General features: G+C 61.4%; 56 protein-coding genes and 2 pseudogenes (1 of these 58 cut by a window edge). 31 read left to right on the forward strand and 27 right to left on the reverse strand.

Features of this window, described 5'->3' with window-relative positions; genetic code table 11:
• The first annotated feature begins 139 nt into the window (after positions 1-139).
• Positions 140-319 (forward strand): hypothetical protein, encoded by a 180-nt coding sequence (locus C9I57_RS32765; RefSeq protein WP_181321846.1) that lies wholly within the window; start codon positions 140-142, stop codon positions 317-319.
• A gap of 36 nt (positions 320-355) precedes the next feature.
• Here C9I57_RS32765 and C9I57_RS14700 read toward each other — a convergent pair whose 3' ends face one another.
• On the reverse strand, positions 356-2,326 hold the full coding sequence (locus tag C9I57_RS14700) for an APC family permease (protein WP_107151427.1): 1,971 nt from the start codon (positions 2,324-2,326) through the stop codon (positions 356-358).
• A 613-nt stretch (positions 2,327-2,939) separates the two neighbouring features.
• Here C9I57_RS14700 and C9I57_RS14705 point away from each other — a divergent pair.
• Complete coding sequence (locus tag C9I57_RS14705; RefSeq protein ID WP_258187652.1) at positions 2,940-3,632, forward strand: HAD-IB family hydrolase; 693 nt, start codon at positions 2,940-2,942, stop codon at positions 3,630-3,632.
• Here C9I57_RS14705 and C9I57_RS14710 read toward each other — a convergent pair.
• On the reverse strand, positions 3,625-5,301 hold the full coding sequence (locus C9I57_RS14710; protein ID WP_107151429.1) for an NRAMP family divalent metal transporter: 1,677 nt from the start codon (positions 5,299-5,301) through the stop codon (positions 3,625-3,627). The two genes, C9I57_RS14705 and C9I57_RS14710, sit on opposite strands and share 8 nt — an antisense overlap.
• A 115-nt stretch (positions 5,302-5,416) precedes the next feature.
• A complete protein-coding gene (locus tag C9I57_RS32770) occupies positions 5,417-5,557 on the reverse strand; it encodes a hypothetical protein (RefSeq protein ID WP_181321847.1) in 141 nt (46 codons plus the stop codon).
• A gap of 1,068 nt (positions 5,558-6,625) precedes the next feature.
• Between C9I57_RS32770 and C9I57_RS14715 the strand changes: the two genes are divergently transcribed.
• Both C9I57_RS14715 and C9I57_RS14720 read left to right on the forward strand, forming a co-directional pair.
• The gene (locus C9I57_RS14715) at positions 6,626-7,060 is read left to right on the forward strand and encodes a hypothetical protein (protein WP_107151430.1); all 435 of its coding nucleotides are present in this window, start codon (positions 6,626-6,628) and stop codon (positions 7,058-7,060) included.
• Between the two features lie 93 nt (positions 7,061-7,153).
• The gene (locus C9I57_RS14720; protein WP_107151431.1) at positions 7,154-8,647 is read left to right on the forward strand and encodes a carbohydrate porin; all 1,494 of its coding nucleotides are present in this window, start codon (positions 7,154-7,156) and stop codon (positions 8,645-8,647) included.
• 475 nt (positions 8,648-9,122) lie between these two features.
• Here C9I57_RS14720 and C9I57_RS14725 read toward each other — a convergent pair whose 3' ends face one another.
• Positions 9,123-9,425: a HigA family addiction module antitoxin gene (locus C9I57_RS14725; RefSeq protein ID WP_107151432.1), complete on the reverse strand. Its 303-nt coding sequence runs from the start codon at positions 9,423-9,425 to the stop codon at positions 9,123-9,125.
• A 9-nt stretch (positions 9,426-9,434) separates the two neighbouring features.
• Positions 9,435-9,713 carry a type II toxin-antitoxin system RelE/ParE family toxin gene (locus C9I57_RS14730; RefSeq protein WP_107151433.1) on the reverse strand — a complete coding sequence of 93 codons (279 nt, stop codon included), beginning with the start codon at positions 9,711-9,713 and terminating at the stop codon, positions 9,435-9,437.
• Between the two features lie 197 nt (positions 9,714-9,910).
• On the opposite strand from C9I57_RS14730, the pseudogene C9I57_RS33830 reads away from it, so the two are divergent.
• Positions 9,911-10,050: pseudogene (locus C9I57_RS33830) on the forward strand (IS3-like element IS407 family transposase); the annotation flags it as partial.
• 5 nt (positions 10,051-10,055) lie between these two features.
• Here C9I57_RS33830 and C9I57_RS14740 read toward each other — a convergent pair.
• Positions 10,056-10,325, reverse strand: coding sequence for a hypothetical protein (locus C9I57_RS14740; RefSeq protein WP_258187653.1), 270 nt, complete (start codon positions 10,323-10,325; stop codon positions 10,056-10,058).
• Between the two features lie 456 nt (positions 10,326-10,781).
• Between C9I57_RS14740 and C9I57_RS14745 the strand changes: the two genes are divergently transcribed.
• Positions 10,782-11,456 carry a type 1 glutamine amidotransferase domain-containing protein gene (locus C9I57_RS14745; protein ID WP_107151434.1) on the forward strand — a complete coding sequence of 225 codons (675 nt, stop codon included), beginning with the start codon at positions 10,782-10,784 and terminating at the stop codon, positions 11,454-11,456.
• Positions 11,457-11,657: 201 nt separating this feature from the next.
• Here C9I57_RS14745 and C9I57_RS14750 read toward each other — a convergent pair whose 3' ends face one another.
• Positions 11,658-11,888, reverse strand: a complete 231-nt coding sequence (locus C9I57_RS14750; RefSeq protein WP_107151699.1) for a tautomerase family protein — start codon at positions 11,886-11,888, stop codon at positions 11,658-11,660.
• A gap of 60 nt (positions 11,889-11,948) precedes the next feature.
• Complete coding sequence (locus C9I57_RS14755) at positions 11,949-12,659, reverse strand: SDR family NAD(P)-dependent oxidoreductase (RefSeq protein WP_107151435.1); 711 nt, start codon at positions 12,657-12,659, stop codon at positions 11,949-11,951.
• A 185-nt stretch (positions 12,660-12,844) separates the two neighbouring features.
• On the opposite strand from C9I57_RS14755, the gene C9I57_RS14760 reads away from it, so the two are divergent.
• The 5 genes from C9I57_RS14760 to C9I57_RS14780 all read left to right on the forward strand — a co-directional run bounded on the left by C9I57_RS14760 (position 12,845) and on the right by C9I57_RS14780 (position 17,719).
• Positions 12,845-13,777 (forward strand): LysR family transcriptional regulator, encoded by a 933-nt coding sequence (locus C9I57_RS14760; RefSeq protein WP_107151436.1) that lies wholly within the window; start codon positions 12,845-12,847, stop codon positions 13,775-13,777.
• 219 nt (positions 13,778-13,996) lie between these two features.
• A complete protein-coding gene (locus C9I57_RS14765) occupies positions 13,997-14,626 on the forward strand; it encodes a helix-turn-helix transcriptional regulator (RefSeq protein ID WP_107151437.1) in 630 nt (209 codons plus the stop codon).
• Positions 14,616-15,587, forward strand: a complete 972-nt coding sequence (locus C9I57_RS14770) for an ornithine cyclodeaminase family protein (protein ID WP_107151438.1) — start codon at positions 14,616-14,618, stop codon at positions 15,585-15,587. Before C9I57_RS14765 ends, C9I57_RS14770 begins: the two co-directional genes overlap by 11 nt.
• Before the next feature lie 66 nt (positions 15,588-15,653).
• On the forward strand, positions 15,654-16,793 hold the full coding sequence (locus C9I57_RS14775; RefSeq protein ID WP_107151439.1) for a threonine synthase: 1,140 nt from the start codon (positions 15,654-15,656) through the stop codon (positions 16,791-16,793).
• Positions 16,790-17,719, forward strand: a complete 930-nt coding sequence (locus tag C9I57_RS14780; protein WP_107151440.1) for an asparaginase domain-containing protein — start codon at positions 16,790-16,792, stop codon at positions 17,717-17,719. Before C9I57_RS14775 ends, C9I57_RS14780 begins: the two co-directional genes overlap by 4 nt.
• Positions 17,720-17,763: 44 nt before the next feature.
• Here the strand turns inward: C9I57_RS14780 and C9I57_RS14785 are convergent, their stop codons facing one another.
• Positions 17,764-18,909, reverse strand: a complete 1,146-nt coding sequence (locus tag C9I57_RS14785; protein WP_107151441.1) for a branched-chain amino acid ABC transporter substrate-binding protein — start codon at positions 18,907-18,909, stop codon at positions 17,764-17,766.
• 414 nt (positions 18,910-19,323) lie between these two features.
• Here C9I57_RS14785 and C9I57_RS14790 point away from each other — a divergent pair, with 414 nt between their 5' ends.
• The 3 genes from C9I57_RS14790 to C9I57_RS14800 all read left to right on the forward strand — a co-directional run bounded on the left by C9I57_RS14790 (position 19,324) and on the right by C9I57_RS14800 (position 22,481).
• Positions 19,324-20,478: a pyridoxal phosphate-dependent aminotransferase gene (locus C9I57_RS14790; protein WP_107151442.1), complete on the forward strand. Its 1,155-nt coding sequence runs from the start codon at positions 19,324-19,326 to the stop codon at positions 20,476-20,478.
• 98 nt (positions 20,479-20,576) lie between these two features.
• Positions 20,577-21,368 carry an ABC transporter substrate-binding protein gene (locus C9I57_RS14795; RefSeq protein ID WP_107151443.1) on the forward strand — a complete coding sequence of 264 codons (792 nt, stop codon included), beginning with the start codon at positions 20,577-20,579 and terminating at the stop codon, positions 21,366-21,368.
• A 240-nt stretch (positions 21,369-21,608) separates the two neighbouring features.
• Positions 21,609-22,481, forward strand: coding sequence for a LysR substrate-binding domain-containing protein (locus tag C9I57_RS14800; RefSeq protein ID WP_107151700.1), 873 nt, complete (start codon positions 21,609-21,611; stop codon positions 22,479-22,481).
• A 12-nt stretch (positions 22,482-22,493) separates the two neighbouring features.
• Here the strand turns inward: C9I57_RS14800 and C9I57_RS14805 are convergent, their stop codons facing one another.
• A complete protein-coding gene (locus tag C9I57_RS14805) occupies positions 22,494-23,696 on the reverse strand; it encodes an MFS transporter (RefSeq protein WP_107151444.1) in 1,203 nt (400 codons plus the stop codon).
• A 309-nt stretch (positions 23,697-24,005) separates the two neighbouring features.
• Between C9I57_RS14805 and C9I57_RS14810 the strand changes: the two genes are divergently transcribed.
• Positions 24,006-25,118, forward strand: a complete 1,113-nt coding sequence (locus C9I57_RS14810) for an alkene reductase (protein ID WP_107151445.1) — start codon at positions 24,006-24,008, stop codon at positions 25,116-25,118.
• Positions 25,119-25,246: 128 nt separating this feature from the next.
• Positions 25,247-26,155 (forward strand): LysR family transcriptional regulator, encoded by a 909-nt coding sequence (locus tag C9I57_RS14815; RefSeq protein WP_107151446.1) that lies wholly within the window; start codon positions 25,247-25,249, stop codon positions 26,153-26,155.
• A 74-nt stretch (positions 26,156-26,229) separates the two neighbouring features.
• On the opposite strand, the gene C9I57_RS14820 is transcribed toward C9I57_RS14815, so the two are convergent.
• The 8 genes from C9I57_RS14820 to C9I57_RS14855 form a co-directional block, all read right to left on the reverse strand.
• Positions 26,230-28,491 carry a xanthine dehydrogenase family protein molybdopterin-binding subunit gene (locus C9I57_RS14820; protein ID WP_107151447.1) on the reverse strand — a complete coding sequence of 754 codons (2,262 nt, stop codon included), beginning with the start codon at positions 28,489-28,491 and terminating at the stop codon, positions 26,230-26,232.
• The gene (locus C9I57_RS14825) at positions 28,491-28,991 is read right to left on the reverse strand and encodes a (2Fe-2S)-binding protein (RefSeq protein WP_107151448.1); all 501 of its coding nucleotides are present in this window, start codon (positions 28,989-28,991) and stop codon (positions 28,491-28,493) included. The genes C9I57_RS14820 and C9I57_RS14825 overlap by 1 nt, the downstream gene beginning before the upstream one ends.
• Positions 28,988-30,271, reverse strand: a complete 1,284-nt coding sequence (locus C9I57_RS14830; RefSeq protein WP_107151449.1) for a c-type cytochrome — start codon at positions 30,269-30,271, stop codon at positions 28,988-28,990. Before C9I57_RS14830 ends, C9I57_RS14825 begins: the two co-directional genes overlap by 4 nt.
• Positions 30,272-30,395: 124 nt before the next feature.
• Positions 30,396-32,072, reverse strand: coding sequence for a cation acetate symporter (locus tag C9I57_RS14835; RefSeq protein WP_181321848.1), 1,677 nt, complete (start codon positions 32,070-32,072; stop codon positions 30,396-30,398).
• Positions 32,069-32,431, reverse strand: coding sequence for a DUF485 domain-containing protein (locus tag C9I57_RS14840; protein ID WP_258187654.1), 363 nt, complete (start codon positions 32,429-32,431; stop codon positions 32,069-32,071). Before C9I57_RS14840 ends, C9I57_RS14835 begins: the two co-directional genes overlap by 4 nt.
• Positions 32,432-32,511: 80 nt before the next feature.
• Positions 32,512-33,738, reverse strand: coding sequence for an FAD binding domain-containing protein (locus tag C9I57_RS14845; RefSeq protein WP_107151450.1), 1,227 nt, complete (start codon positions 33,736-33,738; stop codon positions 32,512-32,514).
• A gap of 12 nt (positions 33,739-33,750) precedes the next feature.
• On the reverse strand, positions 33,751-34,221 hold the full coding sequence (locus C9I57_RS14850; RefSeq protein WP_107151451.1) for a VOC family protein: 471 nt from the start codon (positions 34,219-34,221) through the stop codon (positions 33,751-33,753).
• Positions 34,222-34,360: 139 nt separating this feature from the next.
• A complete protein-coding gene (locus C9I57_RS14855; protein WP_107151452.1) occupies positions 34,361-35,083 on the reverse strand; it encodes a TetR/AcrR family transcriptional regulator in 723 nt (240 codons plus the stop codon).
• A 233-nt stretch (positions 35,084-35,316) separates the two neighbouring features.
• Between C9I57_RS14855 and C9I57_RS14860 the strand changes: the two genes are divergently transcribed.
• The 6 genes from C9I57_RS14860 to arsB all read left to right on the forward strand — a co-directional run bounded on the left by C9I57_RS14860 (position 35,317) and on the right by arsB (position 39,931).
• Positions 35,317-36,555 carry an NRAMP family divalent metal transporter gene (locus tag C9I57_RS14860; protein ID WP_107151703.1) on the forward strand — a complete coding sequence of 413 codons (1,239 nt, stop codon included), beginning with the start codon at positions 35,317-35,319 and terminating at the stop codon, positions 36,553-36,555.
• Positions 36,556-36,746: 191 nt separating this feature from the next.
• Complete coding sequence (locus C9I57_RS14865) at positions 36,747-37,229, forward strand: hypothetical protein (protein WP_107151453.1); 483 nt, start codon at positions 36,747-36,749, stop codon at positions 37,227-37,229.
• A 241-nt stretch (positions 37,230-37,470) separates the two neighbouring features.
• Positions 37,471-37,806, forward strand: a complete 336-nt coding sequence (locus tag C9I57_RS14870; RefSeq protein ID WP_107151454.1) for an ArsR/SmtB family transcription factor — start codon at positions 37,471-37,473, stop codon at positions 37,804-37,806.
• Positions 37,803-38,282 (forward strand): ArsI/CadI family heavy metal resistance metalloenzyme, encoded by a 480-nt coding sequence (locus C9I57_RS14875; protein ID WP_107151455.1) that lies wholly within the window; start codon positions 37,803-37,805, stop codon positions 38,280-38,282. The genes C9I57_RS14870 and C9I57_RS14875 overlap by 4 nt, the downstream gene beginning before the upstream one ends.
• A gap of 20 nt (positions 38,283-38,302) precedes the next feature.
• Positions 38,303-38,797, forward strand: a complete 495-nt coding sequence (locus tag C9I57_RS14880) for an arsenate reductase ArsC (protein ID WP_107151704.1) — start codon at positions 38,303-38,305, stop codon at positions 38,795-38,797.
• A gap of 63 nt (positions 38,798-38,860) precedes the next feature.
• Positions 38,861-39,931, forward strand: coding sequence for an ACR3 family arsenite efflux transporter (gene arsB, locus C9I57_RS14885; RefSeq protein WP_107151456.1), 1,071 nt, complete (start codon positions 38,861-38,863; stop codon positions 39,929-39,931).
• Positions 39,932-40,034: 103 nt separating this feature from the next.
• Here the strand turns inward: arsB and C9I57_RS14890 are convergent, their stop codons facing one another.
• A complete protein-coding gene (locus tag C9I57_RS14890; RefSeq protein WP_107151705.1) occupies positions 40,035-40,814 on the reverse strand; it encodes a hypothetical protein in 780 nt (259 codons plus the stop codon).
• Positions 40,815-41,195: 381 nt separating this feature from the next.
• Here C9I57_RS14890 and C9I57_RS14895 point away from each other — a divergent pair, with 381 nt between their 5' ends.
• Positions 41,196-41,495, forward strand: a complete 300-nt coding sequence (locus tag C9I57_RS14895) for a hypothetical protein (protein ID WP_146166226.1) — start codon at positions 41,196-41,198, stop codon at positions 41,493-41,495.
• Between the two features lie 606 nt (positions 41,496-42,101).
• Here the strand turns inward: C9I57_RS14895 and C9I57_RS14900 are convergent.
• The 4 genes from C9I57_RS14900 to C9I57_RS14915 form a co-directional block, all read right to left on the reverse strand.
• Entirely contained in the window at positions 42,102-42,473 is a 372-nt protein-coding gene (locus tag C9I57_RS14900; protein WP_107151458.1) for a hypothetical protein, read from the reverse strand.
• Between the two features lie 157 nt (positions 42,474-42,630).
• On the reverse strand, positions 42,631-43,311 hold the full coding sequence (locus tag C9I57_RS14905) for a c-type cytochrome (RefSeq protein WP_107151459.1): 681 nt from the start codon (positions 43,309-43,311) through the stop codon (positions 42,631-42,633).
• Positions 43,312-43,451: 140 nt separating this feature from the next.
• On the reverse strand, positions 43,452-44,837 hold the full coding sequence (locus C9I57_RS14910; RefSeq protein ID WP_258187655.1) for a cytochrome C: 1,386 nt from the start codon (positions 44,835-44,837) through the stop codon (positions 43,452-43,454).
• A gap of 282 nt (positions 44,838-45,119) precedes the next feature.
• Complete coding sequence (locus C9I57_RS14915) at positions 45,120-46,160, reverse strand: YncE family protein (RefSeq protein ID WP_107151461.1); 1,041 nt, start codon at positions 46,158-46,160, stop codon at positions 45,120-45,122.
• A gap of 164 nt (positions 46,161-46,324) precedes the next feature.
• Between C9I57_RS14915 and C9I57_RS14920 the strand changes: the two are divergent.
• A pseudogene (locus C9I57_RS14920) lies at positions 46,325-47,823 on the forward strand (DHA2 family efflux MFS transporter permease subunit).
• 32 nt (positions 47,824-47,855) lie between these two features.
• On the opposite strand, the gene C9I57_RS14925 reads toward C9I57_RS14920, so the two are convergent.
• Both C9I57_RS14925 and C9I57_RS14930 read right to left on the reverse strand, forming a co-directional pair.
• Positions 47,856-48,155, reverse strand: coding sequence for an addiction module antidote protein (locus C9I57_RS14925; RefSeq protein ID WP_107151463.1), 300 nt, complete (start codon positions 48,153-48,155; stop codon positions 47,856-47,858).
• Positions 48,142-48,471: a type II toxin-antitoxin system RelE/ParE family toxin gene (locus C9I57_RS14930; RefSeq protein ID WP_107151464.1), complete on the reverse strand. Its 330-nt coding sequence runs from the start codon at positions 48,469-48,471 to the stop codon at positions 48,142-48,144. Before C9I57_RS14930 ends, C9I57_RS14925 begins: the two co-directional genes overlap by 14 nt.
• Before the next feature lie 591 nt (positions 48,472-49,062).
• Here C9I57_RS14930 and C9I57_RS14935 point away from each other — a divergent pair.
• Positions 49,063-49,263, forward strand: a complete 201-nt coding sequence (locus tag C9I57_RS14935; protein ID WP_107151465.1) for a DUF2905 domain-containing protein — start codon at positions 49,063-49,065, stop codon at positions 49,261-49,263.
• Between the two features lie 44 nt (positions 49,264-49,307).
• On the opposite strand, the gene C9I57_RS14940 is transcribed toward C9I57_RS14935, so the two are convergent.
• Positions 49,308-49,682 carry an SgcJ/EcaC family oxidoreductase gene (locus C9I57_RS14940; protein ID WP_107151466.1) on the reverse strand — a complete coding sequence of 125 codons (375 nt, stop codon included), beginning with the start codon at positions 49,680-49,682 and terminating at the stop codon, positions 49,308-49,310.
• Between the two features lie 89 nt (positions 49,683-49,771).
• Entirely contained in the window at positions 49,772-50,683 is a 912-nt protein-coding gene (locus C9I57_RS14945) for a LysR family transcriptional regulator (RefSeq protein WP_107151467.1), read from the reverse strand.
• A 119-nt stretch (positions 50,684-50,802) separates the two neighbouring features.
• Between C9I57_RS14945 and C9I57_RS14950 the strand changes: the two genes are divergently transcribed.
• From C9I57_RS14950 to C9I57_RS14975, 6 genes are all read left to right on the forward strand, one after another.
• Positions 50,803-52,002, forward strand: a complete 1,200-nt coding sequence (locus C9I57_RS14950) for a M20 aminoacylase family protein (RefSeq protein ID WP_107151468.1) — start codon at positions 50,803-50,805, stop codon at positions 52,000-52,002.
• Between the two features lie 51 nt (positions 52,003-52,053).
• Entirely contained in the window at positions 52,054-53,391 is a 1,338-nt protein-coding gene (locus C9I57_RS14955) for an MFS transporter (protein WP_107151469.1), read from the forward strand.
• Positions 53,392-53,558: 167 nt separating this feature from the next.
• Positions 53,559-53,999 (forward strand): DUF2946 domain-containing protein, encoded by a 441-nt coding sequence (locus C9I57_RS14960; protein ID WP_107151470.1) that lies wholly within the window; start codon positions 53,559-53,561, stop codon positions 53,997-53,999.
• Between the two features lie 109 nt (positions 54,000-54,108).
• Positions 54,109-54,999 (forward strand): hypothetical protein, encoded by an 891-nt coding sequence (locus C9I57_RS14965; RefSeq protein WP_181321849.1) that lies wholly within the window; start codon positions 54,109-54,111, stop codon positions 54,997-54,999.
• Positions 55,000-55,021: 22 nt separating this feature from the next.
• On the forward strand, positions 55,022-55,405 hold the full coding sequence (locus tag C9I57_RS14970; protein WP_107151471.1) for a copper resistance CopC family protein: 384 nt from the start codon (positions 55,022-55,024) through the stop codon (positions 55,403-55,405).
• Positions 55,406-55,548: 143 nt separating this feature from the next.
• A protein-coding gene (locus C9I57_RS14975) for a glutathione S-transferase N-terminal domain-containing protein (protein ID WP_107151472.1) crosses the window boundary here: on the forward strand, positions 55,549-55,993 show its 5' portion. Its footprint extends 260 nt past the window's final position; 445 of the gene's 705 nt are visible here — the first part of the coding sequence; its start codon is at positions 55,549-55,551; the stop codon falls past the right edge of the window.

Raw genomic sequence — 55,993 nt, forward strand, 5'->3', positions numbered from 1 at the left:
GTCATGGTCGTGAGAGCCGACCCGCCGCCCGCCCGTGGACAGACAACCCGCGACTCAACGCTTAACGGAGGCTAGACCAAATCAAATCGCTGGCTGCAAATCCGTCCGTCGAACCGGGACAATCTCAGACGATGCGGGCGTGCCGTATACGTTCAAGCGCGTATTCGGGCAATGGGAGCGGACGATAGCGGAGCATGCCGCAAGCGATCTTGCCGACATCGTCGTGCTCGACGCAGGCGGTCTCGGCTTTTTGCGAAGATGGGGGACGTTCGCAAAGTTGTGGCGGCTCTGCTCGAAGCCCGTAACGATGGTTCACTGAAAGCCAACAGAAATCGCACTGGGACAGTCGCCGCCGCTATTCCACGTTCATTGGCAGCAGGACCATTTGCCTGCCTTCTTGGTGCAGGCGGCTCTGAATCTCGAGCGGTGTCCGGTTATGGAGCCAGGCAGTCAGGAAATTGACTCGCTTGAAAATCAGCTTGCTCGCGAAGCATACGCTGTTCGGGTACTCGGCCATCGTCTGCTGCGCCAGGCTGACAAACTCCTGCACGGGTTCAGTCCCAAATACGGCCCGCTGTTGCGCAGCAAGTCCGTGTTTTTGGCATTGCCCGACGTAGTAAGCGAGCGATTGCGTGATCTCGCGCTGCAGCCGGTCGAGATGCTCTTCACCCTCGTATGCCTTCGCATCGACTTCGCCAACCGCGAGAAAGATGAAGTTTCGAAAGTGTCCGGGAAACAGCCGCTGCACCCAGAGAAGAGCGTGCATGCTCGCGCCCCGGTGGCGGCCGACAAGCAGGATCGCTGTGGGTTGCGCCGGGTCCAGAGAAGCGCTTGGTTCCGAATCAAGCTGCGGCGCAGGACCAGCAAACAAGGCATCCGCCTTTGCTAGCTGTTCATGTGTGTCATCGTAATGTCGCTTGATCGCGACACAGATGGCAATGACGAGCCCCGTGACCAGCACGGTCAGCCAGCCGCCCGCCGTGAATTTCTCAATCAGCGTGATGATGAGCACGGTAGCCGTAACTGAAAGCCCGAGCGCCGACAATGCAAAGTGACTGAACCAGGGCTCACCGCTGCGCCTCTTGTGCCACCAGTAGATCGACATACCGAGTAGCGACAGGCTGAAGGTCAGAAACACGTTGATGCTGTAGAGCACCACTAGCACCGAAACGTCGCCATGCGTCCACAACAGGATCAGCAGGCTGGCTACGCCCATGACGATAATGCCGTTCTGACGCACGAGGCGTGTCGAAAGATCGCGAAAATGACGTGGCACCCATGAGTCGGATGCCATGTTGGATAGGACCGCGGGCCCGTCGAGAAAGCCGGTTTGGGCACCGACTATGAGAAGCCCGGCCTCGAACGCGAGAACAGCTGCCAGCAAAGCGTGCCGGGCAAAGGCTGATCCGAGCCCGAGTTGATCGATCACGTTGCCGAACACGACGGCGTTCAGCGTCTGGCCCTCGACGGGTTTTGCATGCCACAGCATGTATAGCAAGATGATGCCGCCGGCGGTGAACGCCAGCGACGTCGCCATGTAGGCCATTGTCCATTTGCCATTGTTCACACGCGGTTCTGCCAGCATGTTGACGTTATTCGACACAGCTTCCAGGCCCGTATATGTGCCGCCCCCGAGAGAGAATGCGCGCAGGAGCAACGCGAGCATCGCCAGCGTGCCGGCTGACCGGGAAAGCCCCGCCGCTTCATGCGTTGCATTGGGCAAGACCTGCATCAGTGCGCTACCGTGCGCGGCAATGCCGTAGACGATCAAGCCGAAATGCAGGATCACAAAGCCGAGAAAAATCGGCAAGAGTACGACGATCGATTCCTTCATGCCGCGGAAATTGAGTCCGGTCATCAGCACGATGAGCGTCAGTTCGGTGCCAAGCTTGAATGCCTGAGCACTGACAGGAAACAAGCTGAACAAGGCGTCTATGCCGCTTGCGAGCGATGTCGCGATAGTCAGCACGTAGTCGACGAGAAGGGCGGAGCCGGAGACGAGGCCGGCGTGCGGCCCAAGCAACGCAGTACCGACGCGGTAGCCGCCTCCACCGGTTGGGAACAGCTGGATGACCTGGTTATAGCCCAGCGCGATGATGAAGACGGTGAGTGCGGTGGCAAAAGCGAGAAACAGTGCAAGGGGAGCGTGCTGGCCAAGAGCGAGAAAGGCCTCTTCCGGTCCGTAGCACGACGACGACAATCCGTCGGCGCCGAGCCCTACCCAAGCAAGTAGCGGTGTCACCGCAATAGCATGCCGAGTCTTCGGGTCCAGCGGGTTGAGCGGTTGGCCGAACAGAACCTTCCAAGCTTTTTGAAAGCCATTCATTGTGTCTCGGTGCCCGTTAAGAAAATCTTGGTGAATTGGATGCGGCGAGATTGTCCAGTGGTTTGCCAGCAGATCTCAATAGGGAGCGTCCACGAATCGCAAGGCGCGGGGGTGGCCGCCGCCTGATGATATGCGACAAGGGGCAGCCCGTCTAACGAGAGCCTTGGTCAATGAGTAACTGGCCGCAGGATGTGGCGCGCGAGTATCATTTGTCGGTTGTCGACCGGATGAAGACGAGGTTCACATTCGCGACGCAATGTAGGCCGGGCCGTTGTCGTTCCAGAGAATAGCGAGTCGTGACTGCATGGGTCAGCCGCCGCGACCAGCGGTCACCGCAAGGTGGCGGACCCGTCCGGGAATCGAGGCGAGACCCGAGCAGACTGTGAGCCGTCCGAGCACGCGACACAGACGCGCGAATTCGGCTATTGGGGAAATGCATGGCGACATATTTTCTACTAGGGGGCGGCTTTGGGCTGGGCCTCATGATTGCGATTTGGTTCTTTTGGGACAGCGCACGCATGTCGAAGGCGCCGCCGAGCGAGCCGGGCGTCAGTTCGAGCTCTTCCTATGTCGATACGCAACAGGAGTCGCTCGGCCATACGAGGAATACGCGTTGATCAAGAGGGCATACTGCGCGTCGGAAACCCTGTCTGGGCATGCGCAGATCGTCGCCGCTTTCGATTTCGACGGCACGATCACCACCTCGGACAGCCTGCGGGATTTCGTCCGCAATACAGTCGGTAACGCACGTCTGGTCTCCGGGATAATCCGTGCAGCGCCGTGGCTCGTTGGCAGGCTGATCGGCACGTGCGACAGGGGGAGCGCGAAAGCGCACTTTCTGTCCGCGACGCTCGGTGGGATGACCCGGCACTCGCTGGAGACTGCGGCGCAGCAATACGCGGCCAACCGATTGCTGAAGCTGATCCGTCCTGAGATGGCCGTGCGAGTCCAGGAGCATAGGCGCCGCGGCCACCGGCTCGTGCTTGTTAGCGCGTCACCTGCGCTTTACCTGGAAATCTGGGCGAGGAGCATGGGTTTCGAGGCCGTACTCGCAACCGAGCTTGAATTTCGCGATGACTGCTTTTCTGGTCGCCTCGCCTCGCCAAATTGCTGGGGACCGGAAAAGGCGCGACGACTGCAGCAATGGTTTGGGAGCAATCCGCCGCCCGTGCTCTACGTATATGGCGACAGTCGGGGCGACAAGGAAATCCTCGCGCTCGCCGATCATGGCTGGCTGCGCGCTCACGGTCGAATGCCCGCCATAGACGCATGGCGGGGACCAACGCCCCAGGCCCGCTCTACTTGAGAAGCGTCATCTGTACGACCTTGACGATGACGAGCCCCACCGCGAGCAGCAGGTACCCGCGCAACACCCCCATCCAGACGCGCTTGGCCAGCGTGAGGTTGGGCGGCGGCAGTTCGTCCAGCGGCGGCATGCGCCACGTGTCGCGTGCGTTTTTCGGCCAGACCTGGGCCGTACCTTCAGCGGTGCCATCCGCCGGATCGCGGCGAAGCCTGCGAAGCCCGATAGTCGCGGCATACCCGACAACGGCGAGCAGCGTGCCGCCGCCGAGCATGGCGAGAATCGTCTTGCCGCTCATGTCTGAGTACATCACCGATGCGGTCAAAATGATCGACAGCATTACCAGCACCCAAATCACCGCGCCCGTGAAGAGGTTCAGCTTCTTCGAGTTGACCCACGGGCCGAGCACGGCCTTGTCATTGCACAGCAGCAGCAGGAACACCGTGGCGCTCGGCAGCAGCACGCCCGCAAGTGTCTGCACGGCTTCGGTCAGCAGGCCGAGCGGGCTCCCGGGGATCAGCACGAGGGCCGCGGCGGCAGCGACAATGCCGAAGTAGACTAGGTAAAAGCCCTTCGCGTCCGACACGCCGCGATGCAGCGAATGACGGATCTTGAACACGTCCCCGATCGCGTAGGCGGTAGACAGCGACACCGCCGCCGCACCGATGATGGCGGCGTCGAACAGCGCGATCGCGAAGAGGACGGCCGACGTGTGACCCGCATACTTCTCGAGTCCGGCGATCACGCCGCCCGCATCCGTGAAATTGCCGAACTCGGGCTTGCCCGCATACAGTTGCGCGCAGAACGCGATCATTGCCACCGCACCGATCAGCACGAACACGATGCCGATCCACAGATCCGCTTTCTCATACTTCATGAAACGCGGCGTGATGCGCTTGTCGACGACATAACTCTGCTGGAAGAAGAGCTGCCACGGCGCGACCGTTGTGCCGACGATGCCGATCACGAGCAGCATGACATCCGAGAGCTTCGAGTGCGCGGGCCAGTTCGGAATGAAGAAGTCGCGCGTCATCTGGCCGACGGGCGGATGGATCGACACGAGCACGGGCACAAGCAGCAGGCTCAGCATGCACAGGAATACGGCGAAGCGTTCGAACCTTCGGAAATTCCCGGTGCTGACCGCCGCCATGGTCAGGGCTGCCGCGATACACACGCCGGCGATCTTCGAGACGCCGAAGAAATCGAGCACGAACGTGATGCCGATGAATTCCGTGACGATCGTCAACGCATTGAGCAGGAACAGGTCGATCACGCTGAACGCGCCCCAGAACTTGCCGAAACGTTCGAAGATCAGCCGTGCGTGGCCGACCCCGGTCACCGCGCCGAGGCGCAGCACCATTTCCTGGTTGACGTAAAGTACCGGCACCAGCAGCAGCATGGTCCACAGCAGCGTGGTGCCGTAGTTCTGGCCGGCCTGAGTATAGGTGCCGAACGCGCCGGCGTCGTTGTCGCCGACCATCACGATGAGGCCGGGACCGAGGATCGCGAGTAGCGTACGGAAGCGCGCCCACCAGTTGGTGCGCGGTGCGGTGTCGTGATGCGCGATGGTGCCGAGTGCGCCCTTGATGTCGCCGAGATGGGCGTCATCGAGAACCGCACTGCGTTCGATTGCTACGGCACGTGGTGGTGAAACGTTCGATGGTGTGGACATTTTGCTTTCTTCCCTGGTGATAGGTTATTCGAACGGGAATGCCCGCCTCCGCCATGCGCAACGCGTGAGTCGTCGAACGACGGCGTCGCTTGCGTATGACGGAAGGCACGCGAACTTATGAAATGAGCGTTTTGAGGCGGTGCCAGAAGGAGGCGAATTTGCGCGGCTCGCGAGCGTGCAGCGCAAGCATGGCGTCATAGTGGACGCGCGATTCTTCGATGTGCGGCAGTTGCGACAGCAGGAGGCAGAAGGTCATGATGTTTCTCCGTGCGTTTGGCTTAACGCGGTTTGCGGAAAGCCAGCGGACGCACAGGCCGAACGCATCATGCACGGCGACAGGCGCCTACTTGCTTTCCTCGGGTAACGATGAAAGTGAGTGGCATAAGGGATAACTGTCACTGTCCGGCATTTCGGCTCCTTTTCTGCGTTGGTTTAGCGCGTTTGCTTTGCTGCACGCGTTCGCTACGCGCGTCTGCTACATGCGTGTTTATCCACGCGTTCGATCACGCCGGATTCGACAAGGCGCGAACGAACGCGACCGCGAGTTGACGCTCGCAACGCGTTTGCCATGCGGACGCATCAGTGCTGCGTCCAGATGGCGCTAATCAAGGTGCACGGGGGATGTGGCTACGGCGCGCACCGTCTGCCTGATGGCAAGACGGCGGCTTAGGGAGAAGAGCGCGGACGTCCTGCGGGTCAGGCGGCGAAACAGTTCGAAGATCGACTACTGCAGGTTTCCAAGGCGTCAGCCCCATTTGTGAGAACTTCCAAATTTTAGACATTGGGTGGATCGGAAGTCAACATGCAACTCGAGGACAATGCACTGCACGTCTCATCGCCACGCACGGCTGCGGTCAATGACGTTCAGGGGCTTTCAGTGACAGGTGAGGATGGGCCGCAAGGAAAGGGGGTGTCGTACGAATGCAATACATAGAAGCCCTGCGCATCGCCCGGACCTGCCCCGTACACCCGGGGCGCACGGGGCTCACGACGTTTACGCTTTTTTTGCTTGCCGTTTTGCGCGCGGGCCGAATACAATTCGCCCCGTCTCAGAAAAAGGAGTCCCTCGTGGACGCATGCTCTAGCAGTGGAAGTCCGATGCCGGCCAGCGCCGGCAACAGAACCGCGAGATAGCCGCCACAGGATTGCTCCTTCGCTGCTAACTCGCTTTAGTCGGGTTAGCGCGCTTCATCATTGACCGGCCCTCCGCCGGTCTGCCAGTAGCACGCTCCCTCTGTTTGACCGTCTTCGCAAGCTCGCTTGCGAGACGTAGTCACGTCGTCATTCGTCGCCTGACACGATCAGGCAAGACGGAGGTGGGCCTATGTTCGTCAAATCGTTTGTTATGTCGGTTCGGGGTGTGGCGCATTTGCCTCGCCCGTTGCCAGCCGCCTTCCGCGCGCTACCTACGCGTGCTCGCGAGGATTGGGCCGCGCGCATCGTCGGGCATGCCGCCCGCGCGCATCTTCTGGTTATGCCGTCTGTCAGCCGTGGGACCGTTGCCAATGCCAGCGGATTCGTGCACTCGCGCAGCGCTCGCGACTTCGTCCGCGGTTTCGTTGTCGAGCATGCACGCCGCGCTGCCAAGATGGCGGCACGTGCCGCGCTACGGGCTGCCTATGTCGGTGGTCCGCTGACCCCCACTGGCTACACCATTCTCGCGGTGACCGTCGGCGCCGTCGTGCTCGTCGCAATGTTGTCCGCTACCTCGACCGGTAGCGAACTCGACGGTGCGTTACGTCTGAGCTGGTGGTTTTAACGAAGGGGCCGGCTTCACGGCCCCGCCATATTTCCGGTGTCACATCCTTTAACGAACGGATCTTTCGGCCGTGTAACCTTGCTTTGACCTCTCATGAAGAAAAAACTGAACACCACGCTGGTACACTCCGGCGCGCCCGTCGGTCTGACTTTCCTGCTATCCGTCGGCATGGTGCCGGCCGCCTTCGCACAAGCAAGCGATCAGCCCGCTCCTGCGGAAGCGTCGGCGCAGCCGTCATCTGCCGCGGGAGTGGATGGGGCGGCGAACAAGGCAGACCAGGCGCCTCCCGCCCCAGCTGGCTTCTGGGACCGGTCGAACCTGTTCGGCGACATGGGAGGGCTGCGCACGTTCCTGGGCAACCACGGTGTGACGTTCAACGTGCAGGAGACGAGCGAGCTCTACGGCAACTTCACGGGCGGCACGCGACGCGGCGTGTCCTATGACGGCGCTACGCAATTCGGTCTCAACGTCGACACAGAGAAGGCGATCGGACTGAAGGGCGGTCAGTTCTTCGTCGATGCGCTGCAGATTCATGGTCGCGGCATCACAGCCTCGCATCTCGATACGCTGCAAAGCGTGAGCGGCGTTGAAGCCGAAGCGACGACCCGTTTGTGGGAGTTCTGGTATCAGCAGTCCATCGGCGACAAGGTCGACGTGAGGATTGGCCAACAGAGCCTCGATCAGGAGTTCATCGTGAGCCAGTATGCCGCGACCTTCGTCAACGCGACGCTCGGCTGGCCCGTCCTGCCGGCAGCCGACCTGCCCGCGGGCGGCCCCGCCTATCCGCTTTCCTCGCTCGGCGTGCGCCTGCGCGTGAAGCCGAGCGATTCGGTCACGATCCTCGGCGGCATCCTCGACGGCAATCCGGCGCCCGGCATCGGCGACGCGCAGAAGCTCAACAGCAGCGGCACGAACTTCAATCTCCATAACGGCACGCTGCTGATCGGGGAAGTGCAATACGCGATCAACCAGCCGCCGGCAAGCGGCACCCCAGCGCAGTCGGGCGGATTGCCGGGCACGTACAAGCTCGGCTTCTGGTACAACAACGGCCGCTTTGCCGACCAGCGCTATGGCACGGACGGCCTGTCGCTCGCGAATCCGGCATCGAACGGCATCCCCGCGACACACCGCGGCAACTTCAGCGTCTACGCGGTGGCCGATCAGATGGTCTGGCGACCGAGTGCCGACAGTCCGAAATCGGTCGGGGTGTTCACACGCGTGATGGGGGCCCCCGGTGATCGCAACTTGGTTGATTTCAATGTCGATGCCGGTGTCGTGCTCAAAGCACCATTCAAAGGACGTGACAGCGACGCGGTCGGCCTTGCCGTCGGCTATGCCAACATCAGCTCGAGGGCGAGCGGGCTCGATCGCGACATCGGCACGTTTACGACGCCGGGCTACCCTGTGCGGTCGGCCGAAACCGTCATCGAGGCGACCTATCAGTACCAAGTCGCACCGTGGTGGCTGTTGCAGGCGGATTTCCAGTACTTCTTCCGGCCGGGCGGGGGAATCCCCGCTTCGGCCGGCGGCACGCCGCGCATCGGCAGCGAGGCCGTGGCGGGGTTGCGGACGGTTCTTACATTCTGACGAGCGGCGAAGGAGAGCGGTGGCGTCGTCGCTCACATTTCAAACCGCAATCGCACGTATTGTGAGTCCTTGAGTAACCGGCGTTGCCGGAGGGTGCCGATCAACCGCGGCAGATATCAACATCGGAACAAGTGCAGCGGGTCGCAGGAGCTTACGCAGGCTATGCCTACATGACTGCACCGTACAACACAGGATCGGTAGTCATGGTGACCTTCGATTCCGGCCTGTCGCGCCCACTCTGCGGCATCGCGCGATCTGTCCTAATGATGTGGGAGGCAAAGCTGTTCCCCGTAGGGCCAACCTGAGCGGCGCGATGATAGGCAAGGGATTTATGGTGGACTAATGGCGGGCAGAACATAGAAATCACCACGAACCCGCCATTCCGCAAACATCAGCGGCGGAGACTCGCGTTGCCGCTGAGCGAAAAAAACCGCCCCAGCCGGGCGGTTGCTTGATGAAGATCAGGTTCTCGCGCTTAGGCTGACTCGGGCTCGAAGCGATGAATGTTGTCCAACGTTCGGGCCATCTCATCCTTCATGTGAGCGGTATCGTAGTCGAGCTGTAGGCCAGTCCAAAACTCGTCGTTCGTGCCAAAGAAACGGGAGAGGCGCAGACCCGTGTCGACCGTGATCGCGCGCGCGCCCGCGATGATTTCGCTGATGCGCGTTTGATCGACACCGATAGCCTTGGCAAGCCGGTACGCGGTGATGCCCATCGGAGAGAGAAACTCCTCCTGCAGGATCTCTCCCGGATGGGGATATGAAACTTGACGCGGCATGGCGCACTCCTAGTGATAGTCGACGATCTCGACGTCGTATGCATCCCCGTTATGAAACCGAAAACACACTCGATATTGATCGTTGATCCTGATGCTGTGCTGGCCGGCCCGATCTCCCACGAGTGCCTCCAGACAGTTTCTAGGCGGAATCCGGAGATCACTCAGAGTCTGCGCGCGGTTCAACATGGCGAGCTTGCGCATCGCGACCTTTTCGATGTTCGCGAATCTTGCAACCCTCGTGCCTAGGAACAGGGCCTCCGTGTCGGCGCAGCAGAAGGTCTTGATCATGGACGAATGCTATTGCGCCGCAATAGTAACGTCAAGCACAATTACGTAAGTGTTTGTTCTACCTCACATCTCGACAGAATTTGCCGATAACGTTCGACAGCGCGAGGCGCTGCAAATCGCAACGTTATGACTCTCCTGACGGGTCGCTTTATTAGGGTCAAAAACGCTACTCGCCCATGCCGGCACCAATGAAGCCTCGTGAAGTTGGGCTGGCCGTGCGACGCCGTCGTCGGCGCCCGGCGTCATGATTGAACGCGAGCAGTTGGCATTGCAGAGCGGGCCCAACGAAGTTTGGTCGCTGTCTTGTGTCCGCTTGGCTTCTCTGACCGCGAGGCAATCGCCTTACGTCTTCCCGTCGTCGTCACGCTTATGCCAGCGGCTTTTAATGCCGTGCTCACGAAGTAGTTTTTGCAGTCGCCAGTTCTCCGCGAGAAGTACCACGATCAGCACGGTCGTTGAGACTGAGAAGTACGACTCGCCCAGGTGGCGAATCGCCGCCCACGCGGCGACGGCCAGGACAAGTCCTGTAAGTACCAGCAATGCGCGATCGATCAACCATGCTTTCATTTCTTTGGCGTGCCGTTTCATCGATTCATCGAGATCATCGGTCATTGCTTAATGGCCCCGGCGGCGAGAGCCATCGCGCCATACGCGCGCCGGTTCGGCATAGGGCTCACTACTTCGGGATGCCGGAGCAATAAAACGCGCAAAGGTTCGCTCTCTCTCGTTTTAGTTGGTGTTCGCGCCGTCGAAGGTTGTCAACGCGGCGCGAGCGTCTGCATAGCATTGTGACGCGACTGAGATGCTATCGCCGCCCTTGCGACACGGGGCGGCGATACGCAGGGATGTCGACCGATTAATTGCGGCCTACGCCGGACGCAATCCCGCCTATGCTGAAGCTTGGCAAGGGTTGGCCACTCCTCGACACATCCCGCTCGCCGGAAGTTCGACACCAGCCCGAGCCGGCGGCCGACCGCCAGCCCGACAAGCAGGGTAAGCAACACAACTCGGCCGCGAGCCTTCAAGAACCGAAGGTGGCGGAACCCGGTTCCGGACACGGAGCATGCAATGAAGATCTTGATGGTAGTGACCTCGCACGATCAGTTAGGAGATACCGGGAATAAAACAGGATTCTGGCTCGAGGAGTTCGCTGCTCCCTACTACACATTCCTCGACGCAGGAGCGAAAGTTACCGTTGTGTCTCCCAAGGGCGGCCAGCCTCCGCTCGACCCCAAGAGCGATACCCCTGAAGGTGCGACTGACGCGACCAGGCGATTCAAGGAAGACCCGGCCGCTCAGTCGGTTCTGGCCAGGACGGTCAAGCTGGCTGACGTGAAGGCGGACGACTTCGACGCGATTTTCTATCCGGGAGGCCACGGGCCGCTGTGGGATTTGGCCGAGGACAAGAATTCGATCGCGTTGATCGAGGCCTTTTACAACTCTAGAAAGCCCGTGGCTGCTGTCTGCCATGCGCCAGCCGTTCTGCGTCACGTTGTTATCGACGGCCAGCCGATCGTCAAGGGGCGGCGCGTGACGGGCTTCACAAACTCGGAAGAAGAGGCCGTCCAACTAACGAAGGTCGTCCCGTTTCTCGTGGAAGATGAGTTGAAGCGACTGGGTGGCCTTTACGAGAAGGCAGACGATTGGCAAAGTTTTGCGATCACCGATGGCCTCTTGGTCACGGGGCAGAATCCAGCTTCCTCGACGGCTGCCGCGAAGGATCTGCTAGCACTCTTAGCCTGAGTCGTCAGTTTCTGAAGTTTCGCGACGCGCATGCCAACTTCGCAGCGCGAATCATCACCGATGTGGGTCGGCCCGCTTGCAGCGGGCCGACCTGAGCGTCGCGCTCGAACTTTCATCAAGTGTCCTTTGTCTTGCGCGCCGCGTCGTCTCAGAGACTGCGTTGGCCGGTCTTCACTGGCACCGGCCTCGGTGCGGTCAAACCTATTTCAGTCCTCTCTGCTTGCGGTATTCGAGAGCCGGTAGTCCGCCCCAGCCCCAGTTTTCCGTTTCCACTTCTTCGATGACGACGAACGTGGCCTCGAGCGGCTTATTCAACACGTCGAGCAACAGCTGGCTCGCGCCCTGGATGAGCCGCGCCTTTTCTTCTTTGGTGACGGCACTTGCACCGGGCTGCGTGCCCTCGCGGGTGACCTGAATAGTGACGATAGGCATGTCGTTTTCCTTGAAAAGTGATTGACGAATGTAGCGGGCGAGCGGCACGAACGGACGTGCTCAGTGCCCCGCGATCTGGCCACCGTCCACGTGAAGGATTTCGCCTGTCACGAACGGTGCCGAATCAAGATAGAGAATGGCGTTCACGATGTCGCTCATCTCACCCATGTGACCTACCGGATGCAGGGCTCCGAGCGCTGCGAGGCTTTCAGGTGGATGCATTGGCGACTTGATGATCCCTGGCGATACTGCGTTGGCGCGAATGCCGCGCTTTGCGTACTCGATCGCGAGCGAGCGCGTCGCGGCGGCGAGGCCGCCCTTGGTCAGCGAGGCCAGCACCGACGGCACTCCATCGATGGCGTGATCCACCAGGGTCGTCGTGATGTTGACCACGTGGCCGCTCGACTGCTTCTCCATTTGAGCAACCGCAAGCTGCGTGATGTAGAAGAAGCCTGCCAGATTGATGTTCGTTACCGTGGCATAGTCTTCGGCGGTATATTGGGTGAACGGTTTCGCGACGAAAATGCCTGCGTTGTTCACGAGGGTATCGACGCGGCCGAAGCGCGACACGGCTGTCTCGATGACGCGCCGAGCGGTGGCCGGATCAGCGATGTCGCCAGCCACAGTTGCGACATCGGCATCGTCAGACGGTTTGATGCTACGCGACGTCGCGACCACCTTGTGACCCAGCTTGCGGAACGCCTTGACTGTTTCGGCACCGATGCCTTGGGAGGCGCCGGTGACCACGATGACCTTGCGGGAGTTGCTCATATTAAACCTCTCGGAGTAGTTGATTCAGCTGTCTGGACGATCGGGCTCGTCGGAGCCGACGACGCAAATCTATGCGCATTGGCCTCGATTTCGAACACCTGGCATGGTCAAACAGTTGTGACGGGACGGAACAAGTTCGAGCGGGCCGATTCCCGACTGCCAGCTGCGCAGGCCGGAGCACGAAAATGCAAAGAAAATTCGACGATTTACTGCTGGGCAGCATCGAGCTTTTCTGCCGTGCGGCGGAACTCGGCAGCTTCACATTGGCTGCGAACTCCGCGAGCGTTACGCCTGCGGCGGTGAGCCGCTCGGTCGCCCGTCTTGAAGCGCGTCTCGGTGCACGGCTGTTCGTACGTAACACGCGCCAGATCCGCCTGACGGATTCTGGACGGCGCTACTTCGAGCAATGCCGGCAGGCGCTATCGCAGCTCGTGGACGCGGAGCGCGAAATGACCGGGCAGCAGACGACACCGGCAGGCGTGCTAAGGATCAGCATGCCGACCCCCTATGGCCACTACCGGGTGTTGCCGCTCTTGCCGGCTTTTCGCGAGCAGTTTCCGGAGGTTCGGGTCGAGGCCCATCTGAGCAACCGCAATATCGACTTTGCCGATGAGGGCTTCGATCTCGCGATTCGCGGACGTGCTCCTGCAGATTCCAGCCTCGTCGCTCGCAAACTGGAGGACGCGGATATGGTGGTAGTCGCGACGCCGGCCTACCTCCAGCGAGCGGGCGTGCCGAAGACGGTCGGAGATTTGGTGGCGCACGAATGCATTCAGTTCGAGGTGCCTAGCAGCGGCCGCAACCTTGCGTGGACCTTCGACAATCCGTCCGGCGACGGCGAAGTATCGACTAACGGCTCATATGTCACGTCGGGCGACGCGCTGGCGGGAGTCACCCTGGCGCGCAGCGGCGCCGGGTTGTGCCAGACCTACCGCTTCGTCGTAGAGGAGGATCTGCGTGCTGGCCGCCTCGTGGAAGTGCTCCATGACCATGGCCACCGCACGCGGCCGTTCATCCTGCTCTATCCGCACGGACGATACCTGTCTTCTCGAGTACGAGTGTTTGTAGACTTTCTCGTCGAGCGTCTCGCACGTGTGCCCCGCGCGCGCGTTGGATAAATGCCCCTGCAGGCCTTTGCGTTTGTCCCGGCGCTCCCATTCATGCGAAGTTTTTGCGGGCCGAACGTGTTGACCCGAGCGGAGATTTCCGAGACACCGTCTGGAAAATCAGCAGCCCCCGAAAACGTCCAGATCAACTAGACGGTTTGTTGTTGATTTGACAAAACTTCTTGTAATGGCCAAACTGCCAGCATGCCAAAGAAAACTCCTGGACCCAACATGCCGAAGAAGACTCCCGAACAGCAGCTACTGCTGGGGCAGCTCAAACAGGTCGCTGAAGGGCTGGCAAAGACCTTCGCCCCATTTACCGAGGTCGTGGTCCATGACCTCCTGGATCCGGAGCACGCGGTGCTTGCCATCCACAACAATCTGTCAGGTCGAGAAGTCGGACAGCCTGCGACCGAACTCGGGCTTGCGCGGATCATGGACCCTGCCTTCGAGCAGATCATCGCCAATTATCCGAACCAGTTCTCCGATGGCCGCCAGGTGAAGAGCACTTCCATCGGCATCAAGGACTCGAAGGGCGACTATATCGCCGCGCTGTGCTTGAACGTCGACCTCACGCTGTTCCGCGGGTTTCAGAACATGCTGAGTAGGTTCATGGCGGTCGAGGGCACCACGCCTGCCAGTGAATCGCTGGATCCTGCTAACGCCGACCTCATTCGCACCCGTATCGACGAGTTCGCCGCACGCATGGCGTCGACACCCCGCTCGCTCAAGCCAGAGGAACGTCGCTCGCTCCTGAAGGAACTCAAGGCGGCCGGCCTGCTCGAGGTCCGTCGCGCAATGGACACCATTGCCGTCCACCTGGGCGTCTCTCGCGCAACGGTGTACAGCGATGCCAAGTGACGCCACGCTGCTTCTCGTCGACAAGCATGTCGTCGAGCAATTGCTCATACCGGACGACGTGATCGCGGCGGTGCGCGAGGCTTTCGAACTGCACGGACAGCGCGCGGGCCGCGTGTTTCCGGTAGTGCGCGAAAAGCTGACCACAGGCGGCATCTTCGGTATCAAGTCCGGCGACGTCGGTAGCCAGGATCTGCTAGGGTTCAAGGCGGCCGGCTTCTGGCCAATGAACCGGACACTCGGCGGTGAAGCGCATCAAGCCACCGTGCTGCTGTTCGATCCGGCCACCGGTCGGCCCATGTGCGTGATCGACGGCAACGCCATTACCACGGCGCGCACCGCCGCGGCTGGCGCCCTGGGGCTTTCCCTGCTGGCGCGCCAGGACAGCGCGGTCGCCACGGTCTTCGGCACCGGCATTCAGGCGAAGGCGCAGCTCGCGTTGGCGCTGAGAACGCTGCCTTCGCTGACGCATGTGAATTACGTCTCGTTGGATCGGGAGCCGCAGGCAGAGTTTGAATCTTTGTTTGCGGACCAATGCATATTGAGATGCGCCGCGAATGCGGATGAGGCGGTCGCCGAAAGTGACCTCATTATCACCGCGACGACCGGTAGCGGCCCACTTTTCGATGAAGCAGCCCTGCGCGCCGGGACGCATTTGAACTGCGTCGGTGCAGACACGCGAGGCAAGCGCGAGCTTCCCGCGGGCGTCCTCGATCGAGCCCGCGTCGTCGTCGATGACCTGGAGCAGGCCCGCGAGCTTGGTGAACTGCAATGGGCACCGCACACGCCTTCCGTCGAGATGGGAGACCTGATCGGCGGCCGTGCACAGTGGCGGCGCGAGCCGACAGATATCAGCGTTTTCGACATGACCGGCCTGGCTTTGCAGGACTTGACCGTCGCTCGATTGATCCACCGCCGCGCCACCAACCTGGGTCTCGGCGTCACCGTGGCGTGGCCCTGGTGATCGTCACAGCCATCATCGTCTTGGTCTTGCAGCGATCTAGGATGCGCCAACCAGGAGTCGGAAAACTTGAAACCGCACTACGTTGAGCCGCTCAGCGGCGCGACCTATCCTTTAGAGACGCCTCGGTGGTGTTCGGACGACCGCAGACCGCTCCTGATCTCGCCGCTGGCTGGAATTTCCCGAGATGACATCGACCGACGCCTTCGCTCCCAATGGCGCTATCGCGCATCGCTTCCAGTCGAGATCGTCTCCCCCATCTCCATGGGGGAAGGTTGCACCCCTCTGATCCAGAAGACATGGGACGACCACCGGCCGCATTTCAAGCTGGAGTGGTTCAGCCCCACAAGCAGCTTCAAGGATCGTGGCACCACGGTGATGCTCTCGATGTTACGGCAACAAGGGATCACGTCGGTTCTCGAGGACAGTTCAGGCAACGGCGGAGCGTCGGTGGCGGCGTATGGCGCTGCAGGCGCTATGCGCGTGAAGATTCTGGCTCCCGCGTACGCGTCGCCCGCGAAGATCGCCCAGATGCGAGCCTACGGGGCGGAGGTACAACTGGTCGACGGGCCTCGACAGGCGTGTGAGGATGAGGCAGTCCGGCAGTCCGCGAGCATCTTCTTCGCCAGCCACAATTGGCAGCCATTTTTCCTCGAGGGGACCAAGTCGGTCGGCTACGAGATCTGGGAGGACCTCAACTTCCAGGCGCCGGACAACATCGTCATGCCTGCAGGCGCGGGCAGCAATGTACTCGGCTGTTATCTGGCGTTTTCGGAACTGGTGCGCGCGGGGCAGATTCACAAAATGCCCAAGCTCTTCGTTTGCCAGCCATTGAACTGCTCTCCCATCGATGCCAGCTTCCAGGCGGGCGTCACAACTCCCGTTCCGCGCGAGGTTCGAAAGACAGTCTCCGAGGGGACGGCCATCGCCCATCCTCTACGGCTGGCGCAGGTGGTCAACGCTGTCAGAGAGACGGGCGGCATGACTGTCGCTGTGGAAGAAGAGGCAATCGTTGAAGCTCTCAGGCGGATTGCGCGAATGGGCCTTCTGCCTGAGCTGACTTCGGCCACCGCGGTTGCAGGATTTGATCGGCTTACACAGGTTGGGGCGATTCGGGCGCGAGAGGAGACGGTTGTCCTTTTGACAGGCACGGGTATCAAGAACGCCGGAGCCATCGCGGATATGTACGCTAAAGGCCATCCCCAATGAAAATCGGACTCCTGAATTGCGGCGGCACCATCACGGAGAGCTATCAGGTTGACGGGACGATCAAGCGTCTATTGGCACAAGATTTGATCGCATTGAGCGGTCAAGCAAACTGGATCGGACATGACATTGATCCTGTCGATAGCTGCGATCTGACTTTCGCCTCACTTTGCCGGGCTCGCGATGTCATGCGGCAGGATCGAGAGAGCGAAGCTTTCGTATTGTGCTGCGGCACCGATGCAATGGAAGATGTCGCCTATGCCGCCACTTTGCTTTTTGATCGTGGCCGGCCTGTCGTTTTAACCGGTGCTGCGATCCCCGGTGGCAATGCCAATGCCGATGGTCCGCGCAATCTGACTGATTCTGCAAATTTGGCGCGGGCCATGCCACAGGGTGCGAGCGTGCTCGTTGCCTTCGCGGGACGGATTTTCGATCCGGTCTCGATCGTCAAGATATGGCCGCAGGCGATTCAGCCCTTCGGACCGGAAACAGCGATCCGCGGTTCCATAGAGGCCGATATCGTCACGCGCACAGGATCGGGAATCGTTGACGAGCGTTACGCGGAACTCGATGTATCCGATCTCGGCGCCCGCGTTGCGATCGTCACGGAGACCTTCGGGTTACTCGTTGGCTTCCCGGATATCTCTGAACTCGACGGCATCGTCGTGGCAGGCAAGGGCGCTGGGGGCTTCTCCGCGCAGTCAGAGAGACTTCTGAGCGAAGCTGCACGGCATGTCCCTGTCGTGCTATCGACACGCTGCGCCCATGGTTTCCGGGTCAATCCAGCCGTAACGAAATATGCCTTTGATCGCGCCCACAACCTCGGCCTGACCACGGCAGGTTATGACGGTTTGAATGCATCAAAGGCGCGAATTCGGCTCATAGCCGAGCTTGGTCGTGCCAATCGCAGCAGAAAGGCTGAGCGCTGATCCGGCGCGGGCGCTCGGAGGCTCCCGCGTCAGCTCTGCTTCGATTACATCTTCTCGACCGCGAGCAGGGTCCGCTGGCCTTTGACGTATTTGTAGAGCGAGATGGAGCTGTCCTTCAAGTCGCCGTGCTCGTCGAACCGGATATGGCCAATCAGGGTGTTGAGATTGGTCGAGGGCATGGCGGCCAGGATACTGGCGCGCGTGATCGAGTTGGAGCGTTTCATGGCATCGACGATCACGTAGACGGCGCTGTAGGCAACCGCCGAGTAGACCACCGGATCGTGGCCGTACGCGGCCTTCAGGTCCTTGCTGAACGCAGCGCTGCCGGCCATCGCGGACAGATCGCCTCCCGCGACCGAGCAAACCACGTTGTCGGCGGCGTTGCCGGCCAGCCTGGCCAGGTTGGTAGTGCAGACGCCGTCGCCCGCCAGAATTTTGGCGGTGACTGCCAGCTGCATGGCCTGTTTAGCGAAGGGGCCGGCGGTGGCGTCCTCGCCGCCATACATGATGGCGTCGGGGCGTTCGGCTTTGATCTTGGTGATGATGGCCTTGAAGTCAGTGGCCTTGTCGTTGGTCGCGTCGCGCGAGAGCACCTGGATGCCTTCGGCCTTGGCGGTCTTCTCGAACTGGTCCGCAAGGCCCTGGCCGTACGCCGTGGCGTCGTCGACGATGGCGACCGTCTTGACCTTCTGGTTTTGGGCGTACTTTGCCAAGGCGGGGCCCTGCTGGGCGTCGGTGCCAATGACGCGGAAGGCGGTCTTGTACCCTTGCAGCGTGTACTGCGGGTTGGTCGAGCCTGGGGTGATCTGGGTGACGCCGTTGTCGCTGTAGATTTTCGACGCGGGGATGGACACGCCGGAATTCAGGTGGCCGATCACAGCCACTACGCCGTCGTCGACCAGCTTCTGCGCGACGTTGGTACCGGTCTTGGGATCGGCCTGGTCGTCCAGCGATTCCACTTCGAGGACGACCTTTTGGCCCCCGATGACCAGATTGCCGGCCTTGTTGATTTGATCGACGGCAAGCTTGACGCCATCGGCCGCATCCTGGCCCATGTGTGCAATGTTGCCGGTCAGTGGTTCGGCGCTGCCGATCTTCACGGTCACGTCGGCAAGAGCGGCTTGGCCGTAGGCCATGGCGATGCAGGCGAGAGTCAGCGCGGCGTTGATGGGTTTGAGTCGAGATTTCATGTGCTTGAGCCTCTTGTTGAACTGGGTTGCTGTTGAAAAATGCGTGCGGCGTCTGCCATCGAAGTCATCGGCATCGGCGACATTTCGAATGTGAGTATTCGTCAGAGCAACGCATCAGCCGAGGGCAAGCTGACTAGCACTCCGTAGCGTGGCGATCGGCAAGCTGGCCGCTGGCCAGCTGTTCCGTGGGCCCCTCGTTCTAGAAAGATTATCTAGAATTAAATAAAATGTATTGTAGGGGTAAACCCTTAGCCTCGATCCGGCGAGCGCGTCCGCCATGACAAAAACGCATGCCCCGCATGACAAAGTTTCGATTGCCGGTGCCGTCAGTGTCGGGCTTAATCGGTACCACTGGGTTCGAGTCGCCACCTGCGTGCAGGCGCGGCGCAGATCCCGCCAGATGGAGAAAGCCTCATGCAGAGCGCCTTGCAGATCCGCTCGAAACTTCCCGACGTCGGTACCACGATCTTCACGGTGATCGGCCAGCTCGCTGCTCAACACGACGCGCTGAACCTCTCCCAGGGCGCACCCAATTTTGATCCGGATGCAACGTTGATCGACGGCGTGACGCGCGCCATGCGCGACGGCCGCAATCAGTACGCGCCGATGGCGGGCGTCGGCGTCTTGCGCGATGCGCTCGCACAAAAAGTGGAGCAGATCTATGGCGCCCGCTACGACCCGGCGACCGAGATCACCGTCGTCGCGAGCGCGAGCGAAGGCCTTTATGCGGCGATCAGCGCGCTCGTGCATTCGGGCGACGAGGTGATCTACTTCGAGCCATCGTTCGATAGCTACGCGCCCATCGTGCGTCTGCAGGGCGCCACGCCCGTGGCCGTCAAGCTGTCATCCGACCACTTTCGCGTGGACTGGGATGAAGTGGCCGCGAGCGTCACGCCGAAGACGCGCATGATCATCGTGAATACGCCGCACAATCCAACGGCCACCGTGCTCGGCGATGCCGACATCGAGCGGCTCAAGGCCATTACGCGCAATACCGGCATCGTGGTGCTGTCCGATGAGGTCTACGAGCACGTGATCTTCGACGGTCTCCGGCATCACAGCATGGCGCGCCACCGGGACTTGGCGGAGCGCTGCGTGATCGTGTCGTCGTTCGGCAAGTCGTATCACGTCACGGGCTGGCGTGTGGGGTACTGCCTTGCGCCTGCTGCGCTGATGGACGAGATCCGCAAGGTGCACCAGTTCATGGTGTTCTCCGCTGACACCCCAATGCAGTACGCGTTCGTCGCGGCGCTCGGCGATCCCTCGAGCTATCTCGGGCTCGCCGGGTTCTACCAGCGCAAGCGCGACCTGCTCGCCAATGCACTCAAAAAGTCGCGTTTCGAGTTGCTGCCTAGCGAAGGTACCTTTTTTATGCTCGCGCGCTTCCGACATTTCTCGGATGAACGCGACAGCGACTTCGTGCTGCGCTTGATTCGCGATGCACGGGTCGCGACCATTCCGCTGTCGGCCTTCTATACCGACGGCACGGACTTGGGGCTGATCCGCCTGAGCTTTTCGAAGGACGATGCCACGCTGCTCGAAGGCGCGCGGCGGTTGTGCGAAATCTGAAGGCGCGCGGCATGGGCGCCATGCAAGGCACAGTGAATCGCGCGGCGCTTATGGGCGTCTAGAAGCGACGTGCCATCACAAATGAAAGGGGATCATCCATGAAGTTGCTCGGAAAACTGCTCGTGCTCGCGTGTGCGTTCGCCTCGGTATCCGCGTCGGTCAGCGCATTGGCGGCGGACTCGGTGTTGCGATTCGGCCTGGAGGCGCAGTATCCGCCCTTCGAATCGAAGGGGCCCAGCGGTGAACTGCAAGGCTTCGATATCGACATCGGCAACGCCGTGTGCAAGGCAGCGCATTTGACGTGCAAGTGGGTGGAGACCTCGTTCGACGGCCTGATCCCGGCGCTCGAGGGCCGCAAGTTCGACGCGATCAACTCGGCAATGAATGCCACGGAAAAACGCCGCGAAGCGATCGACTTCACCACGATCATCTATCGCGTCCCCACGCAACTGATCGCGCGTCGCGACAGCGGCTTGCTACCTACGCCCGAATCGCTCAAAGGCAAGCGGGTAGGCGTGTTGCAGGCATCGATCCAAGAAAACTACGCGAAAGCCCATTGGGAAAGCGCGGGCGTGTCGATCGTGCCGTATCAGGATCAGAATCAAGTGTATGCCGACCTTCGGACGGGGCGGCTCGATGCGACACTAGTGCTGGCGCCAGCAGGGCAGACCGGCTTTCTCTCGCGCCCGGACGGCAAGGACTTCGCATTCGTGGGCCAGCCCGTGCGTGACGACAAAATTCTGGGCAGCGGCATCGCCTTCGGTATTCGCAAGGGCGACGCGGCTTTGAAGAAGCAACTCGACGCCGCGATCGCGAAGGTGCAGGCGGACGGCACCGTCAAGACGCTCGCGCAGAAGTACTTCGGCAATATCGACGTGTCGGCGAAGTAAGTGAAAGGCGCTGCAGGGCCAATGAAGCTTCGGGCCTGACTACACAAAGCGCGGGCGCGGTAGGTGAGATACCGCGCCCGCTTCGCGTTCGCATCATGAGCGGATTGCATGGGCCTCAAGGGAAATTCCGTATTGCACAATGGCATCGGATTTCTGATCTTATCGAGCGGGGCATCCCGCAGTCTGTCGGCTGGCCGGCGTGCATCAATCAACTTCGGTTGCGCCACAGCGACTTTCGCCATGCGACGACTTCCCCCTTTGAACGCGCTGCAGATCTTCGAGACGGTCGCACGCCACCGCAGCTTCACTCGCGCCGCCGAGCATTTGTGCCTGACGCAAGGCGCTGTCAGCCGGCAAATTCTGGCGCTGGAGGATTACTATCAATTCCCGCTTTTCACGCGTCACGCCAAAGGGCTGACGTTGACGGCCGAGGGCGAGCAATTGCTGCCCGCGGTGAAGGAGAGCTTTGCGCGCATCGAAGAAATCTCGCTTCGTCTCACGCGCCAGCGCACCGACCTTGCGCTCAAGGTGCCCACCTGTGTCATGCGATGGATGCTCCCTAAGATCATGCAATTCCAGGCCGAGCACCCGAGCCTCCAAGTTCAGATCACGACGACCGGGCAGCACAATGTCGATTTCAGAGTCGAGCCGTTCGATGCGGCGATCATCTACGGTTCATCGCCTGGCGCCGAAGTGCACGCCGTGCCGTTGTTCGATGAGCGGCTCACGCCCGTTTGCACGCCCCAACTGCTCGACGAGAAGCCGCTTACGGACACGTCGGATCTCGCTCAGCACACGTTGCTGCACCCTACCCGAGACCATCGGGATTGGAAGCTGTGGCTCGATCGCGTTGGCGCGTCCAACGTGGACGCGAGCCTCGGGCCGAGCTTCGAAACGCTCGATATGGCGACGAATGCCGCGATGCAGGGCTTCGGCGTGGCGATCGGCGACTCGATGCTGGTTGCGGAGGACGTCCTGGCCAAGCGTCTGGTCATGCCGTTTGACACGCTCGTCGAGACCGGCTCGCGTTACTACTTCGTGTACCCGGATTGCGTCGCGCATCAGCCGAAGGTGGTGCTTTTCAGTCAGTGGATGAGCGAGCATCACATGTAGTGGTGAGCTCGTTTAATGCGCCGGCTTTCCGACGAACAGGAAGCGGCCGAGCGCGAGCAGCGGAAACAGCGTGCCGGCGACCGCGACCCAGGTCCAGCCGCCATGTTCGTATAACGTGCTCGCGACCGCCGAGCCGACCGCGCCCCCGACGAAGATGCTCGTCATATAGATCGAGTTCAGGCGATTACGGCTCTTCGGGTCGAGCGCGTAGATTTCGCGCTGGCCGAGCACCATGTTCATCTGCACCGCGAAGTCGAGCAGCAGGCCGGTGCCGATGAGCCCGAATACGCCGAGGCCAGGAACTAGTACAACCGGTACGTAGCTGATCGCTGCCAGCGCGAGTGCGATCACCGTCGCGCGATGCGTGTGGCCTGCATCAGCGAGGCGCCCGGCGATCGGGGCAGATGTCGCGCCCATTGCGCCGACGAGCGAGAACACCGCGATCGCCGATTGCGACAGGTGATAGTGGTTCATCAGCTCCACCGGCACGGCAGTCCAGAACAGGCTGAACGAGCCGAACATCAGCCCTTGGTAAAGCGAGCGCTGGCGCAGCACCGGCAGCGTCGCGATGAGGTGTTGGAGCGAACGGATCAGTTGCAAATAGCTCGCCGTATGGTCGGGGCGCCGCCCCGGCAATGTCAGCGCCAGCAGCAACGTGACCAGCGCCATCGCGACTGCGCCGAATCCGAATACCGCGCGCCACCCGAAGTGTCCGGCGATGAAGCTCGCGATCGGCCGCGACAGCAGGATGCCGAGCAGCAGCCCGCTCATGATCGTGCCGACCACGCGGCCGCGGGTTTCGGCGGGCGCGAAGTGCGCGGCGAGCGGAATCAGCAGTTGCACGGCGACCGACGTGAAGCCGATCAACAGCGAGATCCCGAGGAAGAGTCCCGGTTCGTGTAGCGTGGCGGCGGCGGCGAGGCTTCCAATCGACAGTACCGCGGTGGCGATCATCAGCTTCTTGTTTTCGACCAGGTCACCCAGCGGCACAAGAAAGAACAGCCCGGCGGCGTAACCGATCTGCGTGAGAGACACGATCAGGCTCGCGGTGCTTTCGGACATATGCAGGTCGGGCGCGATCAGGGAAATGATCGGTTGCGCGTAGTAGAGGTTTGCGACGATAGCGCCGCAGCAGAAGGCGAACAGCAGAATCAGGCTGCGCGCCATCGTCGGTGCAGTGCCGGCGTGGGCCGGGGAAGCGAGGTTCGTGCTCATGTTGGGCTCTCTCTCGAAACGGGTGACGGGCGGGCTGCTTGGGCAGCGCCGATTGACCCGCAGCTTAGGCGGCATCATTCGTTAGCGGAATCCGGCGCGCCGACAACGCTGCTTTGCTCGGAGCGCAAAGGTTCCCAAGGGGCGCATTGCTCAATGCGATGCGGCGCGCGCCCCCACCACTTTTGCCTCGTGCGCAATGCCGGATTGCGCTGTGCCCGTATTCCGGGAGGGCGGAGGGCGTCTTAACCTTCGCTTGGCTGCCGCCCCTCGTCGGCTTTGCTTCATTTCCCGAAAGTCCGGAGAACCTTCATGTACCCGCATCTCTTCACGCCGATCGCGATCGGCCGCCGCACGCTCACGCATCGCATCGCGATGGCGCCGCTGACTCGCTCGCGCGCCGGGCAGCCTGGCAACGTGCCGAACGCAATGAACGTCGAATACTATCGGCAGCGGGCGTCCGCCGCGCTGATCGTGACCGAGGCGAGCCAGATCTCGCAGCAGGGGCAGGGCTATGCATGGACCCCCGGTATCCACAGCGCCGAGCAGATCGAGGGGTGGCGCGCGGTCAGCGACGCAGTGCATTCGGAAGGCGGCATCATCTTCCTGCAGCTGTGGCACGTCGGCCGGGTATCCCATCCGGTGTTCCAGCCCGGCGGCGCGGCGCCGGTCGCACCTAGCGCAATCCGCGCCCCGGGCAAGACTTTCATCGTCAACGCGGACGGCGGCGGCGAATGGGCGGACGTGCCTGAGCCGCAGGCGCTGACGGTCGGCGACATTGCCGCGATCGTAGACGACTATCGGCAGGCGGCGCGCAACGCGATCGCGGCCGGGATGGACGGCGTCGAGATACACGCGGGAAACGGTTATCTGATCGATCAGTTCATCAACTCGAACAGCAACCGGCGCACGGATGCGTACGGCGGCAGCCCCGAGAATCGCGCGCGCTTCCTCCTCGACGTCGTTGCGGCGGTGAGCGACGAGATCGGTGCGGACCGCGTCGCGGTGCGACTGACGCCGATGGGCCGCTTCTTGGGGATGGGCGACGACGCGCCGGAGCAGACCTTCGGCCATATCGTCGAGCGGTTGAACGCATGGCCGCTCGCGTACCTGCATCTGGTCGAGCCTGCCGTGGTCGGCACCGTGAAGGATGACAACGTCGATCCGCGCTGGGATGCGCTCATGATCGCACTGCGCCGCGCATACCGCGGCGTGCTGATGATCGCGGGCGGCTATGACGCAGACAGTGCCGAGCGGGCGATAGCAAACGGTCGCGCGGATCTGATCGCATTCGGCCGGCCCTTTCTGGCCAATCCGGATCTGCCCGCGCGGATCGCGGGCGGGCACCCGCTGAACACCCCCGACCCGGCGACGTTCTTCGGCGGCACCGAGGCCGGCTACACCGACTATCCGGCACTCGGGTGACCCGGTTGCGGGCGACGGGTCGGTCGCCCCCTCGCATCAGTCCGAACATGCAGTGCGTAGAGTCTCCGGAGACAGTGCAGAATAGCGGCTGCGCGCAAACCGCGTCGCACAATCCGCACAAGGGGGCTATGGACAAACTGCTCGCGCTGGAGACCTTTTCAGTCGTCGCGGAAACCGGCGGCTTCTCGAAGGCCGCGCGCCGGCTTGGCACCGCGACCTCGTCGGTCACGCGCCTGATGGATGCGCTCGAATCGTCGCTCGGCGTGACGCTGCTCACGCGCACGACGCGGCACGTGACGCTGACCGACGCCGGGGCGACCTATCTGGAGCAGGTGAGCCGGCTGCTGTCCGAGCTGATCGAGGCGGACGAGAGTGTCGCGGACGCCGGCGGCGACCCGGTCGGCACGTTGCGCATATCGGTACCGGTCAGCTATGCGCGGATCGTGCTCGGGCCGCACTTGGCCGCGTTTCTCGATGCGTATCCCCGCCTATCGCTCGATCTCGTCGTGTCGGACGCGTATCTTGACCTGGCGGCCGACCGACTCGACGTTGCGGTAAGAATCGGCGTGCCGGCACAGGACCCGGGGCTGATCGCACGCAAGCTGATGGACAATCGCCGCGTCGTCGTCGCGAGTCCTGCCTACCTGAAGCGAGCGGGAGTCCCCGCGGCGCCGGCCGATCTGGCAACGCATCACTGCTTGCGTTTTCCGTACCGGCAGGGGCGGCAGAGTTGGACGTTCACGCGTAACGGGCAGTCGGAGAAGGTCGAGGTCAAGGGCAGGTTGACCGCGAACAGCCTCGACATACTCCGCGAAGGCGTGCTGAACGGGCAGGGAATCGCGCTGGTGCCGACCTGGCTCGTGCAGAGCGATATTGTCTCCGGTGAGATCGTGCCGCTACTTGATGCATGGTCTGCGCACCCGGTTGCGGGTGATGCGCAGGTTTATGCTGCGTTTTTGCCGAACCGTCGTCATTCGCGCAAGGTGCAAACGTTCATCGCATTTTTTGCTGAACGATTGCGTGGAGCGCATGCATGAATGAATGCGGCGCGTCGGGACCGCGTCGTGCTCAGACGTGAGGGCGCGCTCCACGCGAGCGCGTCATTGCGCGTCTATGCATCGATGCGTTGCCTGAGGCCTTCGCCCGCGAATGGCATTTCGCGCACGCGCTGGCCGGTCGCGTCGAAGATCGCGTTTGCGAGCGCGCCGGCGGTCGGTCCCATCGAGGCCTCGGCCGCGCCGAGGAATGCCGCGCCGGGCCGGTCGATCAGGTGGACTTTTAGGCTGCGCGGTGCCGCCGAGAAACGCAGGATGGGATAGCTGCTCCAGTCGAAGCCGCGAATCCTCTGCGTGTCGTACTTCAATTCCTCGTAGAGCGTCCAACTGGCCGACTGAATCACGCCGCCCTCGATCTGATTGCGGATGCCGTCCGGCGAGACGATCTGCCCGGCGTCTACCGCCACATCCGCGTGATCGAGGATCACCTGACCGGTCTCGGGCACGACCGTGATCTCGACGGCGATCGCGACATAGGCCATCAAGTTCTTGTACTTGCCGAACGCGAAGCCGACTCCACGATTGCGCGCACGCGGCCGCCGCGGCCAGCCGAACGCTTTCGCGGCCAGCTGAATGACGTCGCGCGCGCGAGGATCCTGCATGTGGCGCAACCGGAACTCGATCGGATCGACCCCGGCCATGTCCGCAAGCTCATCCATGACGCTTTCGATCGCGAGCACATTCGTGTGAGCGCCCAGCGAACGCATCGCCGATGTCTGCAACGGCATCGTCGGCGAGAAGTTGTTCACGATGTGCATGTTCGGAAACGAGTACAGCGGAATCGCGTTGCGGTCGCCGCCACCCTCGGGCTGCAGCATGGGCGTCGAGGGCGCGGACACGAAGGGCGGTTCGAGCATCCGCGCCGGCAACAGGCGGCCGGCGTTGACGATCCGCTCGTTGTGCGAACTGCTCCAGAGCGAGTACTGCCAGTCGACGATGTGGCCGTTCGCGTCGAGAGAGGCGCTGACCTCGGTGACCATTGCGGGCGTGAAGTGATCCCACGTGTGTTCCTGCTCGCGCATCCACTGGACTCGAATCGGCTGGCCCGGCATCGCCGTCGCGATCAGCGCCGCGTGCGCGGCCGCATCGTCGGCGCCATTGTGGCCGTAACAACCGGAACCCTCGGTGTGGATGCAGCGGATGCTCGGTTTCGGCATCGACAGCATCTCGGCGAGCGCGTCGCGCAGCGGATACACACCCTGCGAATGGGTCCAGACGGTCAAGAGCCCGTTCTCCATCAGCGCCACGGCGCAGGACGGCCCGATCGAACCGTGCAGCAAGTAGTTCTTCAAGAAGGTTGCGGTCAGCGTCTTTGTCGCCGGCGCGGTCGCCGCGCGAGTGTTGGCGATCTCGATGCGCTGCGTCGAGATGCGCTTCAGTTCGTGGTGGACCTTGGCGCGATCGGGTAGCGGCTGCCCTGACGACCAGTGGCAACCGGCAGCGAGCGCGCGCTGCGCGAGGACCGCCTGCCATTCGCCGCGCGCGACGACGGCGAGCATGCTGCCATTGCGGACGATCCGCACGACGCCGGGCATGCGCAGCGTGGCCGCCTCCTCGAACGAAAGCAGCTTCGCGTCATAGACGGGCGGCATCACGACGCGCGCATGCAGCATGCCGGGCAATTGCATGTCCTGCACGTAGCTGACTCCCCCGGTGACCTTGTTCGGAATGTCGAGCCGCGGCAGCGACGTGCCGATCACGCGGAACGTGGCCGGATCCTTCAGTGGCGAGGTGGCGGTAGCCTTGCGATGAAGGTCGACGATTCGCACGGCGTCGCCGTAAGTCATCGTGCGGCCATCCGGTGCCTTGATCACCGCATCGCCGACCGTCAGCGTGCGCGGGTCGACGCCGAAGCGCTTCGCGGCGCCGTCGACGAGCAGCCCGCGCACCTGCGCCGCCGCGTTCAGCAGTGCGCTGCCACTGTCGGCCATCGTATGGCTGCCGGCGGTCAGCCCTTCGTCGGGCGACGCGCCAGTGTCGGCGGTCAGGAACGTGATCAGCGAGGGCTTCATGTTCAGCTCTTCGGCGGCCACCTGCAGCAGGGCGGTGCGCACGCCCGTGCCAAGTTCGACCTTGCCGGTAAACACGGTCACCTTGCCTTCCGGCGTAATCTTGATCCATGCGTCCAGTATCGGATTGGTCTTCAGACTGCCGGCCAGCATCTGGGTTTCTTTCGATACGTGGACAGCGGCGCCTTCGTCGGCGATCACTTCCTGTGCGAGCGCGCGGGCGGCCGGAGCGAGGCTGAACGCGACGAAAAGCGCGCCCGAGAGCATAAAGTGCCGGCGACCTTCGTCGATGTCGTCGTGAATATCCATCAGAGTGCCTTGCTGAGTGTCACGGGTTCGGAAGCGGCGTCGGGATCGGGCAGGCCGGCGACCTGGCGCACGGCCGCGAGGATCCGCATGTGCGTGCCGCAGCGGCACAGATTCGGCTCCATATGCGCGCGCAATTCGTGTTCGGTCGGCTTCGGGTTGCGTTCGAGTAGCGCTTGCGCGCGCATGATCATCCCTGCGATGCAGTACCCGCATTGCGCGGCCTGATGATCGATGAACGCGCGTTGCAGGGGCCCCGGGCGATCGGCGGTGCCGAGGCTTTCGATGGTCCTGACGTGCCGCCGCCCGAGTGCGGCGACCGGAATCACGCAGGAGAACATCGGCTTGTCATCGACGATCACGGTGCATGCGCCGCATTGTCCGAGGCCGCATCCGAATTTCGCGCCGTGCAGATGCAGCTCGTTGCGCAGCACATAGAGGAGCGGGGTGGACGGGTCTATATCGAGCGTGTGCTGGACACCGTTGACGGTGAGCGTAATCATCGCGCGCTGTCCTCCTTTCTGAGCTTCGCAACCATCGCGTCGACACCGGACCAGGCGGGCCGGCTGGAATACGCGCCGCGGATGTATGCGGCGAGATCCGCGATCTGCTGGTCGTCGTACTGATCGATGAACGATGGCATGTAGTTGAGCGTGTCCTCGCCGTGCCAGCCGATCCCGTTGAACATCATCTGGATCGCATTGCGCGGCGTGTCGGCGTTGATGGCGGTGCTGAACGCGAGCGTCGGCCTCCCGCCGATCACCTGCATGGGCGACGCCGGTCCGTGGCACTGCGCGCACGACGCCTGGAATAGCACCGAGCCGCGCTGCTCGGCGGGGCTCATCGCCTTGCCGCTGGAGACCGTTGTCAACGTTGGCTGCACGGCGCCGGACTTCTGAATCGACTGGATGTACGAGGCGATTGCCTCGACATCCTCGAGCGGCACCGTCGCGAGATCACGCGTGACCGGCAGCATCGGACCGGCGGCCGCGCCGTGCTCGCTCGCGCGGCCGGTGCGCAGATAGGTGACGATCTGCGCCTGCGTCCACGGCCGGGCCGCATTGCCGAGCGCGTTGAGCGGCGGCGCTTCCCAGCCGTCGACGATCCCGCCATCGAACGCCTTGCCGGCCTGTTCGCCGCCGATCGCGTTCAACGGCGAATGGCACGACGCACAGTGCCCGAGGCCGTCAACGAGCAGCTTGCCGCGATTCCATTCGGCTGATCGTGTGGCGTCGGGCTGGTACTCGCCTTTGCGGAGGAATAGCACGTTCCAGAATGCGACGAGCGGCCGGAAGTTCAGCGGAAAGATCAGCTGGTTCTTGGGCGTCTGCTCACGCACGGGCTCACGAGTCATCAGGTATGCATATGCCGCCGCGATGTCGTGATCGGACATTCGGGTGAAATGGGTGTACGGAAACGCCGGGTAGAGCTGATGGCCGTCGCGTGCGATTCCCTTGCGCAGCGCGCGGGCGAATGCCTCCTGCGACCATTGGCCGATCCCGGTGTCCGGGTCCGGCGTGATGTTGGTCGCGTAGATCGTGCCGAACGGCGTCGCGAGCGGCAGTCCGCCCGCGAATGGCTTACCGTCCTTCGCGGTGTGGCAGACCACGCAATCGCCGAGCGCCACGACGCGTGCGCCCGCGCGTACCAGCTGCGGGTCGAACGAGGCGGGCGCGCGCAACGCGACCGGCGCAATCGGCGGCTCGTACATGATGCCGATCGCGATGGCCAAGCCGGCGAGCACAAGCGCGGCGGCGCCAAACCAGAGTCGTTTTCGTTTCATGTTTGCTCCGGGCAAATCAGTGCGCATGCGACTCGCATGCTCCCCCCGCGCAGTGCAGACTTCGCACGCGGCGGATCGTTGAGCAAGTCTAGGGATGAGCGGCGGCGAAGTCCTAAAGCGAGACTTAAACGTTCTTAAGCCCTTCGTGCTCGGACGGTCGCCAGCCTGTTTCGCACGCAACGAGCTGATCGTCGAACAGCTTGCGTTCCCGGTTCGCCCCAGCCGTTCGGTCGATCACCGAAAATACCCAGATGCCTGCGAAAGCCGCGATGATCGAGAACAGCGCCGGGTATTCGTACGGGTAGATTGCACGGGCGTGTCCCAGCACCTGCACCCACACCGTCGGGCTCAGGATGGTCAGGACGACTGCTGTCAGCAAGCCCAGCGTCCCACCCATTACTGCGCCTCGGGTCGTGAGACCGCGCCAGTAGATTGAGAGCAGTAGCACAGGAAACGTCGAACTCGCGGCAATCGAAAACACCAGGCTGACGATGAACGCGATGTACTGCTTTTCGAACGCGATGGCGAGCACGGTCGCCATCGCTCCGAGGACTAGCGTGGTAAGACGCGATACGTTCAACTCTTCTTTCTCCGTTGCCCGGCCGTCGCGCAGCACGTTCGCGTAAAGGTCATGAGACACGGCGGATGCGCCGGCCAACGTCAAGCCGGAGACCACTGCGAGAATCGTCGAGAACGTAACCGCGCAGATGAAGCCCAGAAAGATATTCCCGCCGACGGCATGCGCGAGATGAATCGCAACCATGTTGACGCCGCCGATCAGTGTGCCGTTGGCATTGTGATAGGCCGGATCGGTCGACACCAATGCGATGGTGCCGAACCCGATCACCACGATGAGGGCATACCCGATACCGACGATGCCGGTGGCGTGGAGAATGCTCTTGCGCGCTTCTTTTACGTCGGCGACGGTGAAAAAACGCATCAGGATGTGCGGGAGGCCGGCCGTGCCGAAGATCAGCGCGAGACCCAGCGATATTGCCGACACAGGATCGTGAATCAGGCCGCCGGGGCTCATGATCGCTTCATGGTGAGGGTGTGCCCGGACGGCCGCGGCGAAAAGTGCGTCCGGATTGAAGGCGAAATGCCGCAGCACCATGAATGCCATGAATGCACAGCCCGAGAGCAGCAGAACCGCCTTGATGATCTGGATCCACGTCGTGGCGAGCATTCCGCCAAAGAACACGTACACGACCATCAGCACGCCGACGACAATGACCGCGGGCAGATAAGGGATGCCGAAGAGCAATTGCACGAGCTTGCCCGCACCGATCATCTGGGAGACCAGATACAGCAGCACGATGACAAGCGAACTGATGGCGGAAAACGTCCTGACGGGCCGCTGTTGGAGTCGGTACGAGACCACGTCAGCGAACGTGTATCGCCCGAGATTGCGCAGCGGCTCCGCGATCAGCGCCAGGATGATCGGCCAGCTTGCGAGAAAACCCACCGAATAGATGAGCCCGTCATAACCGTTGGAAAATACCATCGACGAGATACCCAGCAACGACGCCGCCGACATGTAGTCGCCTGCGATGGCCCATCCATTCTGGCCGCCGGTGATCTTGCCGCCGGCTGCGTAGTGGTCCGCGACCCCGTGGTTCTTCCGGGCTGCCCATCGCGTGATGACTAACGTGAAGAGCACGAATACCAGGAACATGGCGATGGCAATGGGATTGCGTGTCTGGTGCGGTGTGGCCGAGACGGGGGTGCTCAAGGCAGGGCTTGCCCAGGCGCTGGCGGCAAGCAGTGCGGCCAGCAGCGGAAGCACTTTGCGGATGCTCATGATTGCCTCTCGAGACGAATGCCATCGAGCATCGAGTCGTAAGTCGAATTGGCGCGATGAACATAAAGGGCGACGAGCCCAAACGTGAACGCCAGCATTCCCAATCCAACGGGGATGCCCCAAGTGATGGAATGCCCGGCCACGATCGGGGTCCCGAGCACGTCGGGGGCGAACGCGATCAGCAAGATGAACGCGAAGTACGCCACAAGCATGGCCGCGGCCAAGGCCCATGAGAATGTGCGCCGGGTTTTCACGAACTGATAGAACTGCTCTTCGGCCCTGACGCCTGGGGCCATTGCTTGCCCCTGCCTTTGCGTTGCGGACTGTGAGCCTTCGGGATAAGCCGTAATGTTTGTCATCGGTTTCCTCCTGATGGGACAGGTTTTTTCGATACGACAGTGCTGGTTCAAATGACCGGTTGCTCGTTCTGCACGTTCGCTTATAGATTCGGGACGACCGCTGTTTCCCGCATAACGGCCTCCGGCGTGCGGTATTTCTCGGCCATTTCCCGTTCGAGCGGATCCTTCAGTTGAGCTTGCATATAGGCGCCCAGGTGACGCGCATGCTCGACGATTGCTCCGCCGAACTGCAGGCGATGGTGTTCATAGTCGGCCAGCGCCTCGTGAATGTTTTTCCTCGAGGCGAGCGACTTGGCGAGCTGGACCGCATCGCCTGCGGCTTTCGTGACACCCATGCCGCAATGCGGCCGTGCGACGAAAGCCGCATCGCCGAGCAACACGACCCGATCGAATACGAGCCGAGTCGCCTTGAGGTCATAGATCGGCTGAAACAATGGCAGCTTGGTTTTGTCGACCACTTCCGCAAATTGCGGCGAGAGCAGATCGTGTGCGGCTTCGCGCATGTCCGCCAGCACGTCGGGGCGAATCAGCTGCGGTGGAATGCCGTTTGAGTGGCATTTGCCCATGCCGTCGGTAAGTAGATGTCGCAGCGCGATGGTTTCTTCGGCCGGCCGATACCATACAAAGTTGTATCGACGTTGACCGGGTTGCGTGCTATTGCCCGGACCGGCCACTGGATAGCCCAGCATCTGCTCGCCGGAAGGCAGGCAGAAGCCGAATTTGTCGAATAGCGTGCCCCACGTTTTCCGTGACAAGTCTCGCTCATCTACAAGCCCGCGCCACGCGATATAGCCGGCATACTGCAATTGCACGTCGGGCAGGTACTTCTGGCGAATGTTCGAGCGGAACCCGTCCGCTGCAATGACAAGGTCGGCTTGCAGGCTGGTGCCATCGCACAGCATGACTTTGGCGTGGTCCTCAAAGCTGGCCACGTTTTCCACGACTGCGCCCGATCGATAGCAGGCATCGGGGAGCGCAGAGCGGAGCACGTGAAACATCTTGCTCCATGCGGTCAGCGTTTGCGTCAGTGGGCGGGATCTGGCTATGCTCCCATCCGAGTTCAACGTGATGCGACTATGAACCGTGACACCGATGTCGTCGTCCACTTCGACGCCGGCCGCAGTCAGCGCGCCGAGCAGTTCCGGATGAGTCACGATACCCGCGCCACGGCCCGCGAGTTCATCGGGTACGCGTTCGAGGACGGTGACGTCCCAACCACTGCGCAGCAGCAGATTCGCAGCGAAAAGGCCGCCAAGCGACCCACCAACGATGATTGCGTTGCGACGGTCCGTTTGATCGTATGGCATTCTCGACACCCTTCACTGATCTGTTGAGTTACCCGACGGCGTTTGCTTGAGCGCAGCAGCTTCATCGGCTGGGAAATTCATTTCTATCGTCACGCCGGACGGATCCTCGACGAACACTTGATGCAGACCGAGGCTTGGGACCGTGCGGTCCTGCCATGTGTAGCCTGCGTCTCGCAATTTGGCCCGGAAATCCAGAAGGCCAGTTGCAAGAAACGCGATGTGATCGACGGTCCCGGTGCCGGTTTGTGGCAGCGTCTTATCACCGAGGTACGCGATAAGCGCGCTCGAGTCGTTCGGATCGATGCCGATGATGTGGACGACGCCGAACTCCGATTCATCGTCGCCGTTGTACAGCCAGACGCCGGGGAAATCGAACGGGGGGCGGAAACCCTCACGGAAGCCGAGGATCTGGGTGTAGAACTGTCTCGACTTGTCGAGGTCCGTCGTGCGGATCGAGTAGTGCGCGAGTTTGGTGATCGGCATATTGCGCTCCGTTAATTTATCGATCGATAAGTGATCGTTCGATAAATTATAGGCCGATCGAGCGACGGAGGCAGGGCGATACGCATCGGTGTTTACCCGTCACCGGCCGCCGGTTTCGGGCGGTGACAAGCGTGATGGCTCAGGCTGACTTGCGGCGTGTCGCGCGCGGTATCGCCCGCATCCTCTTCAGCGTCGCGGGCGCGCCGTTCAGGAAAGCATCGACCTGGCGGTCGACCAGAGCATCGATATCCTCAGGCACCGATAAGCCATAGACCCACTTTCGGACGCCGATATAGAAAATGCTGGCGTGCAAGCTCCAGATCAACTCGATTTCCGGTTCAAGCTGGGATTCATGGGTAGGGGAGGGAATGTCGTACGCTGCGCGAAGTTCGCGCAACACGGGCAGGAAGACGCGCTCGCGCAACTTGCCCAAGTACTTCGTATTGATGCCTTCGCGGCTGAGGCCCGCGAAGATGAACGTCCGTATCCATTCACGCTGGAGAATCGTGTGAGCATACGATCGGTAGAACCTCGACAGTCGCTCTTTCAGCGGAACGGTGCGGTCTGTTATCTGTTTTTCCCAAGCCGAGTCCCACTTGTAGACTTCCTGATATACGCGCTCGATAAGGGCATCCTTGCTGGGAAAATAGCGATACAGCAGCGGTTGCGTGACGCCGATCTCACGAGCTAACTCACGCGTGCTTCCGGAGAAGCCGTACGTTGCGAAATGCTCGATTGCCTTGGCCACAATTTGCTGCTCCCGCTCTTCCGGAGCCAGGCGCCGTCCGACTGTCACGCCTACGTGCGTCGCGGGCGCTGACTTGGCTGCGGCGGGTTGATTGGCGCGCTTGGGCTTCAGCATGATGGGGCTCCTGATTCGACGTGATTGTTATCTATCAGTCGACAAATAGCAATCGGCACCGCGACGATTCGGCGATGTTCGAGCAAGCACCGAGTGACGTGCATATACTGTTTGTACGGTTTGTACTGTTTTTCTTCCCGCATCGAGATGATGGAGAAACGGCCCGCACGCAAGAAAAGCGGGGAACCAACCCCTTTACCTACGACTGCAGCTGCATCGCCCAGGTGCGGAACATGGCCAATGGTGTACTAAGGACCGGTAGGGTCGCGCTTGCCCTGCGCCTTGTCGCGGTATGGGGGCCCGGGTTGCTCGTCATGCTCGCCGATACGGACGCGGGCAATGTGGTGACAGCGGCGCAGGCGGGGGCACAGTGGGGCTACCGGCTGCTCCCACTATGGCTGTTGCTGATACCGCCTCTGTACATGGTGCAACAGCTGACCGTACGACTCGGCGTCTTTACCGGCCGCGGCTATGCCGAGCTCATCCGCGAGCACTTCGGGCCATGGTGGGCATGGATTTCGGTGGCGGGTCTGGCCATTGCTACTGTGAGTTCGCTCGTGACCGAGTTCACCGCGGTGGCAGGCATCGGCGAGCTATATGGCCTTTCGCGCACGCTCACCTTACCTTTTTCCTGCGCAATGTTGCTGCTCGTCGCGACGATGGGGGCGTACCGGCGCGTCGAGCGCACCGCGATCGTCGTTGGCCTGTTCGAGCTCGCCTTTTTCGTCGTGGCCTGGTCCTCGCACCCGGATCACGCGACCGTGCTGCGCGATCTCTCGCACATGCCGTTCGGCGACAGAACATTCCTCTACCTCACGGCAGCCGTGATCGGTGCAACGTTCAACCCATGGATGGTCTTTTATCAGCAGTCCGGCATCGTCGAAAAGAAGCTGGGTCCGGCGGACTATAGGTCTGCATGCTGGGATACGGCTTTCGGCGCAGTGCTCACGCAGGCATTGTGCGCGGCCGTTCTCATCGCGGTCGCTGCAACGTTTGGCTCTGCCGGGAAACCTGTGCTGGAAAACATCGGCGAAGTCAGCCTTGCCCTTCAGCCCGCATTGGGGCCGAGCATCGGGCGGTTCGTCTTCGGCCTGGGCGTGCTTGGAGCTGCCATGGTGGCCGCCATCGTCGCTTCGTTGGCGCTCGCCTGGGGCGTTGGCGAAGTCGCCGGATTCCGCCACTCCCTCGGCGAGCGGCCGGCCAAAGCGGGGTGGTTTCATGGGGCATATGTCGCAGGTACGCTCGGCTCGGCCGCGCTCGTCTGGCGCGTGGCCGACCTCGTGTGGCTGAACATCGCGGCCCAGGTGGTCAACGTCTTTCTGTTGCCGCTTGTGCTGGGTTTTCTCGTGGCACTCGCGAGCAAAGCGTTACCGGCGGAGCGGCGTTTGCGCGGCTGGTACCGCGTTGTCCTGATCGGCGTTTGCTGCGGGGTCTGCGCGGTGGGTTGGATCGGCGGGTTGTCGCAACTGTAATGGACGAAAGTGGCGATTCCTCGGGTATAGCGATAGTAAGGAACAATCGTTGCGCGCTTAAGCTTGCCCTATGTTTGTTCTAGCGCCGGGCGTTTCGATGGCGTACCGGTTACCCGTCTGCGCAATGTTTGTCGTGCGCATGACGGCGCCGTGGTGCCGCGCGACCGGACACAGCAGTGAAGGAGGCTCAAATGGCAGACGAAAAGAAAACCACGCAATCGGAACCCGCTGCAGACCAATCAAAGTCGGAACGCGGCGCCGAATCCCGGTGGGAACGGTCCCGGTCGGAACGCGGCACCGAATCCAGGGTGGAAGGCAGGAGCAGGTACGGACTGCGCGGCGCGGCAGAAACGGCGACGGAAGAATTCGGCGGTCCCATTATCGATTTCGCGGGTGATACGGTAACGGGCACACTACGCGCCACAGGTGCCATCGCGAACGATGCCGTCGACGTAGTGCGCGATGTGCTGGTCGGAGCCGTGCACGCCACGGAAGAAGTCGGCACCGAAACGCTCGGCGCGGTAAGCTCGCTCGGCAATGGCGTAGTCACCACCGCTCGCGACCTGCTTGTTGGCAGCGTAGGCGGAATCCGCGACATTCTTGGCTCTGCATTGCCCCTCAGGCGGGGCGCAACGGAAGCCGGGACTGCACGCGAGGGCGTCGCGAGCCGCTAAAGCAGCTCACGCAACCACGACTTCGGCTCGCACGGCTGGCCGCGCCTGACTTCCGCTATCGTCTCGGTTGTCTGACGCGGTTCCACGAGCCTGGCTGGCACCGAGCCGAATCGCTTCATATCCTAAAAACGTACTATCTACGGTATTTGCGTCATTGGTTCGAACGTGCGGAATGGCTTCCGTTTTCGCGCCATGCCGGTTGTTTACTTGCTTTATTCGATACTTCGACTATTATCGAAATATGGAAGCGAACCAAACCATTGTCGCCCTCGCGGCACTCGCGCACGAATCCCGGCTCGCCGTTTTCCGCGCCTTGGTGCAGGCGGGACCGCAGGGCTTACCTGCCGGGCAGATTGCCACACTGCTGGACGTGCCCCCGTCGTCGCTCTCGTTCCATTTGAAGGAGCTGGCCCACGCGCAACTGGTCACCAGTCGCCAGGAAGGCCGTTTCATCTTCTACTGCGCAAACTTCGCAACGATGAACGGCCTGCTCGCTTACCTCTCGGAGAACTGCTGCGGCGGCAACCCCTGCTCGCCGACGGCTTTATGTTCGACGTCCCAGGAGCATCGATCATGAAACGCTTTCACGTCCACGTTAGCGTCGCCAGTCTGTCGGAAAGCATTCGCTTTTATTCGGCGTTGTTCGCCGCCGAGCCGAATGTAGTCAAGGGCGACTACGCCAAGTGGATGCTCGAGGATCCGCGCATCAATTTCGCGATCTCGCAGCGCGGCGCGAGGCCAGGGCTAGATCATCTCGGCGTGCAGGTCGAGAATGAAACAGAGCTTGCGGAGATGTATGCGCGCCTAAGTGGCGCTGCCTTGCCTGTCGATGCACAAGGCGGAACAGCGTGCTGCTATGCGCGCTGCGACAAATACTGGACGATCGATCCGCAAGGCCTTGTGTGGGAGACGTATCAAACCCTTGGCGAGATCCCGACTTTCGGGGAATCCCGTGGTGCGCCAGCGATCGAGCCGAATACCGATGTTTCTGCTCGCTGTTCGCCCACGCGTGGCAAACCGATCGGCGTGCCGGTGAAATCCACCTGTTGCTGACGTCAAGCCGGGGCATCCGCATGAGCACTAACGTATTGATCCTCTGCACCCACAACTCGGCGCGCAGCGTGCTGGCGGAAGGGATGCTCAATCATTGGGCCGCGAAGCTCGGCAAGGACGTGCGCGCGTACAGCGCCGGTAGCGCGCCGAGCGGCCGGCTCAATCCGTTCGCACTGGAAGCGTTGATGGGTGCGGGCGTGGATGTCAGCGGGTATCGCAGCAAAAGCTGGGACGAGTTCGTCGGCGACGACGCGCCGGAAATGCGGATCGTCATCACCGTCTGCGATAGCGCGGCGTCGGAGGCATGCCCGTACTGGCCTGGCAGTCCCGTGAAAGTTCATTGGGGCTACGCCGATCCTTCGAACGCATTGGGCGGCGACGACGGCAAGCGACTCGCGTTTGAACTCACGCGCCAGGCGATCGGCTATCGCATGCTTCAATTGTTGGCGCTTCCGCTTGGTAGCTACGACAACGCTGAGCTTCAGAGGGCGCTGACAGAGATCTCGCGGAGCTGATCGTTTGCATTGAAGCCTCGGGAATTCAGGTGCCGCCTGCGTCGACAAACCAAGATCTCTCCAATGAACACGTCCAACTTTGCCCCACCGCGAAGAGCCGTCGCGAAGCCTGCCATCAACTTTTTCGAGCGCTACTTGAGCGTCTGGGTGGCGCTATGCATCATCGCGGGCATTGCACTAGGGCAGGCACTGCCCCGCGTGTTCGAGCAGATCGGCCGGTTGGAATACGCAAAGGTCAATCTCCCCGTCGGGCTGTTGATCTGGGTGATGATCATCCCGATGCTCGTCAAGGTCGACTTCGGCGCGTTGCACGAAGTCCGTCAGCACATGAAAGGCATCGGCGTCACGCTCTTCGTCAACTGGCTCGTCAAGCCATTCTCGATGGCATTTCTTGGCCGGCTATTCATCAAGCACGTGTTTGCACCGATGCTGCCCGCTGCCCAGCTCGACAGCTACATTGCAGGCCTCATCCTGCTGGCCGCTGCGCCGTGCACAGCGATGGTGTTCGTATGGAGCCGCCTGACGGGCGGCGATCCACTATTCACGCTTTCCCAGGTCGCGCTCAACGACAGCATCATGGTGGTCGCTTTCGCGCCGCTGGTAGGACTGCTGCTCGGCATTTCCGCGATCGCGGTGCCGTGGGCGACGCTGCTTACGTCTGTGGTGCTCTACATCGTCATCCCTGTGGTCTTCGCGCAGATATGGCGCAAGCGGCTGCTGTCGAAGGGGCAGGTGGCATTCGACGTTGCGATGGCAAAGATCGGCCCCTGGTCCATCGCCGCGCTGTTGGCGACGCTCGTGCTGCTGTTTGCCTTCCAGGGAGAAGCGATCCTCAAGCAACCGGTGGTGATCGCATTGCTCGCGGTGCCGATCTTGATCCAGGTGTTCTTCAACTCGGCGCTCGCGTACTGGCTCAATCGCGCGGTCGGCGAAAAGCACAACGTCGCATGCCCGTCGGCACTCATCGGCGCATCGAACTTCTTCGAACTGGCGGTCGCAGCGGCAATCAGCCTATTCGGCTTTGATTCCGGCGCGGCGTTGGCAACCGTCGTGGGCGTGCTGATTGAAGTGCCGGTCATGCTGCTGGTTGTGCGCGTCGTCAAGCAGTCGAAAGACTGGTACGAGCGAGCTTGAGCATAGGCGAGGCGCCGAGACATCAACCCGAGGATACGTCGCGTACGTTCGTTCCACTGTAATACGACTGTTGCATTGAATTCGCGGGCAACTGACGCCCCATTCAATTGCGTCTGAGCTCGGCGTTGAAGGCCAACGCGCTGTTGGCGACTGCAAACAAAAAGTCGTTGTCTCGGCCATCGCCGTCATCGACAACGGTGGCGAGGCCGGTGAGCGTTTGGCCGCCCACCTGCAACGTCATGCCATAAACGTCGACTGACGAATCCAAAACGAACAGCGTGCCTACGAAGGTTTGCCCGGCCGCATCCTGAAAAGCGACATTGCCATTGACATCGACGAAGATCGACGTCGATCTGCCCTTGACCGTGTACGAACCCACGGCGCGCGGTAAGACGCCCGGCTCGTCAAAGTATTCGGGGAAAAAGCCGGTGAACGAAATCGTGCCGCTGTCGCTCGAAGTGGTGAAGTTCGCGAATGCGGTACCAGACGGGTGGTCGAACTGTCCGGAGATTTGGAACGACTGCACGGGGCCGCCGCTCAAGGACGGCGGCACTACCACGACGTCGATGCCGTCGCAGTTCGTCTGCGTAAATGACGTGCCGGTCCCCGAGAAAAAAGGACCGTTTGCCGCAATGCTCGCGACGATCTGGCCACAGTCGTCCGTGATCAGATCGAACGTGCCGCCCGCCGTGATGATGACGAACATGCCGGTATCGCGGCCCGTCACGTTCGAGTGAAAATTGCCGGTCCAAATGCCTTCCATGATGCCGGCAACGCCGAAGGGCCTGCTGCTCGTATTCGACTTATGGTCGTCTCCGCCCCCGCATGACATCACGCTGGCAAGCAATGCAAACGACAGCAACCACACCCAAAGCCGCTTCATGACAACACCCTTCCGCAACAGCAGGCGCTGCGTCAATCGAATCACATCCGTTGATCCCGCGTAAAGTCGTGCTAGCCCTCATGGGAGCGGCATCGATCAGTGCCCGTGCATGCCACCGCCCACGCCTCTTCCCATGAAGTGGCCGCCCGCGCCACCCGAGACATGTCCGCCTTCGCGGACCCCGCCAAATCCGCCGGTCCACATATGCCCCGCTTGCGCGGGAGCAGTCGGCCGCACTACTGCCATACGCGGCGCTTGAACAGGACCGCTCGGCCGCATCACTGCCATGTGCGGCGCTTGAACGGGGGGACTGGGCCGGGCCACTGCCATATGCGGCGTTTGAACCGGGGCGCTCGGCTGCATCACTGCCACGTGCGGCGCTTGAGCGGGGACGCTTGGCGGCATCACCACCACGTGCCGCGCTTCAGCGGCGGCAGGCGGCGCGGCTACGTTAGGCGCCCGCTGAGCGGGCGGCACGCCGGACGGCATGGCTGCGATGTGATTCCGACGGTGGTCGAATCGATCACGGTCGAAAGCGTGGTCGAATTGGGGGCCGAGCCGATCACGGTCGAAGTCATGGTCGAAACGGTGGCCGAAGCGATCGTGATCGAAGTCGTGATCGAAGTCGTGATCGAAGCGATGGTGATGGTGGTGGCGGTGGAAATCCAAGAAGACGACTGACCCACCGAACAACACCGGAGGCCCAAAGTACCAGGGCCCGTAATAGTACGGCCCGTAATCGTACGCGTAGTCCGCGTACCCGTAGTCTGGCATGACCCAAGACTGGCCATCGCTGTTCACGAATACCCAGGTGCCGTCAGGCTGCTGGCAAGCTCGCCCGATGTACGGCTGCATGACGCCATCTATTTCCGCCTGGCCTGACACGTCACGGCACAGGGAAGTGTCGATCGGCTGTCCTTCATAAGTCTGAGCGATCGCGGGGGCGGCGCAGACCAGGCCGGCAAGTAGCGCAGAGCCGAGTCTAACTGTGTTGCACATGATGTCACCTGCAGGAGCATGCGCCGGGCGGGGTATAGCCGCGTCAGCGGGACGCTCCAGTATTTTGCTGCTCTTACGCGCTCTACTACAGAGAAACGTGTGGAGGTCGCGTTTATTCCGTCCAACCGGCAGAGGGGACCGCGCGCTGACTCTCTGATACCAATTTCGTAATAGCTAACGTTCCCCGCCCGCGATCATCCATTCGTCGGTGGACGAATCGTTGATGCGAACTGCCGGGGGCGGTGCGCCGCACTGAGCCCGCGCAGGCCAACGCTTTGATGGAAACAATCAGCTGCGCGTCGTCACCGTAGCCACGATCAATAGAATGAACCCGGCTGCCGCGACGAGCGCATGAATGATAACAATGCTCTTCGGCAACGCCCGACGGTTCCAGTGATAGCCAAGATTCATGATGAGGCCGCCCGCGGCCGCCACGACGAAGAGAACGATGGCCGCTATTGCCAGGCCGGACAGGCCAATCGTCGCTGCCGCGTAAATGAGCAAAGTGACGGCGGCCGCCGCCAACATCCCGTGGAGCATCGCAAGCGCGGTAGGAGGATAGTCCTTACCAGCGAAACGCAGGCCGGCCATGACCAATCCGCCGACCGCCGTGATGGCAACAAGCACCGTTGCCGTGACGAGGATTCGAAGCGGTTCCATAAAGATCTCCCATTGCGCTGGGCTTGCAATCCCGCTTGCACAACGCATGCCCGGTAGTGAATGAACTCGCCCCTAAAGAAGTAGCGGTGCCTCTGCAGGTCGAGCAGCCGCGCGGTCTCTGAGAAGCCGGGGATAGCATAGAGATCGTGGAGCGAGTTCAGGGGACTAGACGCGCGGTGCTGTGGCCGTCGGTCGAAGCACTGGGGGCTGGGAGAGCCTCCAAAAAAGCGGCGACCGAGCGCATATCCTGCTCAGACATGTTATCGGACACCGGCTTCATGGGATCCCCGCGAGGTCTTTGGCCGCTGTTCCGAAAGACCATGAGTTGCTTCACGATGTAGTCCGCATGTTGGCCGGCGAGTCGTGGCGTCACGCCCAATCCCGCGCCGTTCGCGCCGTGACAGGCACTGCAAGCCGCCACACCTCTGCTCGGTATGCCCGCCATATAGATGGCGCGGCCGTCATCGACCAGCGGAGAATTGCCAAACGTAGCGGGCGGAGGAGGACGGGTCGAAAAATAGGCGGCGAGCTCTTCGATTTGTGCCTCGCTCAAGTGCCTGAAGCCCCACATGAATTTTTGTGCGTTCGGATCAGTGCGTCGATGAGCCCTGAAGTCCGTCAGTTGTGCGACCAGGTACTCCTGTGGCTGAGCCGCCAGCTTCGGAAACATAGGCGAGACCGAGACCCCGTTCATGCCATGGCAGTTCGAACAGACCTGCAGCGCGATTGTTCTTCGGGCAACTGCCGGATCGTCGACCGATCGGGATCGTTCGAGATTGTGGCAACCTGCCTCGCCCAGCAGCATGACAATAACGATCAATCGCGGCGTTTGCTTCATTTTACGAGTCTCCATGCGGCGTGTTTGCTGACGCGGGAGGAGAAGACAGGGCTTGGCCTCCACGACGTTTCCGGTAATCGCCGATGATTGAAAGTAGCGGAGAGATGCCGCCCTACGCTCGAGGAATCAGTAAATGGCCTTCACCAATATGCTGCCCAGACGTAAAGAAGTAGCGTGTCGTTGTCGCTGGCGTTGCGTCCCTGACCGTCGTAGTTGGTACGCGCACCCAGGTATTTGGTGAAGTGCGTGTATTGCAAGCCAATCCGGATGTTTTGCACCGGAACCCAGAATATCTCCGGTGTCCACCCTTGCGTCGCGGGAGAAAAGCTCGCGCTACCCGAATACGCGGTGCTGTCGCGACTGCCGGTAACGTTGAAGAAAGAAAAGCTCACCCCGTATTTCGCTTGATAGACGTAGGAAAGCTTCACTCTTAGGGATTTCAGATTGGCCGACTTGCTATCACCGAAGACCAGATTGTTGGGGTCGCTGATGTTCTCGCGGATGTAGCGGATCTGCGCGGTGACGGTATTGGGCTCGAGCAGGTACTGATACTGTGCATCGAAGCCGATATCTCGATAGCGCGTCACGCCTTGTGTGAATACCGGGAAAGCGCTGGCGCTGTTGGGATAGATATTGACGCTCATCCCGAACGTTCCCACCATGACGTTATGCGGTCCCCATTCACGAGTCAGAGCGAGCCGCCAGTAGGGGTTCTGCCCACGCAGATAAATCTGCGGATGCTCGAGGTCTCCGGGCTTGTTGCCCTTGCTCATGAACGACCAGATGCCGTCGGCCGTGCTATAGAGCGAGAGTTCGGCATAAATCGTCCGGTTCCAATAGACGTAGCCGCCCGCGCCGACCACCTGCTGGCCCAATGCTCCTTCGATGATCGGCAGGAATTGGGGCATCCCCACCTTGCTCGTCGGCGAGGAGACATAAGGGTAGCCCCATGCCGGCGTGCTATTCCAGGGGTCTTGTACAGTCGGATTGTTGTTCAGTGTCGCCCCAAGAATCAGGTCGTTGGTGTCCCCGATGATTCTGTCGACATAGCGGAAATCCATGTTGTCCGAGTGCCAGTGGCCAACCCACCGGCCATTGCTGTCTTGATGATCGTAGTTCGTATACGTGAACTGAGTGAACGCACCGATCTTGTCGGTTATCTTCCCGGCAAAAAAGATGCTGGCCGCGTCGAATATCGGCAGGCTGTCCTTCGGAGAAATGACATTGCCGTTGGCATCGTGATTGCGCCGGGTGCTACTCAGGTCGAGCGTTCCCATGACGGCGATCGGCACGGTCCGTTCGCCGAGTGTGTAGCCGTTGAGTTTGAACATCCGCCCGTAGGGGGTGAGCTCCGGAAACTGCCCGCCTGCATGGCATGCCACGCAGCTCTGTCCCGTTTGCCGCGCGAACACAGGAAGAGCCCACGCCGTGGACGACTGAAAGAGGCACAGCGTGGCGATCGCCAGTATCCAGCCATAGCGAAGAAGATGTCGATGCGACCGAGGAATCATCGCAGCTCTGGACATGCTCTTGCTCCTGCCACATGTCTCGCATCCATGCTTCGTGTTGCATGCAAGAGCACGTGCGCATCCCTCCCGCCATCTCTGCTGCGCTACTACATCTGCGCTGCTGCGGGATCGCATCAATCACATGCGAACCTAAACGAAGGCGATGGGAGCTTTATTCCGAGGCTGCAAGGTTGTGGCTGCCGCGGCTGCAGTGACGAAGCGCTTCTTCAACGACACTCTTCATGTTGGGTCGAAAGCACTTTCATGAGGTTGTGATGGCCTGCACCGACGAGTCATCGCTCAGCGTGCCTCCATGACTCGCAATACCGCTTGCCCGCCGACGTTCTTGAGGGGGAAATCAGATCGGTGCGTACGCGCATCCACCGCGACGACATGTGCATTCGGTCCGATGCGGCCTTCACCAATTTTTTGGGCGTCGCCACTCTTCACGCTGAACATCGAAACGATGCCGGCTTCGCCCGCCACATATAGCGTCTTTGATGCGGTATCGAACGCCAGCACGTCCGGGCCGCTCCCCAGTCCGAACGATCGGACGACGCGCTTCGAACCCATATCGAGCACCAACAGTTTGTCATTTCCCTCACAAGCGATAAACGCGACATCATCCTCCGGATCGATCAGTAGCCCGTGGTTGTGCCTTGCGCCCGGCAAGGCAAAACGGCCAACGACGCGGTCGAGCGCGGGATCGATTTCGACGAGCTCGTTGCGCGTCTGCACGTTGACAAAGACGTGGCGCGATCGGGGGTCGTACTGCGAGTTGCCGACTTCGCCGCCGAGTGCGATGGTCGCTATTCGCTGATTGCTCCGCACGTCAATGACCGTCTCTGTCTCTCCCGTTTCGTCCGAAACGTACAGCTTATGTGACTCGGGAGCGTAGGCCATGCCATCCGGGTAGCGGCCGCCGGGCATGCGCGCGACGATCTTGAGCGTCGTTTCGTCGATTGCGACAACCTCGTCCGTTCCGGTGGCGGAAGCATAGACGCGAGAGAGCTCGGGAATGGCGAGCACGCCGTGTACCGATGAGACTCCGGCGATGCGGCCAACGATACGCGATGAACCGGTGTCGAAGACGATTACCTCGCTATCGCCGAGATGCGCGATAAAAAGCAAGTTGCGATCGGGGTCATAGCTTTCGTAATCGAGGCGAGTGGGGCGGCCGGGTAGTGGAATGTCGGCGACGTGCTTTAGTGGCAGATTGCCTAACGAGAGGGCATCCGCTCCGACCGAGACGTTTGTCACTAACAGACCGGCGCCGCTCAGTATTACGCATAGGGCAAGGAGCAACGGCAGGTGCACGCGCCGGTTTAGAAAGGCCTTCATGGACAATCAGCTTTTCACCAGTGAGCCTTCGTTTGCAGGTTGCTCGCGCCGCTGCCTGCCGAAGGCATTATCATCACCGCGTCGCCGACTCGAGTTCCGAATTTCCGCCGGGCGGCAGGCACGTCGGCGCGCTCGTGCGCCCGTTAGACTCAATGAGGCCTCGCATGACTCATGCCATCCACGGCAACAAACGCTGGCTCGCGCTGATGGTGCTGTGCCTCGGCGTATTAATGATCGTGCTCGACACGACGATCGTGAACGTGGCACTGCCGTCGATCGCCGCGGACCTTGGCTTTACGGAAACCTCCCTGGTGTGGGTGGTCAATGCCTACATGCTTACCTTCGGCGGCTGCTTGCTGCTTGGCGGGCGTCTGGGCGATCTTTACGGACACCGCAAACTGTTCCTCGGCGGCATTACGCTGTTCACACTGGCGTCGCTCGCATGCGGCATGGCGAATTCGCAAAGCGTTCTCGTATGCGCGCGTGCCGTACAGGGTCTGGGTGGCGCAGTCGTGTCCGCTGTTTCGCTATCGCTGATCATGAACCTGTTCACCGAGGCCGGCGAGCGAGCCAAAGCGATGGGCGTCTACGGCTTCGTTTGCGCGGGGGGCGGCAGCATCGGCGTGTTGCTCGGCGGTTTGCTGACCAATTTGCTTAGCTGGCATTGGATCTTTCTCGTCAACTTGCCCATCGGCATTGCCGTCTATGCATTATGCGTGGCCCTGTTGCCGTCAGCGCCAGGTCATGCACATGGCGAACGGCTCGACGTGGCCGGCGCGGTGACGGTGACGGCTTCGCTGATGCTCGCCGTCTACGCGGTCGTCAATGGCAATGAAGCGGGATGGACCTCGGCGCAGACGCTGGTCTTGCTGTTCGCGGCAGTGGCGCTGTTGGCTGTCTTTCTAACTATCGAAGCACGCGCGCCGCATCCGTTGATGCCGCTCGATCTCTTTCGCATGCGCAATGTCGCCACCGCGAATGTGGTCGGCGTGCTTTGGGCGGCGGCGATGTTCGCGTGGTTCTTCATTTCGGCGTTGTATTTACAGCGCGTACTCGGCTACCGGCCATTGCAAGTCGGTCTCGCATTTTTGCCGGCTAATCTGATCATGGGGTTTTTTTCGCTAGGCTTGTCGGCACGCGTGGTGATGCGTTACGGTCTGCGACTCCCGATTGCAGTTGGCCTTCTCCTCGCGGCATGTGGTCTCGTGCTGTTCGCAAGAGCGCCGGTGAGTGGCAAGTTTATATTCGATGTGCTGCCCGGCATGACCCTGCTCGGTATCGGCGCGGGCATCGCATTCAATCCCGTGCTGTTGGCGGCCATGAGCGATGTCGATCCAAGCGATTCGGGCCTCGCTTCCGGTATCGTCAATACATCGTTCATGATGGGCGGCGCACTCGGGCTCGCGGTGCTTGCAAGTCTCGCTGCGGCGCGCACCGACGCGATGCAGGCACTCGGAGGTGCCGCGGCGCTCAATAGCGGTTATCACATCGCGTTTCTTTTCGGGGCGATCTTTGCGGCGGTGGCGGGTGTGCTAGGGGGGGCTTATTGCGTCATGGGCACCCGGGTGGCGCCGAGACGCATACGGCGGCTGACGGTGAGTGCGTGGCGACAGCGCAACCCGATCCCACGGGCGGTAATGAGGCTACGGCGGAACGCTATTGACTTTCGATCGCGCGTCGGCCGTTCGGCCTGACTCACGCATGCGCGTTTTCCGGCGCTGCCATCAACTTTACGCCGAGTGCATGAAGCAACTTGAATACCGTTTCCAACTTCGGCTTCGAACCGGGGGCTAGTGTCTTGTAAAGGCTTTCGCGCCCTAGACCGGCATCAGCCGCAACCTGAGCGATGCCGCGAGCCTTGGCTACGTCCGCGATCGCACGCATCAGGAGATCTGGATCTCCTTCCGTCAGCGCGGCATTGAGGTATTCCGCGATGATTTCCTCACTGTCGAGGTGCTCCGAGACGTCGAAGCGAGAAACCTTAACTTTGCTCATATACCTCTCCTTTCCGGCATTGCATCCGTATTGCCTTCCATAGCCTCACTGCTTGCTTGATATCGGCTGGCTGCGTTGTCTTATCGCCGCCGCACAGCAACAGATAAGTCTTGCGTCCATCGCGCGCGAAGTAGACGCGATAGCCTTGGCCGACATCGATTTTCATCTCAGATACGCCATCTCTAAGCACTTTGTATTCGCCGAAGTTGCCCGCTTCGGCGCGGCGAATGCGCAGATAGATCGCGGCCCGCGCCCTTAGGTCCCTCAAGCCGTCGACCCATGCGTCGAAGTTTTTCGTGCTGATGATTGTGTTCATGGAGAGTGTATCCTGGAAGATACAATAGTTCAAGTGATCCACCGTTTCGGGCGGACTATGGTCAAAGCGACGTAGGAAGGGCAACTCGAACGCAGTGCGCTCAGAGCGGCGAACCTGAGCCTGGGTAAGTTCGATGCCCTCTGTTGGGCGAAACGCAGAATAATTTCTTGGCCAGCGTCGGAGGACGCATCGCCTGGATTCTCGGACCGTTCTGATATCGGCATGCGACGCCGTACCGCGCAAGCGGTAAGCAACCCAGTCATGAGCCGGGGAGCTTCGGCGCCCCAGTGCTTACAGAGCCATATCGCCGCATCGGACGTTCGTTCATCGAGCACGGCGGGAACGATTTTCCCGTCGACGGTCAGTCGGGTGCGCGCAGCCTTCTGCGGCTATGGCGCGAATGGCGCAGTGCGGATAGCCGGATTGATGCTCGTATCGGTCGGGGCGACCGCGGCCGGCTTTGCCGAGGCGGCCTCAGCAAGGGTGGATAGCATCTGCATAGTACAAAACGGTGACCGGCACGTGCTCGATGCAAACACGCTACGCTGACAAGGTGTTCACCCGTCAGCGGGCCCACTCGGGGTTGTTGCCATGCAGCGCATTCTTTTAGTCAGCGGATTGATCCTTATCGCAGCCGGCCTCGGATGGCGCTGGCTCGCGCGTGTGCCATTCGGACATCTGCCAGGCGATATTCACATCGTTCGACAAGGGTTCAGCTTTCACTTTCCGATCGTCACGTGCATCGTGATATCGATCGCACTATCGATCCTCGTATGGCTGTTCCGGCGGTAGATGATCAGCGAATGCTCACGGCACTCAGCTTTCGCTCTCCGACTTCAGGCCACCAGATTCGCGTCGCGCGCCAACTGCCAACGGCCTTCCGCATTCTTGCGAACGAGGGTGAGCGTATAGCCCGTTCGCCGGATCGGCGCGGCTCCGGGAGGCGTAACCGTCACATCGACATAGTTGCGCATGAACGCCCAGTCTCCCAGCACCTGAAGCTCGATGATCTTGCTCGAGCCCTCGATGCGCATGCCTTGCTGCTTCTTCGACATCTCCGCGAATTGGGCTTTGCCGAACGGTTCGTGGCCGGGCAGCATGAACACGATGTCGTCGGTTATCAGGCTGAGCACCGTGGCTGTGTCGCCTGCTTTGCTTGCGGTCATCCAGGTGTCCACCAAATCGCGGATTGCACGTTCGTCGTCGGTCATCGCGAGCTCCTATGAATAGCGGCCGTATCGAATCGATTCTAGCAACGACGCTGCTTTCCGCGCAGCCGCCGATGATCCGTGCAAGGGGCTCATGTCCCCGTCATCGCCTGAGCCAACTGCTTCCAGAGATGATCAGCAGCCGGCGACAACCGTCGCGCACTGCGTGTCATGAGCTGACTGCGGAAATTTCGCGCGATAGGATGATCGAGCGGCACGGCAACGAGCTGAGCCTGCTCGATGCGCCGCCGGGCGGCCGCGGCGGACATGAACGCCACTCCGAGCCCCGCCGCGGCCAGCGCCTGCGCGGCGGAGAAGAGGTCGCAGCGATACGCAGGCACGAGCGTCAGCCCCTCGGCGTCGAGCATCGACTGCATGTGCTCCTGCACGGTGAAGTGACTCGCCATGAAGATCAGGCGATATTGCGCCAATGCCGCGAGCGACACCTTGCTCAATGCAGCGATCGGATGGTCCGGTGTGGCGACTGCGCATAGTGGGCCCAAAGCGAATGTGCGGATCTTGCAGCCCGGTTCGCGACCGGCGTCCACGCAAAGCCCGATATCGACTTCGTCGTTGCGCAGCATCGCGACGATCGCCGGTGTGGTGCCCGACCGGATATCGATCGTGATATGCGGATGCTTGACGCTGAATCGACGCAACGCACCCGTGATGAACCCTTCGACGAACCCTTCGCCGACGCCGACGGCGATGCGCCCGCGCTCCAGGTTGCGGTACTCGTCGAGTTGGACGCGCAATTGACGAATGCGCCGCGCTTGCTCGCGATGAAACTCCACGAGCATGCGGCCGACCTCGGTGACGCTCACCGAGCGGCCTTGCCGGGCAAGCAATGGAATTCGCAGCGTTCGTTCGAGCATCGCAATCTGCCGGCTGACGACCGATGCGTTGACGCCGAGCGCGTCCGCCGCGGCGCGCACGCCGCCATGGGTCGCCACCTCATGCAGATAAGCGACCGCACGGGAGTCCAACGGATCCTTGGTCATCATGGATTTTCGCCCCTTTTTCGTTGACTGAAAGTCAACATTCTTGCACGGGCAAATGCATTTCAGCGGAAATTTGGTGGTGCAATACTCGGCCCCATTGCGTCAAAACGGATACCCGTACGATGGACCATCAAGCCGAACCCACTGGCGTCGCCGAGCTCGAAGCGTTCGGCGAAGAGCTGAAAGCGATTCGCCATCACATTCATCAGCACCCCGAACTTTCGTTCGAAGAGGCCGACACTGCGGCATTTGTTGCAGCAAAGCTGGAAGAGTGGGGCTATGCGGTCACCCGGAATATCGGCGGGTACGGGCTGGTAGCCACGTTGAAAGAGGGCGTCAGTAATCGATCGATCGGAATCCGTGCCGACATGGACGCACTGCCGATCCGTGAGCTTACGGGCCTGCCCTACGCGAGCAAGCACGATGGAAAGATGCATGCGTGCGGCCACGACGGGCACACCACGGTGCTGCTCGGCGCGGCCCGCCAGCTCGCCCATTCGCGCCGCTTCGACGGCACGGTCCATCTGATCTTCCAACCGGCGGAAGAGGCCGGCTCGAACAGTGGCGCCGAACGGATGATTGCCGACGGTCTATTCGAGCGATTCGACTGCGACGCGATCTTCGGCCTTCACAATCATCCAGGCGTGCCGACGGGCACCTTTCTCTTTCGCTCGGGGCCATTCATGGCCGCTTGCGATACCGTGAAGATCACGATTCATGGCAAAGGCGGTCACGCGGCGCGCCCCCATCTCAGCGTCGATCCCATCGTGATCGCGAGCAGCCTGGTGATGGCGCTACAAACGATCGTCTCGCGCAATATCGACCCCACGGAAACGGCCGTGGTCACCGTCGGATCGATGCATGCAGGGCACGTCGCGAACGTCATTCCCGAGCGGGCGACGCTCGAGTTGAGCGTGCGCTCGTTCAACTACGAAGTGAGGCAAAAGCTCGAAGCGCGGATCCGGACATTGGCCGAAGGGCATGTCGCGGCGTACGGCGGGAAGGTGGAAATCGACGTGCTGCGCGGCTACCCCGTTCTCGTCAACAGCGAAGCGGAAACGGAGTTCGCGCGTCAGGTCGCTGTCGAGCTCGTGGGAGAGCGCAACGTCGTTTCGCCTTTCCCCGCGATCGCGGGCAGCGAAGATTTCGCCTACTTCCTGCAGAAAAAGCCGGGTTGCTTCTTGCGCATCGGCAACGGCGCCCAGGCGCCGATGCTGCATAACGCGCACTACGACTTCGCCGACGACAATCTGACGATCGGCGCTGCCTTCTGGACTCGACTCGTGGAACGCTACCTTCCGCTGAAAGGCGCTGCCGCTTGACGGCGGCATCCGATCGACAAAGCCGCTCTAACAATAAGCAGGGAGATCAACGTGAAACCACACGCTCACGAACCATCGCAGGAATATGACGCGCAGACGCATACGGCCGGCTTCGTCGAATCATCGCATAGCGGACGTTCGCGAACGGCCTCGGCGCCCAAGATCGTCGTGGCCGCCGTTATCGGCAATCTGCTCGAATTTTTCGATTTCACGGTCTACAGTTACTTCGCACTGACGATCGGTAAGCTCTTTTTTCCTGCGCAAAACTCGGTCACGTCGACGCTGCTTTCATTCGCGGTATTTGCCGTGGGCTTTCTGATGCGGCCGTTAGGCGGGATCGTCATCGGTCGCTATGCCGACCGCGCCGGCCGGCGTCCGGCGCTGACGTTGACGATCGCGTTGATGGCACTCGGCGCGGCCATCATCGGCTGCGCGCCGACGTACGCCCAGATCGGCATCGCGGCGCCGGTACTCATCGTCGTCGCTCGTTTGACGCAGGGCTTTGCGCAAGGCGGCGAATTCGGCGCGGCGACGGCCACGCTGCTCGAAACCGGCGACGACCGCAGCCGCGGGTTTCGCGCGAGTTGGCAGCTTGCCAGCCAAGGCGCGGCCGCGCTCTTGGGCTCGGGTACCGCCGCGCTGCTTTCCTTTTTGCTCGACGACGCCCAATTGCATAGCTGGGGTTGGCGCATACCGTTCCTGATGGGTACATTGATCGCCCCGGTCGGCATCTATCTCCGGCGGCACATTGCGGAGGAGCCGTCGTCAGCGGACGCAGGCGTGCGCCATTGGCGGGCGGTGGATGTTCGCAACTGGTTTCTCGTGATCTTCGCCATCATGGGGATGTCGGTCGCGTCCTACTTGCTGATGTACTACCTGCCGACCTATTGCATTCAGTACCTGAAGCTTCCCGCCAAATTGTCGATGCTGGTCGGTGTCGGCGCGAGCCTCACGTCGCTTGTCATGTGTCCACTGTATGGCGCATGGTCGGATCGCCTCGGCCGGCGCAAGCCGCTCACCGTGATCGGCCGCCTCGCGCTGCTCGTGCTCATCTATCCGGCGTTCTGGGGCATGAATCATTTCACGACGCTGCCCGCTGTGCTTGCGATGATGTTCGTGCTGATGCTCTGCTATACGATGGGCTCCGCGCCGGCCTATGCGCTGATGCCGGAGAGTTTTCCGAAAGCGATTCGCGCGGGCTTCATGTCGAGCGCGTATGCGATCTCCGTATCGCTCTTCGGCGGCACATCGCAGCTTGTGGCGGGCTGGCTGATTCGGGTTTCCGGCAACGTCATGGCGCCCGCCTGGTACATGATGATCTGCGTCGTTATTTCGCTGATAGCGGTGTCGATTTTCGAAGAAACGGGCGGCAAGGCGCTGAAGGGGTAGGGCGGTCGGCCACGGCCGGCGTCGCGCGCGCGGTGTCGCCGCCGCGCTGCCGGCTTCGTGCAGGGGGCAACATTCCCGCGCCAAAATGTTCGTTCGTTAGGTGAGCTGACCATTGGGGCCGTGTCATAATTGGCCCCATTGTCCGCGGTCCATCCTGCGCTCAGATCATGTTCGCGCGCGCTCATTCGAAAATCGGCAGCCTGATTGGATTGTTCGCGATCCTGATGGCGACGCTCGCGCCGACGATCTCGCATATCGTCGCGGCGAGCCGCCCCGCGGATACGGCTTGCGCCGTCCATTCGATGCATATGCAGTTGATAGGGCCGATGCACGATATGGCGAAGATGCACATGGCGCATATGATGCACATGATGCACGAGAGCAACGTTTGCACGAACGATTCGACGTCACATTCTGCAACGACTCATGGCGACGACTGCGGCTACTGCAGTCTTTTCGCGCATACGCCCGCGGTTCCGACGATAGCCATTCCTTTCTCCGCCATCGCGTGGGCCATCGAGCACTGCAAGGCGATGCGCTTCGAAAGCATTCGCCGACATGAGCCGCTCACGTCTTCGCAACCGCGCGCGCCTCCCGTTTCGTCCTGATCTCAGTCGTTTATCGATACCTGCCTTGCGTCTGCCGCAAGGCAGAGGCGATCTCGCGTCCAACGCGGACGCGGGATGGCATTTGCGCAACTCAACCAGGACGACAACCATGACAAGCATTGCAAGACGCTGCGCTAAACCGTCGCTGAGTGCACTTGCTCTCTACGCAGCGATTCTCTCGTTTCTCACGCCTTCCGCGGCAACAGCGCACGCCGTCGCGGGCGATCGCGTCTTCCCCTCGACAATGGCGGTGGACGATCCGGGCGTCGGCGACGAGGCAAATCTCGAGTATGGTCACGTACGCGTTCCAGGCGACAACGGGGATCAAAGTATCAACACGTTCACCTTCGAGTACGACAAGCTGATCACTTCGAGGCTTGCCGTTTCCGTCGACGGCGGCTACGTCATGCAGAACAATCCGACGGCGCGCGGCTGGAACAACTTCGGCGTCGGCGTGAAATATTTGCTATACGTCAACGAGCGCCACGAGTTCATGACATCAGTGGGAGTGCATGCCGAACTCGGAGGCACGGGCAGCAAAGCGATCGCCAGCAGTTTCTCGACGATTTCCCCGACGATCTATATGGGCAAAGGTCTGGGCGACTTGCCTGATTCGCTGTCCTACCTGCGTCCGATCGCCGTGACGGCCGAGGCTGCGCCCGCGTTGACGACAGGGGCGGGGCAGCCCAACGCTTTCAATTACGGTTTCACGGTGCAATACAGCTTGCCGTACTTGCAGCAGCATGTGCGCGACATCGGATTGCGCGGGCCGTTTGCGAACCTCGTGCCTATCGTCGAGGTTCCGCTTTCGCGCAGTCAGGGGCAGACCACGGGCACGATCAATCCGGGCGTGATCTGGATCAACCGGTATGGGCAATTCGGCGTCGAAGCGCAGATACCCGTCAACAGTGCCAGCGGTTCGCGCGTTGGGATTCTCGTGCAAGCACATGTCTTCTTCGACGACCTGTTGCCGAATTCTCTCGGCAAGCCGCTTTTTTAGTAAGTGGATGGAGTCAATCGCAATGAAACTGATAAACGATGCCCGCTTGGCCTATGTCCGAAAACTGACGATTTTCGCGGTCACCGCGTTCGTTACGGGGACAGCCCTGGCGCATGTATTCCCGAAGACGCAGGAGCCGGGCGCCGGTGCGACCGTGGCTTCGCCGCCGCAGGTGCGAATCACTTTCGACGGTCCGCTCGAGCCGACGTTCTCGTCGCTCACCGTGACCGATGCGAAAGGCAACAAGGTCAGTGCCGAGAAGGCCAAGGTCGACAGCGAGCACCCGGCGGTAATCACGGTCGCCTTGCCGCCTCTGCCGGCCGGGCACTACACGGTGCATTGGGTGGCGGTGGCCGACGACGGTCATCGCACGCACGGCGAATACGCGTTCGACGTAAAGCAATAGTCAGGACTGCTATCCAACCGCGCCCGGTGGATCGACGCAGACCTTGGCCTAAGCTTTCGGCGTGCTGCGGCGCACCCCGCTTTACCTCCGCACCACAATGTTGCACGATGGAGCCTTTCGAATTGCGGTGAACCGAGTAAACAATGAGTGATCTGTCCGATTTCCCCATTACGCGCAAATGGCCCGCGCGGCATCCTGACCGTATCCAGCTTTACTCGTTGCCTACGCCGAACGGTGTCAAAGTTTCGGCCATGCTCGAGGAAACGGGATTGCAGTACGAGCCGCACCTGGTCAGCTTCGACACGAACGATCAGATGTCGCCCGAGTTTCTTTCGCTCAATCCGAACAATAAGATCCCCGCGATCATCGATCCGAACGGTCCCGGAGGCAAGCCGCTCGCGTTGTTCGAATCCGGTGCCATTCTGCTGTATCTGGCCGACAAAACCGGGCAGTTCATTCCGAGGGACGACGCGGGCCGTTACGAGACCATTCAATGGCTGATGTTCCAAATGGGCGGTATCGGCCCGATGTTCGGGCAAGTGGGCTTTTTCCATAAGTTCGCGGGCAGGGAGTATGAGGACAAGCGCC

Origin of the sequence: Trinickia symbiotica (assembly GCF_003028655.1) — a bacterium.
GTDB lineage: Bacteria > Pseudomonadota > Gammaproteobacteria > Burkholderiales > Burkholderiaceae > Trinickia > Trinickia symbiotica_A.

Coding starts and splice junctions, on each gene's coding strand:
- C9I57_RS14700 (WP_107151427.1), bottom strand. CDS start 2,326: ATGAATGGCTTTCAAAAAGCTTGGAAGGTTCTGTTCGGCCAACCGCTC.
- C9I57_RS14710 (WP_107151429.1), bottom strand. CDS start 5,301: ATGTCCACACCATCGAACGTTTCACCACCACGTGCCGTAGCAATCGAA.
- C9I57_RS32770 (WP_181321847.1), bottom strand. CDS start 5,557: ATGACCTTCTGCCTCCTGCTGTCGCAACTGCCGCACATCGAAGAATCG.
- C9I57_RS14715 (WP_107151430.1), top strand. CDS start 6,626: ATGTTCGTCAAATCGTTTGTTATGTCGGTTCGGGGTGTGGCGCATTTG.
- C9I57_RS14720 (WP_107151431.1), top strand. CDS start 7,154: ATGAAGAAAAAACTGAACACCACGCTGGTACACTCCGGCGCGCCCGTC.
- C9I57_RS14725 (WP_107151432.1), bottom strand. CDS start 9,425: ATGCCGCGTCAAGTTTCATATCCCCATCCGGGAGAGATCCTGCAGGAG.
- C9I57_RS14730 (WP_107151433.1), bottom strand. CDS start 9,713: ATGATCAAGACCTTCTGCTGCGCCGACACGGAGGCCCTGTTCCTAGGC.
- C9I57_RS14740 (WP_258187653.1), bottom strand. CDS start 10,325: ATGACCGATGATCTCGATGAATCGATGAAACGGCACGCCAAAGAAATG.
- C9I57_RS14745 (WP_107151434.1), top strand. CDS start 10,782: ATGAAGATCTTGATGGTAGTGACCTCGCACGATCAGTTAGGAGATACC.
- C9I57_RS14750 (WP_107151699.1), bottom strand. CDS start 11,888: ATGCCTATCGTCACTATTCAGGTCACCCGCGAGGGCACGCAGCCCGGT.
- C9I57_RS14755 (WP_107151435.1), bottom strand. CDS start 12,659: ATGAGCAACTCCCGCAAGGTCATCGTGGTCACCGGCGCCTCCCAAGGC.
- C9I57_RS14760 (WP_107151436.1), top strand. CDS start 12,845: ATGCAAAGAAAATTCGACGATTTACTGCTGGGCAGCATCGAGCTTTTC.
- C9I57_RS14765 (WP_107151437.1), top strand. CDS start 13,997: ATGCCGAAGAAGACTCCCGAACAGCAGCTACTGCTGGGGCAGCTCAAA.
- C9I57_RS14770 (WP_107151438.1), top strand. CDS start 14,616: ATGCCAAGTGACGCCACGCTGCTTCTCGTCGACAAGCATGTCGTCGAG.
- C9I57_RS14780 (WP_107151440.1), top strand. CDS start 16,790: ATGAAAATCGGACTCCTGAATTGCGGCGGCACCATCACGGAGAGCTAT.
- C9I57_RS14785 (WP_107151441.1), bottom strand. CDS start 18,909: ATGAAATCTCGACTCAAACCCATCAACGCCGCGCTGACTCTCGCCTGC.
- C9I57_RS14790 (WP_107151442.1), top strand. CDS start 19,324: ATGCAGAGCGCCTTGCAGATCCGCTCGAAACTTCCCGACGTCGGTACC.
- C9I57_RS14795 (WP_107151443.1), top strand. CDS start 20,577: ATGAAGTTGCTCGGAAAACTGCTCGTGCTCGCGTGTGCGTTCGCCTCG.
- C9I57_RS14800 (WP_107151700.1), top strand. CDS start 21,609: ATGCGACGACTTCCCCCTTTGAACGCGCTGCAGATCTTCGAGACGGTC.
- C9I57_RS14805 (WP_107151444.1), bottom strand. CDS start 23,696: ATGAGCACGAACCTCGCTTCCCCGGCCCACGCCGGCACTGCACCGACG.
- C9I57_RS14810 (WP_107151445.1), top strand. CDS start 24,006: ATGTACCCGCATCTCTTCACGCCGATCGCGATCGGCCGCCGCACGCTC.
- C9I57_RS14815 (WP_107151446.1), top strand. CDS start 25,247: ATGGACAAACTGCTCGCGCTGGAGACCTTTTCAGTCGTCGCGGAAACC.
- C9I57_RS14820 (WP_107151447.1), bottom strand. CDS start 28,491: ATGGATATTCACGACGACATCGACGAAGGTCGCCGGCACTTTATGCTC.
- C9I57_RS14825 (WP_107151448.1), bottom strand. CDS start 28,991: ATGATTACGCTCACCGTCAACGGTGTCCAGCACACGCTCGATATAGAC.
- C9I57_RS14830 (WP_107151449.1), bottom strand. CDS start 30,271: ATGAAACGAAAACGACTCTGGTTTGGCGCCGCCGCGCTTGTGCTCGCC.
- C9I57_RS14835 (WP_181321848.1), bottom strand. CDS start 32,072: ATGAGCATCCGCAAAGTGCTTCCGCTGCTGGCCGCACTGCTTGCCGCC.
- C9I57_RS14840 (WP_258187654.1), bottom strand. CDS start 32,431: ATGACAAACATTACGGCTTATCCCGAAGGCTCACAGTCCGCAACGCAA.
- C9I57_RS14845 (WP_107151450.1), bottom strand. CDS start 33,738: ATGCCATACGATCAAACGGACCGTCGCAACGCAATCATCGTTGGTGGG.
- C9I57_RS14850 (WP_107151451.1), bottom strand. CDS start 34,221: ATGCCGATCACCAAACTCGCGCACTACTCGATCCGCACGACGGACCTC.
- C9I57_RS14855 (WP_107151452.1), bottom strand. CDS start 35,083: ATGCTGAAGCCCAAGCGCGCCAATCAACCCGCCGCAGCCAAGTCAGCG.
- C9I57_RS14860 (WP_107151703.1), top strand. CDS start 35,317: ATGGCCAATGGTGTACTAAGGACCGGTAGGGTCGCGCTTGCCCTGCGC.
- C9I57_RS14865 (WP_107151453.1), top strand. CDS start 36,747: ATGGCAGACGAAAAGAAAACCACGCAATCGGAACCCGCTGCAGACCAA.
- C9I57_RS14870 (WP_107151454.1), top strand. CDS start 37,471: ATGGAAGCGAACCAAACCATTGTCGCCCTCGCGGCACTCGCGCACGAA.
- C9I57_RS14875 (WP_107151455.1), top strand. CDS start 37,803: ATGAAACGCTTTCACGTCCACGTTAGCGTCGCCAGTCTGTCGGAAAGC.
- C9I57_RS14880 (WP_107151704.1), top strand. CDS start 38,303: ATGAGCACTAACGTATTGATCCTCTGCACCCACAACTCGGCGCGCAGC.
- arsB (WP_107151456.1), top strand. CDS start 38,861: ATGAACACGTCCAACTTTGCCCCACCGCGAAGAGCCGTCGCGAAGCCT.
- C9I57_RS14890 (WP_107151705.1), bottom strand. CDS start 40,814: ATGAAGCGGCTTTGGGTGTGGTTGCTGTCGTTTGCATTGCTTGCCAGC.
- C9I57_RS14900 (WP_107151458.1), bottom strand. CDS start 42,473: ATGGAACCGCTTCGAATCCTCGTCACGGCAACGGTGCTTGTTGCCATC.
- C9I57_RS14905 (WP_107151459.1), bottom strand. CDS start 43,311: ATGAAGCAAACGCCGCGATTGATCGTTATTGTCATGCTGCTGGGCGAG.
- C9I57_RS14910 (WP_258187655.1), bottom strand. CDS start 44,837: ATGTCCAGAGCTGCGATGATTCCTCGGTCGCATCGACATCTTCTTCGC.
- C9I57_RS14915 (WP_107151461.1), bottom strand. CDS start 46,160: ATGAAGGCCTTTCTAAACCGGCGCGTGCACCTGCCGTTGCTCCTTGCC.
- C9I57_RS14925 (WP_107151463.1), bottom strand. CDS start 48,155: ATGAGCAAAGTTAAGGTTTCTCGCTTCGACGTCTCGGAGCACCTCGAC.
- C9I57_RS14930 (WP_107151464.1), bottom strand. CDS start 48,471: ATGAACACAATCATCAGCACGAAAAACTTCGACGCATGGGTCGACGGC.
- C9I57_RS14935 (WP_107151465.1), top strand. CDS start 49,063: ATGCAGCGCATTCTTTTAGTCAGCGGATTGATCCTTATCGCAGCCGGC.
- C9I57_RS14940 (WP_107151466.1), bottom strand. CDS start 49,682: ATGACCGACGACGAACGTGCAATCCGCGATTTGGTGGACACCTGGATG.
- C9I57_RS14945 (WP_107151467.1), bottom strand. CDS start 50,683: ATGATGACCAAGGATCCGTTGGACTCCCGTGCGGTCGCTTATCTGCAT.
- C9I57_RS14950 (WP_107151468.1), top strand. CDS start 50,803: ATGGACCATCAAGCCGAACCCACTGGCGTCGCCGAGCTCGAAGCGTTC.
- C9I57_RS14960 (WP_107151470.1), top strand. CDS start 53,559: ATGTTCGCGCGCGCTCATTCGAAAATCGGCAGCCTGATTGGATTGTTC.
- C9I57_RS14965 (WP_181321849.1), top strand. CDS start 54,109: ATGACAAGCATTGCAAGACGCTGCGCTAAACCGTCGCTGAGTGCACTT.
- C9I57_RS14970 (WP_107151471.1), top strand. CDS start 55,022: ATGAAACTGATAAACGATGCCCGCTTGGCCTATGTCCGAAAACTGACG.